Origin of the sequence: Brachyspira hampsonii (assembly GCF_001746205.1) — a bacterium.
Lineage (GTDB): Bacteria > Spirochaetota > Brachyspiria > Brachyspirales > Brachyspiraceae > Brachyspira > Brachyspira hampsonii_B.
In genome coordinates, this window is sequence record NZ_MDCO01000010.1 from 57,672 (window position 1) to 115,342 (window position 57,671).

Below are 57,671 nucleotides of genomic sequence, written 5' to 3' on the forward strand. Positions count from 1 at the left end.
TATATTTTCAGTATCCGGAAAAGATGCTTACAGAACATTAAAATTTGAAAGCGGAACTCATCGTGTACAGAGAATACCTGCTACAGAGTCCGGAGGAAGAATACATACTTCTGCTTCTACTGTTGCAGTTATGCCTGAAGCTATGGAAAGTGATGTTGTAATAAAAGATGAGGATATAAGAGTTGATATATTTCGTTCAAGCGGACCAGGAGGACAGTCTGTTAATACTACTGATAGTGCTGTTAGAATTACACATTTGCCTACGGGATTGGTTGTACAGTGTCAAGATGAAAAGAGCCAGCATAAGAATAAGGCAAAAGCATTAAAAGTTCTTCGTGCTAGAATATATGAGAAAGAAGAAACTGAGAGAAAGGCCAAAGAAGCTAAAGAAAGAAGAGAGCAGATTGGTTCGGGGGACAGAAGCGAAAGAATAAGAACTTATAATTTCCCTCAGAATAGAGTTACAGATCATAGAATAAATGTTACTTTGTATAAATTAGATAGATTTATGGACGGAGAAATTACAGAGATAACAGATGCTTTATTTAAAAAGGAACAAGAGGATATGCTTGCTTCATATTCTGATTAATATTTTATGAAAGATATAGAAAATATATTAGGCGAAGAAAAGATTATTCATAAATTATATGATGATGATCCTGTTATTAGATATATAAAAAGTTTTGATAATGTTTTGTATGCTGATTATTCTTATAGCGGAAATGATTCTTATGAAACTTATGATTCTTTGATTGGATTATTTGCTTATCATAAAGATGATAAATATTTATTCGGCGAATTTGGATATTTTAAAGAAAACAGAGAAGAATTAAAACTTATTGTAAGCGATTATCCTGAATATATAACTTTAGACAATTATAAACTTACTGATGAAATATTCAATGATTTGATTAATTTGCATAATATTTCTATGAATCAGTTTAATGCTTTAATGATAGGAAAAAATGAAATATATTATATAAAATCTAATTCTTTGAAAAAAATTACTTTAGATGAATATATAGCAATTTTTCCTCATAGATATATAAATAACAGAATAAAATTTTCATCAAAATATAATCGCTATGAAAGAATATATATAGATGATATAGCAGAGGATTTAATTTACAGATGTTCCTATTGCGGATGTTCTAATTTTGCTGAAATAATAAATAATGATATTAATAATTTGAGGGATATTGATATTGCTGATTATGATGATAATTCAGAAAAAAGTTTGTATATATGCCAGGTATGCGGTTTGATATCAAGAAGTCCTGATAATATTATGGATTATATTTAATTAATTTTAATAAGAGGTAAAAAATGAGTTTTTTAATATTAGCTGACAGAACTTTTTCTAATGAGTTTTCTATAATATTTGATAATATTTTTAATGATAAGATAAATACTTTAAAAGAGAAATTAAATTGCGATGTTAAATATATAGAAAATAATGATCTTGAAAAAATAGAAAATTATTTAAATAATATATATATAGAAAGCGAGAATTATGATAATATAATTTATATACCAGGCAATATGCCTTTATTTAATGCTGATGAAACTATTAAATTAACTAAGATACATGAAGAAAATATATCGTATTTTAGTTATGGCGAAAATTATCCTTCTGGTATAGTTCCTTTTATAATAAGAAGAACTGCTTTTGAGAAATTATTTAATATTATCAAAACAAAAGATATTAAAGTATCTGAAAATGCTATAAGCAATATTGTATTTGTTGATCCGAATTTTTTTGAAATAGAAATACTTATATCAGAACATGATATGAGATATTACAGACTTTCTCTTTTTGCTGATAGTAAAAGAAATGCTATTTTAATAAAAAAACTTATAGTCTATAAAGATTATAATGAAATGGTTAAGGCAATAGAAGAAAATCCAAGTATTAGAAGAACATTGCCGTCATTTATAGAGATAGATATTAGTAATAGACAAAATGCGTTAAATAAATATTTATTAAAAAATCAAACTATAAAAAATGAACTTTCAAAAGAAGAAAAAAATATTACTTTAGATGAGTTTAAAGCTATTTATGATAAACTTTATAATTTTTGCGGCGATTTTCATATTTCTATAGGAAGTTATTATGAGCCTCTTTTGAATAAAGATATTTTTGATATATTAGAATATTCTACAAGAAATAAAAATGTTCAGGTATATTTAGAAACTAATGCATTGCTTCTTGACAGTGTTAATGCTAAAAGATTATTATCTATGCAGTCAGAGAGAAGTAATCTTAATGTTATTATACATTTAGATGCTGTAGAAGAAGATGTTTATAATAGAATATATGATAATGGTGATATAAAAACTATTATGTCTAATATAGACTATTATTTGCTTAGAGAGCCTAAAAATACTTATTTGCAGATAACAAAACAAAAAGATAACTTTGATTATTTAGCTTCTTATTATAAATATTTTGATAAATATAAAATAGATATTATAATGCAGAAATATTATAATTACAGAGGCATTATAGATGATAATAGAGTGGGGAATATGGCACCTCTTATTAATGTAGGATGCTGGCATTTGGCTAGAGATTTATTTATAGATAGTTATGGGGATATTTATATTTGCAGATTTGATATAAACAAAGAAAAGAAAATAGCTTCTATATATGATGAAAATTTAGAGGATATATGGAAAAAGCTTGAAAATTATTTTTTAGATAATGTTTCTAAGAAATTAGATTTTTGTAATAATTGTGATGAATGGTATTTATATAATTTTTGATTATGGAAAATATAATAGTAAGATATTTAGAGTTTGTTTTGGCTTGTTATGTAGTTAGATTTTTGGCTACTAGATTGATATTAGAATTCCAATCGGTTAAAAAATTTTATTATAGAAGAGAAATACTGCCCGGAGTTCGTAATTGGAATAATAGAATTAAAATGATATATTACTCTGAGTTTTTTTCTTTTATTCAAAGTTTATTAATCGCATTATTTTTTATGGTATTTTTTTATTTTATTCCTTTGAAAGAACATATAAAACTATTTGTAGGATTTTTAACATATTCATCTTTAATAATAGCAGACAAGGTAAGATTTTCAATGCTGCTTACTAATTATCCGTATTCTCTTTTGATTATGGATACGGGAATATTTTTATTTGTGAGTTTTTTGCAATTTATTGTAATGGGCTTTATGAATGCTACATTGTAAAAAATAAGGAAGCTATCTATTTATAATGATAACTTCCTTTTTAATATTTCAGATTAAAAGTTAATTTTGTTCTATAGTTATAGAAGCCCCTATATCCATTGAAGTAGTTTTTCCTCTGTATGTAACTTTTTCGGATATTATAGAATTATCCATAAAGGCATTTGATATACTAACATCTTCAAATATGATACAATTTTTTAATATAGAGTTTTCTATTTTAGAGTTCTTTCCAATATGTACATAAGGACCTATTACTGAATTTTCTATTTTTACATCCTTATCGATAAATACAGGAGGTATTATAGCAGTGTCTTTTATACCTTTACTTAATATATCATGTTTAATAATAGATCTATTCGTTTCTATCATAGTGGATTTTTCACCGCAGTCATACCAGCCATCTAATTTGAATGTTTTGAATATTATTGAGTTTTTTATCATATATTCCAAAGCATCTGTAAGCTGATATTCATTTTTAGTTTTTATATCATTTTTGATAATATAATCTATAGCTTCAAATAATTCTTTAGTATTTACTATATTATACATTCCTGTAAGAGCTAAATTGCCTATAGGTTCTTGAGGTTTTTCAACTAATTTTTTTATAATACCTTGTTCATTCAATATTGCTATTCCGAATCTGCTTGGATTGTCAACTTCGCATACACCAAGAGAGTTTTCATTTTTGCTTACTATATTTGAAAGATTTAATTTAAATATTGTATCGCCCAAAATAATAAATATTTTATCATCATCTTTTATATATTCCTTTGTAAGCGATATGGCATGAGCTAAACCTTTATACTCTTTTTGTTCTACAAATCTAAGTGTTATATTTTTATATTTATCAGTCAAATATTCAATCATTTTATCTTTTAAATATCCAACTATAAATATTATTTCTTCTAAATCCTGTATTGAAGATATTTCATTCATTATGAAATCTATAATTGTAGAACCTGCTATAGGAAGTATTGGTTTTGGTTTTGTAATTGTATGGGGTCTTAATCTAGTGCCTTCTCCGGCTGCCGGTATAATAATTTTCAATTTTATAATCCTTAAAAAATCTTTTATATATATTGCTATACTATATATAAAAGATTAATAAAATCAATATCTTTTTATTATTTTATTAGATTAACTAATAAAGCATTAGCTAATTCTTCATTAGAGCCATTTAAGTATTTAACTAATTCCAAAGCAAAAAATACAGTAGTAGCAGGACCTTTAGAAGTAATAACATTATCATTGCAAACAACAATATCTTTTTCTACATATTCGCCGCCTTTAACAGCACTTTCACAGCTAGGATAACAAGTGTATTTTCCTTTAATAACCCCAGCCTCTCCAAGAACTATAGGAGAAGCACATATTGCTGATACTAATTTTTTAGCTTCATACATGCTTTTAAGTTTTTCTAATACTCTTTTATCATCTTTTAGATTATTCATTCCGCCGTAACCGCCTGCAAGTGATATACCATCAAAATCAGAGTTAACTATTTTTTCAAAAGAAGTGTCCGCTTTTATTATAATATTATGAGATCCTTTTACTTCTAAATTATCAGTTAAAGAAGCAGTTACTACTTCTATATTTGCTCTTCTTAAAACATCAATAATAGTAATAACTTCAATTTCTTCTACGCCTTCTGCTAATGGAACAAGAACTTTTTTTGACATATATTGTAATCTCCTTTTATCATAATTCTTATTATTTATATAATAGTTTATATTTATAATATTGCAAGCTATTTTATAATTGAAGCATAATTATCTTAAAATATAAGTTATATTAAATTATTATTTTTTATTACTTCTGATAAAAATTGTTTGATAGCAATGTATAGCCGCCTTTGGAGGATTTGATATACGCTTACAATTTTTATATTTAGCTTTTTAGTATTCAAAAATTATTATTTAATTGCATTATTATTTAATTTTTCTATAGCTTTTTCATATCCTAAATCAGCAGATTTCTGTAAGAATTTTTTAGATTTCACTAAATATTTTTCTTTTATCTCTTCATCTTTTTCATGTTTAGAGAGTATATTATAAAGTTTATATAAATCATAATAGGCTATATAGTCTTCGTTATTAAATTCCAATGTTTTTTTTAAATATTTTATTGCTTTTTTATATTTCTTTTTTCTTCTATAAGCTACAGACATTAAGTAGTATGCATCAGAATACGCTTCATTTTTTAATATGCTTTTTTCTAAATCTTCTATAGCCTTATCATAATCTTTTTTGTTTAAATAAACTTCTGCTCTGTAATAGTAGGCATCGCTGTCATGCGGATATATTTCTATAGATTTATTATATGTATCTATTGCCTTGTCATAATTTTCCATATCATGATAAACTCTTGCTAAATTATGATAGGCATCTAAATTATGAGGATCTATTTCTATAATTTTAATCAGATCATTAATAGCTTCATCGTATTTTTTATTTTGTATATTATTTAATGCACTATAAAAATATTTGTTTTCTTCACTAATCATATTATTATCCTATTTTTATATTAAAAATTACAATATATAAATTATACAAAAAATAATAAGTGAATGCAAATTTATATTCACTTATTATATATAAAAAAATTATGATATAACAATAAAAAAGCCTTATTAATTTGATAAATCTTTTATTAAATTATGAGCTTCTTCAAATCTTCTTTTTATTTCTTTCCAATTTTTCTCTTCCATCAAGTTTCTAGGACAAAGCCAAGAGCCTCCGCATGCAAATACATTTTTGTTTTGCAAATATTCTTTTACATTGTCAATACTCACTCCCCCTAAAGGCATAAACTTAACACCTGTATGCTGATAAACAGGAGCTATATTTTTTATCCAATTAATGCCTCCAAATAAACCAGCATGGAAAAATTTTATATATTTATGCCCGTAAGCTAAACATTGCTCAACTTCAGAAGGTGTTGCAGCACCTGGTATATAATTATATTTTTTAGTTTTAGCATATTCCAACATTACAGGCTGAAAACCAGGGCTTATTATTAAATTAGTTCCCAAATCAAGTATTATGTCTACTTGTTCTGTACTTAAAACAGTAGCAGCTGCCCTTGGAAGAGTAGGGTAGTCTTTTACTAATATTTCTAATGCTTTATATCCGTATTCTGTTCTAAGTGTTAATTCTATAGAAGGCAGAAACTCCAAACAAAGTTCAGCTATATTTCTTATCTCTTCTTCATTTTCTACAACCACTACAGGTATAATTTTATTTTGTATATATTTTTCAAACATAAAAACTCCGTAAAAAATAATAGGTAATTTTAATTTATCATACTTAACTATTAAAGTAAATATTAGAATTATTAAAACATATATTTTCTATTATATTTCCTAAAAATTTAATATCATTAGGCACTTCGCCGTCTTCTGCCCATTTTCCTATTAAATTGCATAGTATTCTTCTAAAATATTCATGTCTTGAGTATGAAAGAAAACTTCTTGAGTCAGTGAGCATTCCTACAAATAAGGCTAAAGAACCGCTGTTTGCAAGTACTTTTAATTGTTCTTCCATTCCATCTTTATTGTCTAAGAACCACCAAGCAGAACCAAGCTGCATTTTACCTTTTATGCCTTCATCTTGAAAACAGCCCATAAGTGTAGAAAGCGGATAATAATCTTTATTGTTAAGACTGTAAAAAATAATTTTTGGGAGTCCTCCGTTATTATTGGCCGTTTTTAATAATGATGATAATTTTTCTATAATATTAGAATCTCCTACAGAATCATATCCTGTATCAGCACCTAGTTTTTTAAACATTACTTCATTATTGTTTCTCATAGCAGAAATATGTATCTGCATAACTAGTTTTGCTTCTTTATATTTTTGAGTTAATTTGATAAGTATATATGTTTTGTATTTTTCTATTTCTTCTAAAGACAATTTTTCTTTATTCATAGCTTTTTTGAAAATAGTATCTATATTATTTTCATCATATAAATTAAAAGGCACTAATGACAAGGAACAATCGCTTGATACGCAGCCTAAAGTTTTAAAATAATCTATTCTTTTATATAAAGCTTCAACTAATGATTTTATATCTTTTATATTAACAGAACTTGCTTTTTCTAACTTTTTTATATATTCGCTGAAGTCCGGCATTTCTATATTAATAGCCTTATCTGGTCTGAAAGAAGGAACTATATTTGTATCAATTTTACCTATTTGAGCTTTTCCTTCATTTATTAATTTATGATATTCTAAATCATCTATCGGATCATCAGTAGTGCCTATTGTATGAACTTTAAATTTTTTAAGAATATCTTTAACAGTCATATTCTGTAATTTTTCATTAGCTTTTTTCCAAATTATATCAGCATTATCTTCGTTTATAATTTCATAAATATCAAAATATCTTTGAAGCTCCAAATGACTCCAATGATATAATGGATTTCCTATTAAATTAGGCACAGTTTTTACCCAAGCTCTGAACTTATCATAATCTTCAGCATCTCCTGTTATAAATTTCTCATCTATTCCATTTGCCCTCATCATTCTCCATTTATAATGATCTCCGTAAAGCCAAATTTCAGTGATATTATTAAATTTTTTATTTTCGGCTATTTCTTTAGGACTCAAATGACAATGATAGTCAAATATAGGACATTTATAAGCATAATCATGAAAAAGTATTTTAGCTGTGTCATTATATAATAAAAAATCTTTATCCATAAAATTTCTCATAATATTTATTCCTCTTAAATTAAAACAAATGCAATACAATTATAACTTTTATAACCGTATTGCATTAATGATATATGTATAATTATTTACTCATTTTTTCTATAGCTTCCCATAAACCTTGTAAATAAACAGCACCTAATGCTCTGTCATAAAGTCCGTATCCGGGCATAGATACTTCGTCCCAGATAGCTCTTCCATGATCTGGTCTGAAAGGTCCTTCAAAACCTATATCATAAAATGCTTTCATAATGGCAAACATATCCATAGATCCATCGCTTGATAAATGTGCTGCTTCTTGGAATTTTCCAGGTGCAGTATGCTCTAAGTTTCTAACATGTGCAAAGAAAATTTTGCCTTTCAAACTTCTTACTATATCAGGTATATCGTTTTTAGGATTAGAACCTAAAGAACCAGCACATAGAGTTACTCCGTTGCAAGGACTATTAACACTATTAACCATTCTTAAAATATTTTCTTTATTAACTATAATTCTAGGAAGTCCGAATACCGGCCAAGCAGGATCATCAGGGTGTATAGCCATTTTGATATTGTATTTTTCACAAGTAGGCATTACAGCATTTAAAAAATATTTTAAATTTTCAAATAATTTATCATCATCAACACCTTTATACATTTCAAAAAGTTCTTTTAATCTGCTGAGTCTTTCAGGCTCCCATCCAGGTAAAACAAATCCATTAGAACTAGAATCAATTTGTTCAAACATCTTTTGAGGATCTATTTTATCTATTATATCTTGGTCATAAGATAAAACAGTAGCTCCGTCTGGTCTTACTTTTGCTAAATCGCTTCTAGTCCAGTCAAATACAGGCATAAAGTTATAACATACTAAGTTAATTCCATTTTTTCCCAAAACTTCTAATGTTTTTATATAGTTTTCTATATATTTATCTCTGCTAGGCAAACCAATTTTTATATCATCATGTATATTGACACTTTCTATGCCGTATATTTTTAATCCAGATTCTTCAACTTCTTTTTTTAATTTTTGTACATCTTCTTCTTTCCAAACTTCTCCAACCTTACTGTCATATAAAGTTGTTATAACTCCTTTTACTCCGGGTATTTGTCTAATCTGTTTTAGAGTAACAGAATCAAAATTCTTTCCAAACCATCTTAAAGTCATTATCATAATAGAATTTCTCCTTAATTTATTTAATATATTTATTTAAACATTCTCTAACTGCATTTACACCTATTATCATTTCTTTGAAATATTCTTCTATTTTGCTGCCTAAATTTATTTTTTCATCATATAAATCACAAGCAAATATAATTTTGTTTGATAGTATGGGCTTTAAATTATCTCCTATACTATTTATATCTTTAAACTTGATATTTTTTATATGCTTTTGTAATTCTTCAAGCATAGGATCAGGACTTATTTCCATAGTATTTCCTTTGTCATCGATTCCCATTAAATATCTAAGCCAAGCTGCTATAGTTATAGGTATTCCAATTAAAGAAGAAGCATCAAGTCCGTTTTTTACATAAGATTTTAAGGTTTCTCCATATCTGATATGTATTTTTTGGGAGGTGTCTGTTGCTATTCTTTTAGGAGAATCTGGTATATAGTGATTAACTAGTCTTTCTTCTATAACTTCTTTTATGAACTCCATTGGATTTAAGATTTTAGGATTAATAACTACTTTCATACCTTCATCATAACCTATTTTTTCAACTAGCTTTTTTAATATAGGGTCTTTCATTTCATTATATATAAAATCATAATCTAAAAGACAGCCGAATATTGCTAAAGATGTATGAAGAGGATTTAAACAAGTAGTAACTTTCATTTTTTCAGAGTTTTGTACAGTTTCTCTGTCGGTAATATATACTCCTGCTTTAGCCAAATCAGGTCTGCCGTTTGGAAATGAATCTTCAATAACTAAATATTCAGGCACTTCCGCATTTACAAAAGCAGCCATTGGATTATGTCCTACTTTGAATATATGCATATCTTCAAGCCCTATACTCTCAAGTTTTTTTGAGATAATTTCAGAAGGTCTAGGAGTAATTTTGTCAATCATACTAAAAGGAAAAGCAGCTTTTTTATTATCTTCAAGATATTTTATAAATCCATTGTCGGCAAACCCTTTTTTTACCCATTCCTTAGCTATATCAATAACAGCACTTTTTAATTTGTCCCCATTATTAGAGCAGTTATCAATACTAAGCATTGCTATAGGATAAGCTCCGTTTTTATATCTTTCTAAAAGCATAGCACAGGCAATACTCATAATATTTTTTGCTTTTTTAGGTTCATTTATAATGTCATCAGCAACTATTTTATTATAATTACCATTTGAATCTTTTATAGAGTAACCTTTTTCTGTTATAGTAAAACTTGCTATTTGTAGAGAGTCTGATATAAATATTTTTTTTAATTCTTCATAATAATTAATAAAATCAGCATGAAGTATATCAGTAATGCTTCCTATAACTTTTTTATCTATATTCCCATCACTTTTAATAGATGCTAAAAGAGTGAGATTATCAAAAGGCTTATAAACTTTATCAAGCATTTCATAATCATCATCTCTTCCAGCAGCATGCGTATCAACAGCTATTATACCAGTATTTATAATATTATCATTTAAAAGAGTATCAGCTATTCTCGCAACAAAACCTCTGAATATATTACCAGCTCCGAAATGAATCCAAGTTGGTTTTTCATTTGTATTTTTTCTAATTTGTTTTATATCATATTTTGGTATTTCTATATTGTTTTTTTCAAAAAAGGTTTTATTGTTTATTAAGTTTTCAATATTAATTTTCATTTTATAGCCTCTAAATTGTATACTAGTATATTAATTTTACAAAAATAATATAAACTGTCAAGCAAAAATTATATTATTGATTTTTAGCTTTTATTTCAGCTATAGCTCCTTGTATCTCCTCCATTTTCTCTCTAGTAAGAGGATAGAATCTCATAGCTATAATATTTAATACCCATCCAATCATAGGAGCAAGGAATACACAGAACATAGTTACCCAGAAAATTCCTGTTGAATAAGGAGTATCAGGAGTAGGCTGAGTAGTTTTAAAGCCTATCATAGCAATTAAAAGTCCTACTATAGTAGTAGCGAAAGATGATATTATTTTATCAACACAGCTGAATAATGTACCCATCAAACCCGGAACATATTTTCCAGATCTATAAGTTTCATAGTCGGCACAGTCAGCAGTCATAGGTATAACTATATTAGTAGATATTCCAGCAAAACCCTGCATTAATATCCATAATACTATGAATGCTATAGTAAAGAAATTAGGATTTTTAAAGCTCATAGTAGTAGGCTCTCCGAATATAAATAGTAATAATAGAAGAGCAGCAAATATTATACAGCCTATAGTACCAAATAATAATGCTTTTCTCTGACCCATACGGCTAGCCACAAATTTCATACCTAATATTATGATGATGATGCTTGGTATACTATATATAGCAGAAACCTCACCGCTTAAAGCATAATTTCCGCATATTATACCATAAAGCATAACTAATACTATAGAGTTAGATTGTATAGTAACAAAAAGTTTACTTGTAGAAGCAGCAATTACAAGCATTTGTATTGCTCTGTTTTTTGTTATAACAGTCCAATAATCTTTAAAAGTAATTAATTGAGGCTTTCCAAGTCCGAAATATTCTGTTCTGTCTTTAGTCCATAATCCTATTATTGCAAGTGCAGATAATACAGCAGATACGATTATAGTAAATGTTAAGAAAGTATTAAAAAACTCAGCATTAAAACCGCCGTATTTTGGTATCCATACTTTAGAAACTACAATCTGCATACCGGCAAATAATACAACATTATAACTTCCATCAAATATTGTAAAATAAGGTCTTTGTTTAGGATCATTAGTAAGACAAGTTTGAGCAGATTTTGTAACAACGCATTGCAAAGTATATCCTATAATATATACAGCATAAACCAATATAAAGAATAATAATCTCATATTTTCCGGAGCTTTATATACAAATTTGTACATTATAAAACAAGATATAATCATCACAATATTTCCGGCAACTATAAAAGGTCTGTTTTTACCAAATTTTCCATTAGTTTTATCCAGCATATAACCAACAAAAGGATCTGTTACAGCGTCCCAAATACGCATAGCAGTAAGAAGTGTAGATACCAAAACTACTCCCAATCCTAACATTCCTGTAGCGTAATAGGATATAAAAAACATGAAAAACATGTATAAATTAGTAGCCGTGTTATTAAAAGCAAAAAATGCTATCTGCCATATTTTGGCTCTATGATAATTAATTGTATTATCCATTATCTGCGTACCTCCTATTTTTTATAAAGGGCAGGAAAATTATTTTTTATTTCCTACCCGTAATTTTTTAATTAATTATTTTTTATAATCTAGCGGTAATTTAGTCCATCTGCTTCTTATATAATGAGCAACTGCTTTAGGCTGACGGGTTCTAGTGAATATTCCTTTTTTGTTTCCGTCTATTCTGAATATTCCTTCAGTAGTTTGGAAATCAGCAAAGTTCCATAACTGTTCGCCTATTATAAAGTCGTAACTATCAAAAACTTTGAAGTTCATTTCATAGTATTCGCATTGATATTCTTCGCTCCACATAACAGAAGGAAGTTTATGAACACCTGCATAAGTATCAGCTCCGTATTCTGTAAACATAACAGGTTTGTTCATTTCTTTATAGAGGTTCATCTCTTCTCTGAATTTTTCTTCTGACATATCTATTTCATAACCTCCCAAGAAATACCAGCCGTAGTATCTGTTTAATGTAATTACATCGCATAGATGCATACATTTGCATTTACCAGGTGCTGATGCCTGAATAGCAGCAAAAGTTTTTGGTAAGTTTTGTTTGTCTATACTTTTTGCAAAGTTGAATATATCTTCAAAGTATGGCAAAGCTTCATCTTTAGAAGTATCAGGTTCATTAAATAAGCTCCACATAACAACAGAAGGGTGATTCTTATCTCTTGTAATAAGCTCTTCTACAGCTTTTTTATGAATTTCTTTAGTTTTTGTATGTACTTCTTCTAAAGAGAAATAATCCGTTTTTGAAGCACCCGGATTTAATACGGATCCCACATCAAACATACCAACGGCAGCTATTTCATCTATAATAACTATACCTTCTCTGTCAGCAGCCTGCATTATCTCTTCACTGTATGGATAATGAGATGTTCTAAATGAATTAGCACCTATCCATTTAATAAGTTCAAAGTCTCTTTTTATTACAGGCGGATTATAACCTCTTCCAGCTGTTTCACTATCTTCATGTTTTCCGAATCCTGTAAAGTAGAAAGGTTTTCCGTTTATTAAGAATTTTGTACCTTCAACTTTGATTGTTCTTATTCCAAAGTCAAGATAGTATTCATCTATTAACTCTTCTCCGTTTTTGATGCATGCTTCAAATTTGTATAAGTAAGCAGCTTTCGGATTCCACAATTTAGCATTTTTAATAACTATTTTTCCATTTTTTCCTTCAGCACTTGCTGCTTCTTTTCCTTCTTCATCGTATATTTTTATGAATACTTTATTTTCACCTGTAGTATGTACTTCATAATTTACAATTCCGTCACTGCCGTTTACTTCAGATAATATATCTATATCATAAATATATTCTTTGTTTGTAACAGTAATTTTTACAGGTCTGTTCAAACCAGCATAATTGAAAAAGTCAAAAGAAGGTTTAATATATTTTTTGCCTGAGGGTTTAGTTTCTGTATGTCCGCAAGGTAGTGTAGTATTGCTAAGTTCATTATTAACAACTACAACTAATTTATTTTTTTCTCCGAATACTCCGGCTTCATTAACAGGAGCATTGAAAGGCATAAATCCGCCTACATGCGTACATACTTCTTTTCCATTAATGTATACAGCAGCTTCATGTGTAGCACAGCCGAATCTTACATTAACATTTTTATCTTTCCATTCTAAAGGAAGATAGAATGATGTTTCATACCATATATCTCCGGCATGTTCTCTTATATTTTTATCTGTAAAAAGATCATTAAAGCTAGATGGTACAGGTATAAATGTAGTGTCTTTTAATCCGTTGGCATAACCGTTTTTTCTTCCTTCATTGTTTGAATCTATCTTAAATTCCCACATTCCAGATATATCAACAACTCTTCTTGTTCTGCTTTCTCTAGGGTATAACATAGAATTAATCATAAAAACAATTTCCTCCGTAAATCTATAATTTTATATATTAATTAATCAAAGAATAATTTTGTCAAGTCAATACCAACTTTAAGTTCAAATCCTAAACCTTGTTTATTAGCTTCAGATGTTCCCATTTTAAATATTCCGCCGTAGAATAATCTAGGTTCAAAGAAGAAAGTCCATTCTTCTAGGAAGAACTGTAAACGAGGATTGAATCTTATCCAATACCAATCTTTAAATGAAGTTTGAGCACCTGATAATATTTTGAATTGTATTTCTGGTCTTAATGCGAACCAATCATTGAAACGCATTTGATATGCTATTCTAAACTCGGTACCGTCATACCAGCCTTGAGTTAATCTTCCAGAAGCAGGATCATACTGATTTCCTCTTATATATATATTCTGCTGAGCCATTACTGTTATAGAATGAGATTTGAAAGCTGCAACATCAGGAAGTCTTTTATTCAAATACATCATAAATACAAAATCTCCTGATGAAGTAAGTCCCAAACTAAAAGTATTTAAGAAATGTACATTTGCTGTTAATTCTAAATAATTAAAAGGATTGGCAAGGTTTTTTCCTGGTCTGTTTCCCTCAATTTTATTCCAACCTTCAAGATTATCATATTGTGCTTGGAATATAAATCCAAATCCCAACCAAGGTACGCTTTTTAATGTTTGCAAATATGTAAGTTTTGTATCAAAATTTTCCATAGTCCTCGCACCTTTAGGATTGCTTCCCAAACCTGTTAGATCTCCGGAAGCGTATTCAATGTAAAAACTTAGCATTTTCATTGAACCCGGATATACATTAAAGAATTGAAGAACAGGATTTGTTTGAGTATTTGCTGCCTGCTGAGCAAATAATGCACTGTTTGCTAATAAAGCAAAAACTAAAATATTAATAAAAACTTTTTTCATAATAAAACTCCTTTACTAACATACTAGTATTTTAGTAAAAATAAAATCCATTGTCAATAAAAATGATGATTTTTTTATAAAAAAGTAATATTTTAGATTTTTTTATTTATTTTTTATTGCTTGAAGTTTTTCATAAATGATGTATCTTTAATACAATCTTTATTAAATAAAGAATATTTTGAGTTTTAAATCGGTTTATGGTATGAATAATAAAATATGTTTGTATATTTAAATAAATTTATCCGCTTATTATAGCTTGCCGATTAGCTGATTTATGTTTGTACAAACAATTTTTATTAATAAAATAAAAAATAATTTTAAGGATATATTTTCAGATTATGCCGAAAGTTAAGAATAATAATGCAGATAATTTAATAATATTAGAGAGAGAAATTAATGAGCCTATAGGTGATTATGCCGTTAGATGTTTAGAATATAATATTATTAATATGGCATTGCTTCCAGGTACTTTTATTAGTGAAAAGATAGTAAGCGAAGTGTTATCTATAAGCAGAACTCCTATAAGAGAGGCTTTCTCAAGACTAGAAAAGATGCATTTAATGGAAATATACCCTCAAAAAGGGACTATGGTATCATTAATAGACACTTCTATTGTTGAAGAAACCAGCTTTATGAGAATGGTGCTTGAAAAAGAAATAATCAAAATAGTTTGTAAGAATCAGACAGAAAAAGATTTAAAATTAATAAATAAAAATATAGAACAGTATGAAAAGAACATAAATACTAATAAAGTTTATGAACTTCTCAAATTGGATAATGAATTTCATGAGTTATTATTCTCAATAGCAGATAAAAAATTGACATTCAGTTTGATAAGAGATTCTATAAAACATTTTAATAGAGCTAGAATATTCAATATAATGGAAATGGACAGAACTAGGACATTAATAGAACATAAAAATATCCTTACTTACATAAAAGAAAAAAACATAAGAAAACTTATTCCTCTCATGGAAGTACATTTAACGCATGTAAAAGATGACTTGGTGTTTTTAAAAAATAAATTCCCTGAATATTTTAAATAGCGAATTTACCTTTTGACATCTAATCCGTCTTTAGATTTCATTAAATTTATTACCTCATCTTTTGTTGTTAAATTCCAATCACCCGGTATGCTATGCTTTATACAGAAAGACGCAGCAGCAAATTCTAATATATCCTGATAATTATCAAATAATTGTATTCCGGAAAGTATTCCTGCCGCAAATGAGTCTCCTGTACCTATTCTGTCAATAATATTTTTTATATAGTATTTTTTGGATTTATATAATTTTTTATCGACATATAACATACTGTATATATTATTATGATTTGAACTTATAGCCTCTCTTTTAGTTGTGATTACCATATCTAATGAATATTTATCTATTAACTCATTCATAATAGATTTGTAGTCATCATCGCTTATATCAGAGTCTACATCTACATTACTTTTTACCCCTAAAATTTTAACAGCATCATATTCATTGGCAAATACTATATCAGAATATTTTACTATTTCAGGCATTACTTCTTCTATTTTTTTTCCATATTTCCATAATTTTTTTCTATGATTGATATCGCATGAAACTTTGACATTTCTTTTTTTTGCTTCTTTTACAGCATATAGTGTAAGATCGGCAGCAGTTTGGCTAATTGCTGGTGTTACTCCGCTTACATGAAAATATGACGCATCTTTGAAAACTTTATCCCAATCAAAATCTTCTATTAAGGCTTGTGATATAGAAGAATATTCTCTGTCATAAATAACATTTGAACTTCTATAATTATTACCCGGATCTACAAAATATATTCCAAGTCTTTTACCTTCCCAAGATATTGCAGATGTATCAACTCTATGACTTAAAAGCAATTCTTCTACCTTTTTACCAATAGCATTGTTAGGAAGGGCGGTTACATATCTGCTTTTTAATCCTAATATAGAAGCTAAAACACAAATATTAGCTTCAACGCCTCCGAATGTTGCATTAAGTTTTGAGGATTGAAATAATCTTTCATTATCTATTGATGAGAGCCTTAGCATTATCTCTCCAAATCCTATTATATATGACATTTTTCTGCCTCTGCTTATTAATATACTAGTATGTTACAAATATTATAATAGTACACTAAAGATTAATTGTCAAATAAATATTAAAAAAAATTCAATGTTTATTTAAAAAATAAAAAGGTTAAATACTTTTTGATTATTTAACCTTTTATAATTTTAAGAATAGAAAAAATATTATAAATTTTCTTTTAGTATTTTAATGATATCTTCTTTGCTTAATACCTTACCATAAGAAAGAACTTTATCATCTAATAATAGAGCAGGAGTTGACATTACTCCATACGAAGCTATTTCAGCCATATCTTCTACATATTTAATTGCCAAATCAAGTTTAGCTTCTTCTACAGCAGCTATTACATTTTCTTCTAATTTTTGACAATTAGAGCAGCCTGTGCCCAATATTTTTATTCTGGCTTCTATAGGCGGTTCTTTTTTTGTTTCCTCTTCAACGAAGGGATTAATAGAAGGACCTCAGCCGCATCCTCCTCTTCCAAATAGAATATCTCTTAATGACATATTTATCTCCTTTCTTTTCTTTATATTAAATATTGTATTAATTACTAATTTTACTAATTTAATATAATTTATAATTTTTCTTTTAGAATACTAACTATTCTATTTTTATCTAATACTTCTCCGTAAGATATTAGCTCATCATTTACTATAAGTGCAGGTAAAGTCATAACTCCGTAATAAGACATACTTCCTTTACTGTTTGTATATTTTATTGATAAATCTAAATCTAGCTCCAATATAGCTTTTCTTAAATTATCAAGCATATCGAGAGAGTTTTTATCATTATTTCCTAAAAGAAGTATCTTTTCTATTTCTCTTTCTATACCCTCCTCCTCTAGAGGGTCTGGCAAACAGCCTCAGCCGAATTGCATTCTATTTATAACCATAATATGCCTCCAAAGTTGGTATATACATATTATAGGTATATATTAAATAATTGCAAATTAAAAAATTAAAAAATAATACATTTATTACAATTTATCTCTTAATAATTCAATTATTTCATCTTTATTCAGCACTTTTCCATAGGACAATACTTTATCATCTAATACAAGACTAGGTGTGGATATAACTCCATAAGCGGCAATTTTATCTATATCAGTAATATGACCTACTGTTAAATCAAGTCCCATATCTTTCAAAGCCTTTAAAGTATTTTCTTCTAATTTTTTACAGTTATTACATCCTGTGCCTAATATTTTTATTCTAGCATTTTCATCAGATGAAGTTGCACATGAACCTCCGCAGCAGCATTCTGATTTTTTCTTAAAGAACATAATCTTCTCCTTTTTTATTATTTTTTATTATATAAGTATAAAATAAAAATTATTAAATAAATATCCAATAATTATTATACCAATAGTTACAACTGACACAAAAAATATAAGCAGCGGCATCTTTACAACTTTTTTTATCATGATAATTGAAGGAAGAGACAAAGCGGTAACAGCCATCATAAATGATAAAACAGTACCGATTCCTGCACCTTTATAAAATAAACTCTCTGCTATAGGTAAAGTTCCGAATATATCAGCATACATTGGAATACCTACTAAAGTTGCTAAGGGTACGGAATACCAATTATTTTTTCCTAATATATTATTTATCCAGATTTCTGGTATTACATTATGAATAAAAGCTCCTATTGCCACTCCTATGAAAATATATAAATAAACTTTTTTTATAGTTTCTACAACTTGTTCTTTTGAATATATTAATCTTTCTTTTTTTGTCATAGTTTGTATTTCTAATTCTGTATTATTGGTTTTTATATTTTTAACAAAATCCTCTAAATATTTTTCCATTTTGAATTTTCCTATTAAAGTTCCGCCTGCAACAGCAAGTACAAGTCCTACAATAACATAAGCTATAGCAATCTTCATACCGAATATACTTGATAAGAGTATTATAGATGCTAAATCTACAAGAGGAGAAGATATTAAAAAAGAAAATGACATAGAAATAGGTATTCCTGCAGAAGTAAATCCTATAAAAAGCGGTATAGATGAGCATGAGCAAAATGGAGTAACAGTTCCAAGTAATGCTGCTAATATATTTGCATATATTCCATTAAACTTGCTCAATATTTTTTTTGTTCTCTCCGGAGGAAAAAAAGACTGAATATATGATATACAAAATATTAATACAGAAAGAAGAACAAATATTTTTATAACATCATAAAAAAAGAATTGTAATGATCCTTTCAATGTTTCTGATAAAGTAAAATTATTTAGTATATTGCCTATCAATGTATTTAGCCATTTCATTGATATTATTTGATCCTGTATAAATATAAATATTGTTTTTATGATTTCCATTTTTATAACTCCAAATTTTATTTTTTTTAATTAACTTCTAATTTTTTTGATATTTTAATTATTAAAAATATTTAGAGTAATAACATTTACCTTTTATAGATAAAGTGCTGCATATTGATATTATGTTTTGCATTATTACCGCCTGTTATTAATTTGTGAATTTACTTTTTGTTGCATTTGCTATTTTTACAAGAGTAAGCATTACAGGTACTTCTACTAATACTCCTACAATAGTTGAAAGTGCAGCTCCAGAATTAACTCCGAATAATGATACAGCTACAGCAACGGCAAGCTCAAAGAAGTTGGAAGCTCCTATCATTCCTGCAGGTGCAGCTACATTATATGGAAGTTTCAATAAATATGCTGCAATATAAGCTATGAAAAATATTAAAAAAGTCTGTAATATTAAAGGTATTGCTATCAAAATTATATGTATAGGATTTGATAGTATGACATTTCCTTGAAAGCTGAATAATAATATTAATGTTAATAGTAATCCTATTATTGTAATATTATCAAATTTATGTATAAAAATATTATTAAAATATTCTATTCCTTTTTTACTGCATACATAAACTCTTGTGATAATTCCAGCAGTTAATGGTATAAGTACAAATAATACTACAGATAAAAATAATGTATCCCAAGGTACAGCAACATTTGATATGCCTAATAAAAATTTTACTATAGGAACAAATGCTATGAGTATTATTAAATCATTAGTTGCAACCTGAACTACGGTATATGAAGGATTTCCATTTGTTAAAGCACTCCAAACAAATACCATTGCAGTACAAGGAGCAGCACCTAAAAGTACGGCACCAACTAAATATTCTTTTGCTAAATCTTTAGGTATTATATTATTTAATATAGTATAGAAAAATAAAGATGATATAAAAAACATAGTAAAAGGTTTTATAAGCCAATTTACAACCCAAGTGAGAAAAAGTCCCTGAGGATTTTTTGTAATGTTCTTTATGCTTTGAAAATCTACACTCATCATCATAGGGTATATCATTAGCCATATTAATACTGCTATTGGTATAGAAACATTTGCATATTCAAATTTATTTAATGTGTTTGGTATTACTTGTAAAAATTTTGATATTAATATTCCTATAATCATACATATAAATACCCATAAGCTTAAATATTTCTGAAAAAAACTTATATTTTCTTTTTTATTATTCATTGTACTATCCTTTAAAACTCATATTTAGCATTTACATTTTTCTTTTTTTATTTCATCTTTTTTATATGATGATATATTTGTGTAATATCCTATCAATTTTTCTGCTTTTTTTATTCCTTCTTCATTAAAACTATAATAAGTCCATTTGCCTTCTTTTCTTCCTACAATGATTTTTGAGTCGCAAAGTATTTTCATGTGATGAGATAATGTTGACTGTACTATATTTAATTTTTCTAAAAGTTCGCAGGCACATATTTCTCCTTCTTTAATCATTTCTAATATTTTAAGTCTGTTTTCATCGCAGAATGCTTTGAATATAATTGCTTCTTCTTTATAATCCCTCATTTTTATAAACTATCCTTTTAATAATTATATATCGATTATTATCGATGCGTATTATAATAACATACATATCGATAATTGTCAATATGTTTATTATTATTTATTGAAATAAAAACATATAATGATATAATTTAGTATTGATTATTAATATTAAATAATTTGGAGTTTTATAGTATGCAGGTTAAAAATTTTGGAAGCGGTTATCTTTTATATGAGTTAAAAAACAAAAATGACATGGTATTAAAACTTACAGATATAGGTGCTTCAATAGCAGGTGTATTTTTTAAAGATAAAAATGGAAATGAAGTGCAGGTATCATTCGGAAGTGATGATTATTCATTTTATTTGAATCCGCATGATTATATAGGAGCTTCTGTAGGAAGGGTAGCTAATAGAACTATAAATGCAGAATTTACACTTGACGGACAAACATATAAATTAGCAAAAAATGATAATAATAAACATCACTTACATGGCGGTATAGAAGGCATTTCATTTAAGAAATTTGATTCTAAAGTATTGGGAAGTAATTCTGTATCATTTACATATTTTTCAAAAAACGGAGAAGAGGGATATCCTGCCAATGTTAGTATTGAAATAATATACACTTTGACAGATAATAATGAAATATTAATAAATTATTTGGCAAATGCTGATGCTCCTACGCCTTTAAACTTTACTAATCATGCTTATTGGAATCTTAATGGAGAAGGCACTATATATGAACATGATTTATTTATAGATTCTTTGTTTTATCTTCCAGTAACTGAAGAATGTGTATCAAGCGGGGAAATATTAAAAACAGAAAACACTCCTTTTGATTTTACTAAAACAAAAAAAATAGGTGCTGATATAGAAAAAGCAAATGGTTATGATAATTGTTTTATTTTTAATGAAAAAAATATTTTATCATATACAAATGACAGCAATAATTTTAATAAATTAAGGGCTTCATGTTATAGTGAAAAAACAGGAATATGTTTAGAGCTTTATACTACAAAACCTGCTATGCATTTTTATTCCGGCAATATGCTATCTAACAGAGAAGTGAGAAATACAGTTTTGAATAAGCATAATGCATTTTGTTTTGAAACTGAGTATTTACCAGGGGCTGTAAATTTTCCTCATTTTCCTAGCATAATATTTGACTCTAATAAAAATTACACTCATAAAACAATATATAAATTATCATTGAAATAACTATAAAAATTATATAAAATATTTTTGGAAGGGTACATGAATAATAACAATAAAAAATCAGTAATAATAGAGCATTACATTGAAAGGGTAAAAGATTTTAATATACCTGAATATCAGGTTTTAGATTGGGAATCACAAGATGCTCAGGAGGCTAGATTTAAGGCTTTGCTTAATCATTTTGATATAAGAAAAGCTATTTTGCTTGATGTGGGATGCGGACTTGGACATTTAGCTGAGTATATAGATAAACAGAATATTGATACTTATTATATTGGTATTGATATAATGCCTGAAATGATTGGAAGAGCTAAGCATAAAAAATTTAAAAATATTAATCCTCAATTTATGACTATAGATTTTTTTAAAAGTTCTGACATAGAAGATGATTTTGATTATATATATTCTTCTGGTATATTTAATCTTAATCTTGGTAATAATGAAGAGTTTTTAAAGAATGCTGTAAGAGATTTTTTAATAGCTGCTAGAAAAGGTGTATGTTTTAATTTGCTTGATATTTCATGTAAAGAAAGATACGGAGATAAGTATTATTATTATAAAAAAGATGAAGTATTTAACATTGTATGTGATATGGTAAAAGATTTGGATTTAAAATGCAAGATAAAAATATCTGATGAGTATTTATCAAATGATTTTTCAGTATTTGTGGACATATTATAATCAATATATTTAATTACGGAGTATTTATGTTAAAAAAATTATTAATTATTTATGTTTTTTTGATTTGCAGTTTTTTTCTATATTCTCAAACTTCAAAAGAGGCTAATAATACTTTAGAAGTTGTATCTATAGCTTATGACATGGAAATTAATTCTTCTTTTGCCTATGCTAAATTTTCTGCAGCTTCAAAAAATAAAGCTATAGTTAATTTATTTCAGGCTGTTTCTGATTCAAAATCCTGTCATGCTAATATTTTATATGATGCTGCTATTGAAGATAATATAACAGATACTATTTTAAAAGCTCAGGTAGGAGATCCTAAAGTAGGAGAAGATATTGAGAATTTGCAATCGGCTGCTTCAATGACTTCTTATGAATATACTAAAATGTATCCTGAATTATTGAAAGTAATAAATAAAGATAATAAAAAAGAAATGGCAAAAAAAATGAACAATATAATAAAAGTAGAGAAAGTACATAATGTTTTATTTACACAAGCTATAAATAATATTCAAAATAATAAGCCTTTAGCAGATAAGTATTATTTATGTGAAACTTGCGGTTATATTGAAGCTAACTTAGAACCAAATAAATGTCCTATATGCGGTAAAGATAAAAATACTTTTAAAGAATATAAATAATTGATCATTAAAAAATAAAGACTGAAATTTTTTATTTTCAGCCTTTATTTTTATTAAAATTTTTATTTATTTATAGTACGCATATCTATTACATATCTGAATTTTACTTCCCCATCTATAACTTTTCTGTATGCTTCTTTTATAGTTTGAGCATCAGCTTTTATTATTTCTACAGTAGGGTAAATATTATTTTCTATAGAATAATTAAGCATTTCATGAGTTTCTTTTATTCCCCCTATTAAAGAGCCGAATAATTTTTTACTGCCATGTTGCCCTATCATAGCAGTAAGTGTAGGCATTTTTGAAGTTCTAGGAAGTCCTAATAAACACATAGTGCCTCCTCTTTTAAGCATACGCATATACATACTAACATCATAGTATGCTGGTATGGTGCTTATAATATAGTTAAGAGTATTATTAACATTTTTTAAGTCTTCAGCATTATTTACATTAACATATTTTACTGCTCCCATATTTAAAGCATCATCTCTTTTATCTTCTGTTATATCAAAAACTGTTACTTCAGCACCTAGTTTTACAGCATATTTTACAGCCATATAGCCAAGTCCTCCGAATCCTGCAATACCTATTTTATCTCCTTTTTTTACATTCATAGCTTTTATAGGCGAATAAGTAGTTATACCGGCACAAAGAAGCGGAGCAACCTTATCGAGTTCTGCATTATCTGGTATAAGTATTGCGAAGTTTTCAGACACTACTATATTATCAGAGTATCCTCCTTGAGTTATCTCATTTCCATGAAATCTATCTATTGAACCATAAGTATAAACTGCTCTATTTAAACAATACTGCTCTAAATTATCCAAACAGCTTTCGCATTGTCCGCATGAGTTTACCATACATCCGACACCAGCAAAGTCGCCAACCTTAAACTTAGTAACTTTACTTCCTACTTGTACCACTCTTCCAGCTATTTCATGTCCTACTACTAAAGGAGTATTGCTGGATTTTCCTTCAACAACATGTATATCACTATGGCATATTCCAGCATAAAGTATTTCTATTAGCACATCATTTTCTCCTACTGCATGTCTTGTAAACTCATGATATTTAAAATCCATATTGGCAGAAACAGCAGCAAATCCTCTTGATTTTACTCTTCCGTTTGCATTGGTTTGTATATTGATCGGTGCTTTTTTAAGTTCCTGATTATACATTGCATTTGAAGAATTATTCTGATTTTGTAAAGTATTATTATTTTTTGTATTTATACTTGTTTGAGCATTCGATGAATTATTACATGACATTATAAATAATATTGAGAGTATAGTTACTAATATAGCTTTTTTCATTTTATAATCTCCTTCATAATAAATTTCTATAATTATATTATATCATTGAAGTAAACTCCAGAGTCAAGCTATTTTTTTATTTATTCATATATTAAATTTTATTCTAATTCCCGCCAATTTTGTTTTATGGCTTTCTTTGTTATTATTGTTCTATTATTCTTTTTAGTTTTTACTGTTACTATAACACCCACCCTAGATTTGTTCAGATTTTGAATTTCTACACCGCACGCAGAATGGAATTATAAATATAAATTGATTTTGAATGTTAATTTTTATTATATATAAAATTTCATTAACCGTGCGTAGAGTGTGTTTTTAAATTTAATAATCTCTTGGGTGGGTGCTTTAATTTCTAATTAAACTATAAATATAATTAAAATTAGAATTTCAAAATATAGTTGTAAAAAATAAAGGGTGGGGTGTGAAATAAAATTTAAAATAATATTATTACTTGAAAAATATATGAATTTGCAATATAATTTTCGACATTAAAAATATGTAAACTAAATTTTAATATTTTAATAAAAATTAATAGTATCTATCAAACAAACTACGGAGTGTATATTATGGAATATAATTTTACTACCATTGAAAAGAAATGGCAGAAATTCTGGAAAGATAATAATTCTTTTAAAACAACATCTAAACCTACAGACAAAAAATATTATGTACTGGAAATGTTTCCTTATCCGTCTGGTAAAATGCATATGGGTCATGTTTCTAACTATACTATAGCCGACTCTATATCTAGATACTATAGGCTTTTAGGATATGATATATTGCATCCAATGGGCTGGGACGCTTTCGGTATGCCTGCAGAAAATGCTGCTATAGAACATAAAACTCACCCAGCAGAATGGACTTTAAAAAATATAGCTAATATGAAAGAGCAGTTAAATTTGCTTGGATACTCTTATGATTGGGACAGAGAAGTTACAACTTGTTTGCCTGATTACTATAAATGGGGACAATGGTTTATATTAAAAATGTATGAAAAAGGACTTCTATATAGAAAAGGCGGTGATGTTAACTGGTGCGATCATTGTAATACAGTGCTTGCAAATGAACAGGTTACTCCTGAAGGCACTTGCTGGAGATGCGATGGAGAGGTTACTAAAAAGAAACTAGAACAATGGTATATAAAAGTTACTGATTATGCAGAACAATTAGATGCAGATTTAAAATTGCTTGAAGGATATTGGCCTGACAATGTTATAGCTATGCAGAAAAACTGGATAGGAAGAAGTGTTGGTGCTTATGTTAATTTTACTTTAGATGACGGTAAAGATTTTCCTATATTTACAACCCGTCCAGATACTATTTACGGTGTTACTTACATGGCGATAGCTTGGAATTATGATGGGCTTTTGGATATGTGTACAGATGAACAAAAAAGTTCCGTAGAAGAGTTCATAAAGAAATCTGCTAAAATAGATCAAAAAACTGATTATGAAAAAGAAGGTGTATTTACTGGAAGATATGTTGTAAATCCTTTTAATGGTGAAAAAGCTCCTTTATACGCTGCTAATTTCGTTTTGGCTGAATACGGAAGCGGTGCTGTAATGGCTGTTCCTGCTCATGACCAGAGGGACTTTGAATTTGCTAAAAAATATAATATACCTGTAAAAGTAGTTATACAGAATGCTGATAATTCTTTGAAAGCTGAAAACATGACCGAAGCATATACTGAAGATGGAGTGGTTGTTAATTCTGATATTTTAAACGGACTTTCTACAAGAGATGCTATTAAAAAGGCTATAAGCTATGCATCAGAAAAAGGGTTCGGCAGTGAGAAAGTACAATACAAACTTAGAGATTGGCTTATATCAAGACAAAGATATTGGGGCAATCCTCTTCCTTTTGTACATTGTGAGAAATGCGGAATTGTACCTGTGCCTGAAAGCGAGCTTCCTATAACTCTTCCTATGGATATTGAGTTTACAGTTGGAGATAACCCTCTTAAAAAATCAGAGTCATTTGTTAATACGACTTGTCCTAAATGCGGAGGAAAAGCTAAAAGAGAAACCGACACTATGGATACATTTACCTGCAGTTCTTGGTATTATGCAAGATACACTGATGCTCATAATGATAAAATGCCTTTTGACCCTGCTATTGCTAATGCTTGGCTTGGGGTTGACCAATATATAGGTGGTATTGAGCATGCTTGTATGCACCTTTTATATTCAAGATTCTGGTACAAGTTTATGAGAGATATTGGACTTATCAAAGGAGATGAGCCTTTCAATAGACTTCTTACTCAAGGTATGGTTTTAGCAAACAGCTATGAATCAAGAGAGTTAAAAAAATTCTATACTCAGGAAGAGATGAATAATAAAGCTTATGAAAAAGACGGTATAAAAAAAGAAGATATAATAGTAAAAATGGAAAAGATGTCTAAGTCAAAAGCTAATGGAGTTGATCCTGCTGAGATTATAGAGCTTTTCGGTGCTGATGCAGTTAGAATATTTGTTATGTTTGTTGCTCCGCCTGAAAAAGATAAAGAGTGGTCTGATGAAGGGGTTAAAGGTTCTGCAAGATTTTTAAATAGAATTTGGAACTTATTTCTAAAATACAAAGATGAAGAAGCATTCAAAAATGGTAAGACATTTGATTATAATAACTTTTCAAAAGAAGGACAAAAATTATTCAGAAAATATAATAAAACTATAAAAAAAGTTACAATAGATATTAAAGACAGATTCCATTTTAATACTGCGATTGCTGCTTTAATGGAGCTTTTGAATGATATGTCTGTAATGAAATTGGATAATAATGATGATTATGCTATGTTTAAAGAAGTCATAAGAGGATATTTAATACTTCTTAATCCAATAGCTCCTCATATTACAGAAGAGCTTTATCAGATACTAAACTTTGGTAAGATGATACTTGAAGAAAGCTGGGTTGAACATGATGAACAGTATTGTAAAGACGATACATTCGAGCTTGTATTCCAAGTAAATGGAAAGATAAGAGATAGAGTAGAAGCTGATGTCAATATAAGCGAAGATGATGCTAAAACTCAGGCATTATCAAGCGAAAAAGTTAAAGCATTCACAGAAGGTAAAAATATTATTAAAGTAGTTTATGTTAAAGGCAAACTTGTAAACATAGTAGTAAAATAAAAATATAATTATTAAAAAGATATTAAAGAGTATGGACTTAAAAAATCTATACTCTTTTTTATTTGGCTTTAATTACATTCCCACCCTTTATATTTTATTGTTTTATTTTCACATTTTAATTTTTATTATTTTTATAGTCTAATTACAAATTAAGGCACCCACCCAAGTGTTTATTAAATTTAAAACTTTATTTTACGCACGGTAAGTAGAATTTTATATATACTGACAATTTTTAAGTTTGTCAAAAATTAGTTTTTATATTTTAATATTTTCGTGGACTAGCCCCCGAACCCCCACTTCTTTTGCCGTCTAGGCACATACTCGGTGGTGACCCAGGCACAGCCCGCCTGCGGCGAGAAGCAAAATGACTGCATTTTTTAATAAAATACAGATACTATCATACATTTAAAACTTATTTTATTAATAATTAATAATACTTTATATTATTTATAATTTATAATTACATTTATTAACAACTCAAAATTGACAAATTATATTTGTTTAGATATATAATCACAATTATAATTCATAACTATCTTATATTTAGAATTTCGTTTAACGTGCATTGTGAATACTTCAAATTTAAATAAAGATTGGGCGGGCTTCATTAATAACAGTAAAAGTTTATAAATAATAAAATAACAATAATAACAAATAAAACCATAAAATTAAATGGGCGGGAGTTAGAATAAAATTTTAAAATTAATTAAATTTTATCTAAAACTATATTTATCTTCAATATTTTTTATGTTTTTATGACGATATTATTAGTAGTATCTAACTCCAAAGCTTTTTTATAATCTTTTAATGCCTCTTTATACATTTTTAAACTATATTCAGCATTTGCTCTATTACAGTAGGCTTCAAAATAATTATTATCAAGTTCTATTGCTCTATCATAATCTTTAATAGCATCTTCAAAAAGCCCCATATCATATTTAATCATTCTCTATTATTATATGATTTAATATGATTTGGATCTATTTTTAAATCTTTATTATTTTTTAAGGTTTCTTCATAAAAGTTTATAGCTTTATCATAGTCTTTTAAGCGAGATTTTTCTAATTTATATTTGTCTATAGGCTTTTTAAAGAAATAGCTAAATATTGAGATTGGTCGCTCCTATATAACAAATATTAATATAATCATTATAACATAAATAATTTTTTATATTTTAAAATTTTATTTACATCCCCGCCCTTTATATTTTATTGTTTTATTTTCAAATTTTAATTTTTGTTATATTTATAGCTAAATCAGAAATTTTAGCCCCCGCCCAAGTGCTTATTAAATTTAAAAATCTACTCTACGCACGGTTAGATAAATTTTATATATGATAAATGTTAGAATTCATAATTATTTTATTATTTATGATTTTATTCTGCGTGCGTATATAATATTAGAAACTTAAATAAATTTCTTGTTGAAATTATAATAATTCATTTACATTATCAATATTATAATTGTAAGATTTAAAACCTTCTTCAGTATTAGTTATGTTAATAATGTTTATTGAATCTTTTATATCATTAAATTCTTCGCTGTCATTTACTGCTTTATATAAAAGTCTTAATGTTTCATAATTATTAATTGTGAAAAACATTTGCATATCATTATTTCTGCTTAGATTTAAAATGCTTTTAAATAAATATTTAGCAGTGTCACTATCTAATGGGTTTGTTATATCATCTGCCAAAATTACATTATTCTTGTTTGCTGCTATAGGAAGTATTATAGATAAATATTTTTTTAATCCTTCTCCCATTAAATTCAATATTAGTAATTCATTCATTCCTTCAATATTAAGATAAATATCATTATTAAGTACATTTATTGATTTTATGTTATTATTGAAAAATGAAAGCATTTCTATTATAGGTTCTTCATTTTTGCCTTTTAAAATTTCTATTAGATATGCTGTTAATGTATGATATTCTATTGTACTTGGTATATAAGTTTCTTCTCTGTTCACTATATTTTCAGCTTTTTTACCCATCATAAATATAGTATTATTAATATTAGGTATGGTTATTTTTTTCTCTTCTATATAATTATCATTAGAATCATCATTATTAATAATAGTGTTATAATTTAATTCAATATTATTATCATTAGGTATTTTATTATCTTTTAATATAGGACTAATATTAATATTATAGCTTTTATTATCTTTATTATAATTAAAATTTATATTATTATAATAGTTGAAATTATAAAATAATGTTTTTATTTCGGTTTTATTTTCTTTTGCTCTGCTTATAGTTTTGATATTTTCTATTATGTTTATACGAGATTCTGATAAAATAAGCATTAAAGTTTCAAGTATAGTGGTTTTTCCTAAGTTATTTTTTCCTACTAAGAAATTTATTTTTTTAAAATCATTTATTTCAATTTTATTAAAACATTTAAAATTTTCTATATATAAGTTTTTAATCATAATAAAAATCCAACAAATTGTAATTATTACAGAATTAAATATCGGAGTTTTGAGAAAAAAATAGAGTTTATTAATTTTTACATTTATTAATTATATGCTATAATAGGCACTATTATAGATAACGATATTTTTAGGGGATTAATATGTATATACTACCTGCAATAGATTTGAAAAATGGAGAGGTTGTAAGGCTTGTAGAAGGCGATTATGATAATAAAACTACTTATTTTAAGGATCCTTTAGAGGTCTTGGATTTTTTTATTAAAAGCGGAAGCAGTTATTTGCATGTAGTTGATTTGGACGGAGCAAGCGACGGAGAAACTATTAATTTTAAAACAATAGAAAAGATAATAAAGAACTGTAATTTATTTGTAGAAGTAGGCGGCGGCATAAGAAATGAAGAAACTATAAAAAAATATTTGGATATAGGAGTAAAAAGAACAATATTGGGAACAGCTGCTGTTGAAAATATAGATTTTACTGAGAATATGATTAATAAGTATAAAGAACATATAGCAGTTTCTATAGATTCAAGAAATAGAATGATAGCAGTTAAAGGTTGGAAAGAAATAAAAAAATTGGACTCTGTAGAGTTTTGTATGAAATTAGATAGTATGGGTATAGATACTATTATCTATACAGATATTTCAAAAGACGGAAAACTTTCCGGAACTAATTTGGATATATATAAAGAGTTGAGAGAAAAACTTTCATGCAATATTATAGCTTCAGGAGGTGTTACTTTTGAAGATGAAATTATAAAATTAAGAGATATGAAAATTAATGGTGCGATAGTTGGAAAAGCTATATATGAGGGTAAAATAGATTTAAAAAGAATAATAGAAATAGCAGATATTTAATTATTAATCTTTTGCGGTGTCATAAAAATTGTGAGCGTTTATTAAATTCTCCAAAAGCGGACGGAGTCATTTACTAGACATTGTTAGCGAGCAGTTTTTATTAGCAATAATTTTTGGGGGTATTATAAAAATTGTGATCGTCTAGCTAGACATTGTTAGCGAACAATTTTTATATTAGCAATAATTATGAAAGAAATAAATAATATATTAGAAAAATGCAGAAAAATAGTAAATAAAAATTTTATAAAAGAAGAAATAGAGAAAATAGAAAATAATGATAATTTTATCAGAGCAATGAAAGAAGAAAATAATAATAGTTTTGATATTTTTTATAATATGCTTTATGAATCTTATTCTAAAGATTTATTTGAAAAAATAGTAAGATATAGATATTTATTATCATTTTACAGAGATGCTTATACTAATTCAAAAGAGAAAATAAAATTAAGTATGAAATACGGCTCTATTAATATATTTTCTTGGGGATTAAAAAGATTTCTGTTTTCTTTAGAAAAATATAAATATCCTAGCGAAATAGAAAATTTTTTACTTTTTTATATATTCGGACTTGAGCAATATAATATAAAAAACATATTTGAAGTAGGCGGCGATAGTGTTATATTCGATATAGGTGCTTGGAAAGGAGATACGGCTTATTTCTTTTCAAAAAAATGTAATGATAATGCAAAGATTTATGCTTTTGAGCCGGATATAAATGCTTTTGAAACATTAAAATTGATTAAAGAAAAATATAAATTAAATAATGTTGTTTTAGAAAATATTCTTTTTTCTAATAAGAATGAAAGTGTAGATTTTGTATCTATGACGCCTAATACTCCTACAGTTAAGATGAATGCTGTTACTGTAGATGATTTTGTTGAGAGTAATAATATACGCAAGATAGATTATCTTAAAATGGATGTTGAAGGAGCGGAGATGCATATACTAGAAGGTGCTTTAAATACAATAAAAAAATTTCGTCCTTCTCTTGCTATAGCTATATATCATGGAGGCGAGCTTTTTATGGAGGATTTTTATAAAATTCCTGTGTTTATAAAAGAAATAACAGAAAATTACGAATATTATATAAGAACATTTTCTCCTTGGGGAGGAGAGACAATACTTTTTTGTATACCTAAAAAATAAAATTATGTTATAATTGTTATATGCTAATATATAATATTGACTTTTTATAACGATACTTATAAAATGCAACTTTAGGAGATTAAAATTTATGGCAAGAAAAGATATAGTAAACAGCGTTATAGGAGATGGTTCATCTTTTAAAGGTACTTTTATCGTAAAAGGTTCTTTTCAAATAGATGGAAAATTTGAAGGTGAATTGAAGATAGACGGACATTTAATTATAGGTCCTAATGGCAAGGTAAAGACAAGCACTATTATAACAGAAAGCATTACAATAGCTGGTACTTTAATCGGTAATATAGATGCTCAAAAAGAAGTTATATTGATAGAAACAGGAAGAGTTTTAGGAAATATCGAAGCCCCTAAAATAGATGTAGGAGAAGGTGCAGTTATACAAGGTGAAATGACTATAACAGGCGGCCAGAAAAAAGATATCACAAAAGTAGTACATGAATCTTTTACAGGCATAAAAATTGAAGATGAGGTATCAGAAAATAATAATACTTCTGATAATAATTCGTCATTAGATAATAATAATACTTATAACTCTTATAACACAGATAATAATAATTCAAATAATAGTATTTTTTAATTAAGGTGTATTCATAAATGGCTATAAAAATAAAAACACAAGCTGAAATTAATTTAATGCGTGAAAGCGGACATATATTGGCTAATGTATTTAAAGAAGTTGAAAAAATAATTCAGCCGGGTATCTCTACTAAAGAAATAGATAAATTTGTTTATGATTATATAAGAAAGCATAATGCCAAACCTTCATTTAAAGGTTACGGCAGACCTCCTTTTCCTGGTTCTATATGTTCTTCTATAAATAATGAAGTAATACATGGAATACCAAGTAAAAAGAAAATTTTAAAAGATGGGGATATTATAGGACTTGATATAGGTGTATATTATAAAGGATATCATTCTGACAGAGCATTTACTTTTAAAGTAGGAAATGTATCAGAAGATGCTTCAAGATTGATTGAAGTTACTATGGAGTCATTTTATAATGGTGTAAAAAAGATAAAAGACGGAGTTCATTTGGGAGATGTTTCTCATGCTATTCAAAAAACTGCTGAAGATGCAGGTTATTCTCTGGTAAGAGAGTTTCAAGGTCATGGAGTTGGTGCAAATTTGCATGAAGAGCCTGCTGTACCAAATAGAGGAAAAGAGGGAGCAGGTCCAATACTTAAAACAAATATGGTTATAGCAATAGAGCCTATGGTTAATATGGGGCATCATGCTATTTTAATAGAAGATGATGATTGGACTATTATTACTAGGGACGGATCATTGTCAGCACATTATGAACATACTGTAGCCGTTAAAGAAGATGGTGTTGAGATATTAACAGCTTTAGAAGATGATGAGATAGTAAAAAAATATCTTGGTTAAATAAGAGGCAAAACTTCATTATCTTAAGTTATGGAGAAAATATAAAAATACTATAAAAGCGATGCTATTCTAACTATATAGAAATCAGGTAGCATAAGTTTATATGATGAATGTAAGATTAGTATTTTCTTAAGATAGAGTTCATTTTTATTTAAATGTAGAATATAGGTGTAAAATATCAAGATGAGCTTATAGAATATATTGAAATGAATTTTAATGACTAAGATAATGTATCGGAATTATTGTTTGGAAATGTAGTATTTGTAAATTACGATTATAAACTTTAGTAATGCATCAGATTAAATATATTCATATAGCTAAAAATATGTTTGCTGATAGTATTTATCTTAGAGATAATCCTATCTGTAACGAAATAAAAAAATAGTATAATGTAAAAATTTATTATACCGATACTTTAGACAATAAAACTTTATTTTTGATTTATATTATGAAACATATATTTTTTATATTTATTATATTAATATTGACTTGTTTATCAGTATATTCTCAGGGGCAATCGCTTAATACTCCTAACAGAACAGCAGATACTGCAAGAACTATTGAAATTGAGACTAATACATACGAAGCATTATTCAAAGGTAAATTAGAGCCTGCTTGGGTATATATAGGAGAGGCAAAAAGAGCAATACATAATAATGATATTCCTTATGCTCTATTTATAATGAATAAAACTTTGATGTATTATCCTAATAATGCTGATGCCCATTATTTTCTAGGTTTAATATATGAAAAAGAAGCTGGAAACCCAGCAGAACAAGGCGGTGCTGCTTCTTATCGCTTGGCTATAGAAGAATATAAAAAAGCTATAAATTTAGCTACTAATCTTACAATACCTGCATATAAGTTAGATGCATATTTCAGTCTTTTATATATTTATGAAAAATTAATAGATGAAAATAATTATGCCAATATAGAAAAAGAGATTATTGCTATGGCTGAAAATACATATAAGAATTATGAAAAAGGAAGAATATACTTCAAATTGGCCGAGCATTATGGTAATAGAAACAGAGGTACTTCCGCTGTAGATTATTACAGACAGGCCTATATTAATGGATATAGACAAAAATTATCTCTTTTTAGAATGTCTTTAATATATAGAAGAATGCGTAATTATGTACGAGAAAAAGAAACTTTAATGCTTGCTATTAAATATGATTTTGATTATGTTGAACCTAGCAATTTTAATGTTCAGAAGGCTATAGTCCAAAGATTAGAGGCATTGAAGAATGTAAGAATACCTAAGAAATTAAATTAATTTTATAATATGTATTAAAAATAAAGAGCAATGGTGTATTTTTCATCATTGCTTTTATGTTTTTTATATATTTCTATTGAGAAAAAGTGATTATTATATTAGAATATTGTACTTAATAGTAAATAAATATTAAGAGATGTAAAATGAAAACAAAAATAATTCTAGTATTATTAATATTATTAAGTGCATTAAATTTGTATTCTCAGGAAGATCAATTTAATAATGATTTAAATTTTTTAGAAGATGATTATAGTTTCAGAAATCCTTTTCGTATATATGAAGTTGATAAATATTATATGGGGTGGCAGGATCCTAGGGCATTTATAGGACGCATATTATTTGCTAAGAACTTTAATGTAGAGAAGAATTTATCACTTATTGCTCCTGATGTTAATTGGGATTTTCAAGCTTTATCAGTTTATGTTGAAGGCCGTTTAGCTAGTGAGATAATGTTTTATAGAAATAAATATTTTTCTGTAGGTATGGGCGGAGCTATGGAGATATCAATACTTGGAAGAAGCAGCGGATTATTCGATGTTTATGATTTTTCCGGACAGTTTATGGTATTTGCTGATTTATGGCTTCAGAATCTTGTCGGAATTAACATGAAAATTAGATTCATACCTATGTATCATCAATCTACACATTTGGTAGACGGATTTAAAGGCGATACTCAAATAAAAAGCGGAAGCAGTTATGAATTCGGCTCTATAGCGGTTTATTATTATATTAAAAATTTTAGTATTTATTTAGGTTCTGAAATTTCATATAATGCTATAGGAAATAGTCCGCAGTTATTTAGAATACATACAGGATTAGATTATAGGTTTCCTCTATATAAAGATCAAATTAGCTTAATAACAGGGATAAATATTGCAGCCATTTTAGATAAAAAAGATAGGCTTGGACTTATAAAAGATCCTTGGCATGCTGCTGTTAATTTCGGTATAGGGGTTGAGTTTTATAGATATGCTGTGTCTTTAAAGGTTGGTTATGGAAAGCCTAGAGGAGCATCTAGTTATTTCGGATATGAAACTAAAGTGGGGCTTGAAATAAGTTTATTATTCTAAAATATTCTTATTAATAGTAATTATCTATAAATTAAATATATTTTTTAGAAATATTTGTTATTTTTTTTCTTCATTATGATAAAAAATGATAAAAGACTATATTAAAAAATTATTTATTATGTTAAATTATAATCATGAAATGGAGGTAATTATATATGGCTGAATTATTCGATATAATAGGTCCTATTATGATAGGACCTTCAAGTTCCCATACGGCTGGTGCTTGCCGTATTGGTAAACTTGCTAAGAAGATTTTGGGTGAAGATGTGAAGGAGGCAAAAATATATTTGCATGGTTCTTTTGCTTTAACTTGGAAAGGTCATGGAACTGACAAAGCTATTTTGGCAGGACTTTTAGGATTTGAAACTGATGATCCTAATCTTAGAGACAGTTATAGTCTTGCTGAAAAGGCTAATCTTAAATATGAGTTTATTCCTACCAAATTGAGAGAGGCTTTTCACCCTAATACAGTATATATTGAAGCTAAAGGGGAAACTAATGAAATTAATATATTAGCTTCTTCTATAGGCGGAGGTTTAATAGTTTTGGATAAAGTTAATGGCATAGAGGTACATTATAAAGGCGATTTTCCAACTATTGCTATAGTTAATAAAGATGTTCCGGGTATTATAGCTAAAGTTACTTCTATTATATTTGAAAATGGAATAAATATAGAGAATATGAATGTAACGCCTCAATTTGAAGGTATTAATAGAGGATATGCTATTATTGTTATTGGTATGACTGATGTTATATCAAAAGAGATAGAGGAAAAAATAAGACATATAGAGAATATAAGAGACTTTGTATTTTTAGATAAGTTGTATTAAATATTATATGGAGTATAAAAAATATTATGGACATAAAATCTATAGAATCATTGGTGGCTTTAGCTTCCGAAAAAAAAGTAAAAATAAGTGATATAGTAATAGATATAGAAGCAAAATCAGAAAAAACTGACAGACAATCGGTTATTGATAAGATGACTTCTTATTATGATATAATGAAAGAAGCTGTTGAAAATGGAAAAAAGGATAAATTTAATTTTGTAACAGGTTTGCAAAATGAATGTGTAGAAATAGTAGACAAATTTTATAAAAACAAAAAAAGCATATTGGGAGAAATAGTTGGTGAGGTAGTAACTGCGGCTATGTCTGTAAGCGGTTATAATGCATGTATGGGTAAAATAATAGCTGCCCCTACTGCTGGAAGCTGCGGAGTAATGCCTGCTGTACTTACTGTATGTGAGAGCAGAGGATATAAAAAAGAAGATATAGTAAAATCAATGTTTACCGCTGCAGGATTTGCTGATATCATAGCACAGATAGCAACATTTGCTGGTGCTGAAGGCGGATGTATGGCTGAATGCGGTTCGGCTGCTGGTATGGCTGCTAGTGCCTGTGCTGAGATTATGGGAGGTACGCCTCAGCAATGTGCTGATGCTTTTGCACTTACTATATCAGCAATGCTTGGGCTTATATGCGATCCTATTGCAGGATTTGTTGAGGTGCCTTGTATGGGTAAAAATGTTATGTCGGCTGTTCATGCTATTGTTTCGGCTGAAATGGCTTGTGCTGGTTTTAAAAGTGTTATACCAGCCGATGAAGTTGTATCTGCTATGAAAGAAGTAGGTGACGGAATGGACGAAAGATTTAAAGAAACTTCTTTAGGAGGACTTGCAAACACTCCTACAGGTCGTGCTATATCAGAAAAACTATTGGGAAAATTAAATAAATAATAATCGTATTAGATTATTTTTTATATGTATAAATAAAAGATCTCTGGTAAATTTGTTTATCAGAAATCTTTTATTTATGATAGAATATAATCTCATCATGTAGTTTAAGTATAGAAATCTTAAGTATTATATAAATTCACTTGCTTGATAATGTATTTGTTTAATTTTTATTATCAATAATAAAATATACAGTTATTTTTAGTATTTATCTAAAATAATGTTTCTGCATATATTTTGATAAATAAGCCAGCTATAGCATAATTGATATAATTAATAATATATGTTATTATATACATGATAATTCAATGTGTAAATAATTATTGGGGGCTTTTATGAGGTTTATTTCATGCACATTTTTATTATTGATACTACTATCATGCACTCAAAATTCTGATTCTAATACTAAAGAAAATATTCAAAATAGTGAAACTTCTATAGAAGATTTAAATATAGTTCAGGATTTATCTTTAGAAGATGCTATAGCAAAATATGAAGAATATCCTAGTATAGATATAATAAAAAATCTTATTGATTCAGGTAATATTAATAATACTTTAACACAATCTACAAATATAGTAAATGCCGAAGATACAGAATATGATCTTAGCGTAAATTTCGATGAGGGTACTACTGCTTTAATGATAGCTTCTTATTACGGATATGCTGATTTAGTAAATGCACTTATAGAAAATAATGCTGATGTTAATATGAAAAATAAAAGAAATTATACAGCACTTTTATATGCCACAGATATATGGGCTAGACAAGGTATAGGAATATATGACAGCAATTTTAATGTTGTTGAGCTTTTAGTGATGGCTAAAGCTGATGTTAATGCTGCTGATAATAATGGCTGGACTCCTTTATTCTTTGCTGCTGATAATTCTAATTCTGATGTAGCAGCATTTTTAGTTGATAATGGTGCCAATATAAATATTGTAGATAATGAAGGGATAACACCGCTTTTAGTAGCAAATGATGTTGAAACAGTTAAAATATTATCTAAAACAGTTAATATTAATAAACCTAATTTCGCTGGAATAACGCCTTTAATAGCATTTTCTATGAGAGATATCTCTACAGAGGCTATTAATATTTTATTAGAAAATGGTGCCAATGTAAATATTGTAGATAAAGATGGTGAAACCGCTCTATCTTATGCTATTGAAAATGGTAATTTTGAGGCAGCTTTAATATTACTTGAAAATAATGCTAATCCTAATCTTGCTAAGAAAAAGGCGAAGGAGTTAGCAAATATAGCTAGAGAATTGGGAGATGAGGAAGTAGCTTCTATATTAGATAAATATTAATAAAATGTCTTTGTTGACAAATTATTTTATTTTGGTATATTTATTATATTGTAAAAAAATATATATATTTTATTTGGAGTTTTATAATGTTTGATAACAATGTCCACTATATAAGAAAAGAGCTAGAATCTATTTATAAAATTATAGTAGAGAATTTAGGAAAAGAGTTATTAAATACTGAGATTAAGCGTCTTGAGTATGAACCTAAAATGGATAGAATTAATATTAATAACTTTATATTTATAAGGCTTACTTTTGAAAATGAATATGATCACAAAGAACTTTATTATGATATATACATTGAAGATGAAGATGGACATGATGTTGAAAGAGCTTTGATTAGTGTGGAAAAACCTTTTACTAAAGTCGTTGATAAAATAGATTATTTGGTTAAATTGAACTATCAAGCTAATAGTGATGATTAATAATTTTTTATTAATTTATCTATATTTGTTTTGTAATAGATTTATTTCATATAATAAAAAACAAGGAGTTTTTAATATCCTTGTTTTTTATATTGCTTTGAATTTATTTGTAAAGTTAATTTAAAGGTTTAGTAGAAAGTACAAATTTGTCTTCTGCATATCTTTGAATATTTCCTGATATTATATCATTTAATTTTTCTTTTACTTCTGCTTCATCATCTCCATCAACTATATATAAAGTATCTCTATCAACTAAATAATATCCTTCGTATTCCATATCTGTTTCATATTTTCCGAACTCTGTATTTCTTACTATACAAGCATTTCTATTTTTTTTATCGTCTTGAACATTAAGAGTAATATCTTCAATCCATGTTAATGTAGCATAATCATCTCTTCCATCTACTATACCATTTTCATATTCTCTTTTTACCATTTCTGATTTATCATTGAAAAATACAAACTCTTCTTCAGTTTCTAATCTTCCCTCATCTCTTTCTTCTTCAGACTGATACCAAGTAGTAGAATATAATCTTTCTAATAAATTATATTCTTGAACTGTAGTTCCTGCAGCAGCATTATTAACAGATGCATTTATATTCATAACCTGATAACTTCCATTCCAACTTGACAATGGAGTACCGTCTCTAACTGTTTTATCATCACTTGGTACATTAGTTGTTAATGGTTTGTTTCCTGATGAAGGAGCTGTTGTATCTTTATTACTGCAAGCAGCTGCTAATACTGATAAAATACTTAATATTAATATTATTTTTTTCATAATGTAAACACCTCAACTTTAATTATTTATTATAAATAATAACATAAATTTTTATTTTAAGGTAAAAAAAATTTATATATACTTATCTTTTTTAGATTTTTTTTACATTATTTTATATATATTAAAATATAATTACATATTTTAGTATAATTATATTTTTTATATTACAAATAAAACATAATACATATAAACTAATTTTATTAATAATATTTCCTCTAACAAAAATATAAAAATAATTGAGTTTTAATTTTTTATATAAAAATTGTATATAATATTTTTGACAATTTTTTATATTATTCTATAATAAAATCATTAAATAAGAACAGGGGATCAATATGCTTCAATATGCTGTTATAGGGGTTGGTACTTTAGGAAAGGCATTAATTAATAGACTTATGACAAAACCTTCCATAGAAGTATTTGCTATAGATAATGATATAAATGAAATAGAGGCTATAAAAAATAGTGTTACTCAGGCTATGCGTTTAGACTCTACTCAAAAAGAGGCATTAGAAGCTATTGAGATTAATAAATTTGATGCGGTAATACTCACAATAGGCGAAGATATGATGACAAGTATATTAACAGCATTGCTTTTAAAAGAGCTTAATGTAAAAAATATCATAGCAAGATACTCTAATGAAAAGCATAAGGCAATACTTAGTATGATAGGAATAACACATTTAGTAAGCCCTGAAGAATCTATGGGAATACATATTGCCGAACAGCTTGAGGTGGGGGATACAGTTTTGCTTTATGATTTGACTGAATATCACTCTATAGTGGAATTTCCTGTTCATGGAGGGCTTGCTGGTAAAAACTTCAAAGAACTTGATTTGAGAAAGAAATACAAAATAAATGTTGTTGCTGTAAAGAAAGAAACGGTTGGGATATTAGGGGAGAAAAAAGTTATTGTAGATTGTACGCCTGATCCTGACGAGCCTATGGTTGAAGGAGATATACTTATCATTGCGGGGCATGACAAAGATATAGAAAAAATGTATAAAAAAATGGCTGAATAATAAATGAATATTCAATTTGCAAAAATTTTTATAGTTATTGGTATTATTTTAATAATTATAGGGATATTATTTTTATTTAATATTAAATTGCCTTTTGGGAAACTTCCCGGAGATATAGTCATAAAAAAAGAGAATTTTACTTTTGCTTTTCCTCTTATGAGCAGCATTATAGCTAGCATTGTACTTTCTATTATTATGTGGTTTATTTCTCAATTCAGATAATAATTATACTTTAATATTGCTTTAAAATATTAGGTATCAAAATTATTTAATTAAAAAATTATGAATAAGATGTCTTATAATTAATTTTTTATAGTGATAAATATAAAGTTTTAATTTCGTATTATTAAATAGTTATATGAAATAAGTTATATAGAAAATACAGATTATAAAACATAAAATACTATAAATTAAAAATTGTAATCGCTTATAAATTTATTTTGTTAATAAGTATTTATCAAATAATATTTACTAATTATAAAAATTGGGATTTTGCCAATCATACAAAATCCCAATGATAAAATTAAAAATATTATAAATATATATTAATTTATTTTTTACAAATCTATTATTATTTTGAAAATTCTATACTATCAAGATTAGGTAAACCGAAGCTTGTTAGAGAGTATTGTAAATCCCCAGTAACTTGACCATTAAGAACACTAGGAGAATGAGCTATTTCAAAATGCTTATAGCTGAATTGTATTTTATTATTTGCATTTTTTACTATAATAGAATTTTTTAAATAAGGTGTCTGGGTATTATAGGAACCATCATTTTGGTTTATAAAATATATTGAAGGTATTTTATAAGTTTTGTTATCTGCTGTATAAGAAACAAAATCTTTATCAATAGTTACAGTTAACTGGCTACCATCGGTATAACTTCCTTTCCAAGTAGCTATTAATTCACTATCAGTTCCTAAAGTTCTTTGAGCATTTTGGGTTCTTTCAAATATTCCATTTATATATATACTATATGTTGATAAAGATTTTCTTAATCTTATATATCCTATAGAAGTGCTGTCATTTGGAAAAGATATACTTCCTTTAAATTCATCACCATATATAAGATAGTATTTATAATTAGGTATTGAAGCGTCTGTATCTCCTGATCTATTTGAGCTATAAATAGTAGATGAATCGAAATTAATTATACTTGCTGTATCATTTGAGATTTTTAAACCGCTTATTCCAGTATCTGATATAGTAATGTCTGCAGTTTGTCCGTCTATACTATAAAACTTATATGTTCCTTGAAAATCTTTTGCCACCCCATTTGCAGTATATGTAGTTTGGTTATTACCTTCTGTAGTAGGATTAGTAGGTGAGTTATTATTATTTTTGGAACAGCTATACAATATAGGTAAACATAATATTAAAAATATAGCTGATAATTTTGAAATTCTTTTCATATTGAAATCCTTTTTTTAAATATTTTTTATATATAATAAACTGATTTTATATTTTTTAAACCATATATAGTTAGTTTAGTAATTATTTTAATTTTTTTTTATAAATAAATGATATTTTAATCATATAATTATTTGCATATATTTTCAAGCATTATAATAAAACATTTTCTGCTTTATGCAGTAAAGGTTTTTAATCACTTTAATTTTTTAAGCTTTTCAAAAATATCAACACTTTCTATACTAATAGAAATTATTCTAGGTATAATATCAAGAAGATATGAGCGTATAGAAAGCCAATCATAATTTGTAAGATTATTGTCTATAAGGGTTTTATGATGAAGTTCCTTATCAGGTCTTAACTTTTTAGGCTTGTAATAGTCGCAAATCCAATCCAAAGCCGACCTGCTTCCTATCTTATACTCAAAAGCCTTACTCGGTATATTTTTTATAATGTTTTTTGCGTCTAGTATTATTGTACATTTTTCTTTATTTAATTTTAGGAAGTCGAAGAAATTATTTTTATTAGGGTTGTCTATCTTTTCAGGCATGTAGTTTAAATCGCTTTCTATTTGCAAATCGGAGTATGGCTGTATGTTTTCAAAATCAGTCTGAAGTTCGATAAGCCTTTTTCCTAGAGTAACGAACTCATCAAAATTTTTGTAAAGCGGTATTCTAGGATAATCGGTTTTAAGATTGTCCTCGTATTTTTGTTGGTAGATTGGAGAGGAGAGCACAGCATGACAATATGCAAAAATGTTTTCAGGAGTGGCTAAGTCTTTGTATTTTTGAGCAAATATTTTTAAAGCATAGTCAGTGATGTTTAGCGTAGGCTCATCGGTATTGTATACATATAGAGGCACTGATATGTTGCCTTCTATAGTGAAAGCAAAATCTACTAATATTTTGCTAACATAACAATCTTGTATCCTTCTTGGTTTTACCATATGAAAATTTAGAGTTATATTTTTAGAATTTTCATTCGGAAATATTTTTTTATTCTGATAAGGTTCATGACATATAGGTCTGTCAAAATAAATATAGTTTTTCACAAAAGGTCTGTATAAATATTCCCTTATATTGTTGGCATTAAATACTATATCTCTATTTGAAGATATATATTTAAAAAATTCTCTAGTCCATTTTATGGAATAGTCTATATTTTTTCTCATATTTGCGTCTTGATAATTGCTTCCTGAATATTTTTTCTTTTCTCTATTAAATATTTTTAAAGAATATTTTAATTTTTTTTCTAATTGGTTTTTATCAAAATCACAAGCCCAATCGTCCCTTGCAGTTAATGCCCCTAAACTAAAAAATTTAAATATAGCTTTTTGTTTTCTGTCATCTTTAGCTAAATGAGATTTATCTGATTTGTTTTTTACTTCTTTATCTATCAAAGCTATATGCTCATAAAAATCATTATCTGTTTGATTTAGCCATTGTCCTTTATCCGTAGGTACTATGTCTTCAAAATCTATTTGAGAGAGTTTTTTTATTTCAGACAAATTAAAAAGTTTTTCATATCTGCTTAGGTTATCTCCCATATTATAATATTTTATATCTGCCTTTTTATCTTCAGCTTTTATTTTGGCGTCTTTTATCAAAAACATTATTGCGACACCTGTCTGTATATTAAAAATGTTTTCGCCTTCTCTTTTATCTTTTTTTCTGAGATTGCCTTTTAAATCTACTATATAAATATAATCAAAATCTTTCTGTACACTTATTCTAAAGCCGTCATCTTGTTTTGAATCTAAATATGCATTATTAGTAATAAATGCTATTATGCCGTTATCATCGCTTTTTATTCTGTCGCTTGCCCATCTTATAAATCTTTTATACATGTCATACTGTTTTGTTTTTTGGGCTTTGCTGTTTGCTATGTATGTTAATTGTATTCTTTTATCTAATTCCTGATAGATTTTATTTTTATTATTATCATTCTCGCTTTTTTGATTGGCATTATAAGGCGGATTGCCTATTATTAAATTGATTTTTTTCTTGTATTGCTTTATTGCTCTTTCCACATTTTCACTGCTGAACTGCTCCATTTCAAATAATCCGCCAGATTTTTTAGTTTTTATTTGAAACTCCAAAGTGTCCAAAAAGCACATGTTCTCAAATATTTCATAGCTGTTCATCTTTTCAAAATAGGCATTCTCTATATTAAGGTTTGAAATATAATAAGGCATTATATCTATTTCATTAGAAAATAATTCATTTTTATATTTATATTCTAAATCTTTACTATTGATACTATTGATTATATCAGCCATAAATATTCCTGTGCCTGAACAAGGATCTAATATATTAACATCTTTGCTATGAAGTTTTTTATTAAAATGTTTGTATAATAATTCATCAGAAACTCTCACCATAAATTTTACTACTTCTATAGGTGTATATTCTATTCCCTGTATATCTGCTTTTTTAGAATTTAATGCTTTATAAAAGTCAGAGTAAAAAGTTTTTAATATATCCTGTTTGTCGTCCTTACTCATTAATGATATATATTTTACAAGTAATTCCATATAAGAGCTTATTTTTATGCTTATCTCTGCACTTTTTTTATTTATATGATTTAAAATATTTTCTATAGAGTTGGATATAATATTATTTCTATGAAAGTTTTGATTATGAAAAAGCATTACAAATATATCTCTTGTAAGCATATGCTGAATTATCATTTCTATTGCAGTATCTTCTGTTATTGCGGCATTAATACTTCTAACGCACATATCTGTGAAATCTATCAAATCATCTCTAAAGCCTTTATTATTTTTTCTTTCATTTTTGAAAAACTCTCTCAAATCATCAGCTAAATCTGGAAGTATTTTTTTCAAATTGCTGAATGCATCATAAAATTCCCTATAAGCATTCGGTATAAAACTCACAAATTTTAAAAGAGCTTCATTAAGAGCATTACTGTCTTTCATGTCAATAGTTTCTATTCTTTTGCCTTCCTGATATAATGCAAGTATTTTGGAGTTTTCAAATATAGTATTGTCTAAAGGATACCCCTTTTTTATTTTGCTGTCTATTTCTTTTTCAAAGTCATCTTTTTCATCTTTATTTTCTATCCAGCCTATAACCATACTGTCTTTTTTTATTCTTCCGTCTGGGTATACTTTTTTATTATTTTGTACATACTCTTTTATTTCTCTCTCTATTTTCAAGCCTTTTTCACCTGCATATATTTTTAAAAGATCATAAAAAAATTCTCTTATATTCTGTTCATTGCTGCTGCCCGATAGTTTGGCTTCTTCTATTTTTTTATAATAGTTTTCTATTGAGATTATAGACATATATAAAGCTCCAATATATATACTTGCTTAATATATATTACAACATCTTTTTTATATAAATCAATTCTTATTTATCTTTACTGCAAATTTAGGCAAAGTAAGCATGTATATAAAAGAAATGCCTATACTAATAAGGTTAAAAAATGAGTAAGGCATGTACTGTAAAGTATGCACCCCAAGTATAGAAGTCATATAAACTCCCGTAACAGTCCAAGGAAGCAGAACTTCTGTGAGTGTTCCTCCTTCTTCCATAGTTCTTGAGAGTACGCCTCTGTTTACATTATATTTATCATATACAGTTTTTAATACAGAACCCAATGTTAAAAATGTAAACTGCAAACTGCTTAATGCTGAATTTATAGTAAAAGTTGTAAGCCAAGTTGTAAATATTAAACTTCTTGCCCCTTTTGTGATTTTTATCAATAGCTCTATTAGAGTATTGAAAGTGCCTATAAGTTCAAGCATAGCTCCGTAAGTAAGAGCAAGTATTAAAAATAATACGCTGGGCATAGTGCTTATCATACCGCCTCTATTAAGTAAAAAATGCAAAGTATCTGGTATGTTATCAGGATTAACTGTAGGCGACATTGATATATTAAACCCTGTTACAAAAGATTTCATAGAGTTTATTAAGCCGAAATCTTGAGTTACAGCTCCAATTATTATAGCAATTAAACTTCCTATAAACATAGTAATTACAGGATTAACTCCTTTAACACTTGCAATAAGTACGAATACAGGAGGCACTAATAAAAGTATATTAAAATTAAATATTTGTTCTAGAGAAGTTAATATCTCCTGAGCTTCTTTCAAATTTGATATATTAACATTTGAATCTGCGGCATTCAATCCCAATACTGTAAAAACTAAAGCGGCTAATATTGCAGCAGGTATAGTATTTGCGAGCATAGTTTTTATATGATTAGAAAGAGTAGTCCCTGCCCCCATAGCAGCTAAAACTGTAGTATCTGATATAGGCGAGTTTTTATCTCCAAGGTAAGCACCGCTTATAACGGCACCAGCAACTAAAGGCAAAGGTGTATTTGTAGCCTGAGCAATACCTATAAATGCAACGCCTGCAGTAGAAGCAGATCCCCAAGAAGTTCCTGTAAATACAGAGAGAAATGAAGTTACAATAAAAGCCATTACAGGTATAAATGACGGATGTATTAGTTTTATTCCATAGTATATAAGCATAGGTACGGTTCCTGAATATACCCAAGATCCAACTACTATACCTATCAGTATAAATATTAATACCCCAATCCAAGTGTCAACTACTTTCTTTATAAAGGCATTTTCCATATCCTCCCATTTATATCCTGCAAAGTATGCTATTATACATGCAGATAAAGTTCCTAGTGTAAGCAAAAATTCTATAGGAACGCCGTATTGTACAGTGAATATTAAAACGGTTACAAGTATGAAGAGCAGCGGAAATAGTTTCCAAAAAGTATTAATTTTTTTTGTTTTCATAAAGATACCTCTATGCATTGTATACTATATTAGGGTATTATATATTCATACTCATAATAAATCAATCCTATTTAATTTCAATTATTAATTAGTATGTTTGTTTTAAAGTAAATTAATTAAGTATTTGTAGTATTTTTTGTAATTAGCGTTTTACTAAGCACGCGTTAAATTCGCTGTAAAAAATAGATATAGTTAATAACTGCATATTTACTATATATTTAAATCCATTTACCGCGTGTTATGAAAGTAACAAATTTAAAAATCACTTGGGCGGGCATGCTTTTTCTTAAATTATGCAATAAGTATTAATAATATTTTTATTACAGTGTTAAGTTATAAATTTTATAGGGCGGGGATTAAAATAAATTTTGTAATCTTAATTTGTTTTAATGCTAAAATAAGTAAAATACATACTATTTTATAAATGTTTTTTGAATAGTTATGATATTTATTATAGTTTTTTATAGCTATATTAAATTAATATTAAACTATTTATATTATTGACTTTTAGCTAAAAATATAATAGAATAGTTTCTATATAATTTATATACAATATGGTTATAGATATAAAATATAAGAAATCATTTCCGATAATATATTAACCTTTAAAATTATGGAGGCATAATAAATGGCAGAGCAGACAGAGCAACAACCTATTGAAAGTAGTGAAAATAGAGTTGACCTCGAAGATAGTACCAACCTTGTTACTTTTAGATTAGGCAGCGGTGAGTATGCTATAGATATCATGCAGGCTAAAGAGATAATTAAAATGGAAAAGATTACACTTATTCCTAATGCCCCAGATTTTGTAGAAGGTGTAATAAATTTAAGAGGTAATATTATACCTATAATTGACTTAAAAAAGAGATTCAATTTAGAAGAAACCGAAGGCGATAAAAATACAGGTATTATCATAGTAAAAATAGAAGATGTTGATATGGGCATAATTATCGACTCTATTTCTAAGGTAGTATCCATTTCAAATTCTGATATTCAGCCTCCTCCTCCAATGCTTTCAGGTATAGGTCAGAAATATATTAAGGGCGTAGGTAAATTAGAAGATAAATTATTAGTTGTTTTAGACTTAGAGAAATTGTTTGCAACTGATGATGATGATGATGAAGCACCTATTGCTGATAATTAATTAAATTAAAAGGTTGCGGTTATTACTTTACTTTCACTGATAATAATATCTAATATTTCATCATTATCATCTTTTGGTATTGATGGAAGTATCTGATAATCATAAGCTAAGCCTATCCTTAAGGCGCTTTTATTAATTCTTAATATATTGTCGTAATATCCTCTTCCAAATCCCAATCTATTACATTTTTCATCAAAAACCAAAGCAGGAATAATAAACATAGATATTTCATCTATATTGCAATCTTTACAATATTCAAAAGGTTCTCCGCATCCGAATTTAGTATTTCTGTTGATATCTTTATCATAATCATTTATATATTTTAATTTCATATTATGATTATCTATGAGAAATGGTACAGATACTTTAATATTATTTTTTAGAGCATATTTGATTATTTCATCAGTTGGTACTTCATTATTAAAGTCCACATATACACATATAGAATTGAATTTATTAATATTTACTATATTTCTAAATTTTTTAGAGATTATAGAACTTTTATCCTTAATAAAATTAGAATCTAAGTTATTTCTGATGAGTTTAAAGGATTCTCTTATTAATTTTTTTTCTTCTTTAATATTGTCTTCATTAGGAGAAATTTTCATCATTTAATTCTACTAATAATTCCTGTAATAATTTATCTCTAATAATTTGATCAATAATTTTTTGAGATGCCATACCTATATCAATAAACTGCACAGCAAAACCTTTAGGTAAGTCAGGTTTTTGATTATCATTATTAATCCAAACTACTTTAGCTTCAGTGAATAATTTGAAATCTTTAAAAGATATAGTAAGTCCAAGCATATCACCCTTATCAGGAATATTAGTATCAGATGATATATAAGCACCATTACCGCTTATAGAAAGTATATTTCTATCTATAGTTCCTCTAATCTTATCTTTATATGCTATTACAACATTTAAAGGCCAATTAACTCTTGAATACTGTCTTCTTTTTGTATTTCCATCTTCTAATATCTTTGAAACTTCATTTTGTATGGATTGTACTATTACACTTACATCTGTATTTCTATGGAATATTAAAGCATAAGGATATGCGGTTTCATCAAAACCATCTGAAACATCAGTCATAACCAATTTTATTTGAGGATTAATTTTTTTTACCTTATCTACAAATAAACTTATAGCATCTTTTTCACTTTCATTGTATCTTACAATATAAAAATATATACTTAAATTATTTTCTATAATATATCCTAAAGAGGAATTAATATCATTGAAAGTGCTTATATCAAATATATTATTAAAAGCATTTTTATATTTAGTTAAAATAGAAGGATTATTTTCTATGATTACACCTTTTACTTGTTCTTTATCCATTATTGCTTCTCCTGATAATACTTGCTTAATAAGTATAACATAATTTATTATTTATGCAATATTTTGAGTGAAAAAATAGAAGTATAAAGTTATTGATATTTTCTATTAGACTTGTTTCAAAACCACTTGACAAGATTATATATTAAAATTTCGTAATTTATTAATTATAAAATAGTGTTTTATATGTTGTATAAACTATCGTTTTGATATATAAATATGCAGTCTTTCATGAAAGCGTATCCGGGATTCGAGGATATAGTTTCGCACGATTGTATGCCTTGTAGGGATAATACACTCAAAATTATAAAAAATTAGTTTTGAAACAAGTCTATTTATATGTTATAATAAAATATGAATTAACAAAAGTATTAAGAGAGTGTTTATGGGAATAAGAGAAAAATCAAAAGAATTATGGGATAAAATTTCTTTAGAAACTACATTTGAAAAGTTGACATCTATTATTGATAAAACAAAAGATATACTGAATCTTTCATCATCAAGACATCTTTCTAAGTTTTTAGATAAAATACAATTAATGGTTGATATGATAGGGGATTATGTTAATGGTAACTATAAAGATGTTCCTTGGAAAAGTTTATCTGCTATAGCTGGAGCATTAATATATTTAATACTTCCTTTAGATGTTCTTCCTGATTTATTTCCAATTATAGGATTATTAGATGATGCATTTATAATAGGATTATGTATAAAATGTTTTTCTACTGATTTGCAAAAATATAAAGTTTGGAAATACAGCGAATCAGATGCTGAAGAAGCTGAATATGAAGTAGTGAATGAAGAAACAGAAGAAACTGAAAATGATGAATAAGGTATATAGATTTGTTAAATAACGATTATAGTAAAGATATATTTACTAAGAGTATAAAATATTCAAAAGGTGTAGGTCCAAAATACGCAGAAATACTAGCTAAAAAGGGTATAATAACACTATACGATTTAATAGCTTTTTTCCCTAGAACTTATGATGACAGAAGAAAAACATTAAAACTTCATGAAGCATTAGAAAATAAAGAAAAAACAAGTGTTGTATATGTAGAAGTTATAGATATTTCTAGTTTTACTTTTCAATATAGGAATAAACCTTTAGTTATAGTTACTGATGGAACTGCAATATGCGAAGTACCTATTTATGGCGGAAGACTTCCTGCTGGAGTTACAAAAGGAGCTAAACTATATTTAACAGGAAAGTTTGTAAGGGGAAACAGAGGAAAACTTCAATGCAGAATGACAGAGTTTGAAAAGCCTTCTTCAAATGCATTATCATACGGAAAGATAGTTCCAATATATCCTCTTACTGAGGGGCTTTCTCAGAAAAAATTGAGAACTTTAATTGTAGATGAGCTTGAAGTATTTGAAAAGAATATGAAATATGATATACCTAGTGTTATTAAAAAAAAATATAGGCTTAAAAGTTTTGTTCCCTCTATTATGGAGATGCATTTTCCTACTTCGTTTGAAGCACTTGATGAAGCTAGAGAGAGCTTAATTTTTGAGGAGTTTTTAACTTTTCAGTATATACATTTAAGTGAGAGAAGACCTAATATTTTAATAAAAGATGAAAGATACAATTCTTCAAATCTGCTTGAAAAAGTAAAATCTTCTCTTTCTTTTGAACTTACCGAAGATCAATTAAATACTGTAAACGAAATAAAAAACGATTTATTTTCAAAAAAGCAAATGTTCAGACTTCTTCAGGGAGATGTTGGAGCTGGTAAAACAATAGTAGCTTTTTTAACTTCATTAATACCTGCAGAATCTGGATTTCAAACAGCATTTTTAGCACCTACAGAAATACTAGCTTTGCAGCATTATAATACATTCAAAAAAATCATTAAATCAGCTGGGCTAGAAGATATTATAAAAATAGACATACTCACATCTTCTGTAAGTCAAAGTGAAAGAGGATATTTACTAAAAAGGCTTAGAGAAGGTAAAAGCAGTATATTAGTAGGTACGCATTCTATTATATATGATGAAGTAATATTTAAAAATCTTTCTTATGCAATAGTAGATGAACAGCAGAGATTCGGCGTTGCTCAAAGAAACAAATTATTATCAAAAGGAAAAAATGTTGATTATCTTCTTATGACGGCAACTCCAATTCCTCAGTCATTAGCATTAACATTATTTGGAGAATTGGATTTATCAATTATAAAAACTCTTCCTAGCTCAAGAAAAGGAGTTCTTACAAAATATAAAGAGCTTTATGAAAGAGATCATTGCTATAAATTCTTAAAAAACAGAATATCAAAAGGAGAACAGGGATATGTTGTTTTTCCACTGATAGAAAATAATGATTCTAGTTTTATTACTCTTTCAAGTGAGTTTCAAAGAGCTAAAGAAACATACTTCTCAGACACTCAAATAGAAATAATACATGGTAAAATGAAAGATGAAGAGAAAGAATATATAATGAATAGATTTGCAAGCGGAGATATAAAAGTACTATTTTCAACTACTGTAATAGAAGTAGGAATTGATAATCCTAATGCAACTACTATATTAATTGAAGGAGCAGAGCGTTTTGGTTTATCACAGCTTCATCAGCTTAGGGGTAGGGTAGGCAGAGGAGACAAATTAGGTTACTGCTATCTTATACTTCACAGCGAACTTAATGACATTATAAAAGAAAGAATTAACATAATATGTGAAACTACCGACGGATTTAAAATATCAGAAAAAGATTTGGAATTAAGAGGAGCTGGAGAGTTTTTAGGAGATAAGCAAAGCGGACTTCCAGACTTCAAACTTGGAAACATAATAAAAGATAAAGAGATAATGCGTAAGGCTAAAGATGAAATGCGTTCTTTACTTAAAGATGAAAGCTCAAAAGAAATTTTTTATAAAGAGAATGAGGCGTTTATATTAAAGGCTAATTACCTAAAATCAAGAATAGTAAAAGATGAATAATTTTTATATTTTAAAAATTTTATTTACATTCCCGCCCTTTATATTTTATTGTTTTATTTTCAAATTTTAATTTTTATTATTTTTATAGTTTACTTAGAAATTAATGCACCCACCCAAGCGTATATTAAATTTAAAAATCTTTCTCTACGCACGGTTAGCTGAATTTTATATATAATTAAAATTAGAATTTATAATTTATTTATATTTATAATTTCACTCTGCGTGCGTTGTGAAGATTATAAACTAAAATAAAGCTAGGGAGGGTGTCATAATAACAGTAAAAGTAAATAAATAAAAATGATACAATAATACAAAGAAAAAATTTTAAATTAAAATGGGCGGGAGTTAGAATAAAGTTAAAAATATAAAAGCCCAATCAAATAATTATTATACTTCTTATTATAATTTCTATCTGTGTTCATCAAAAAAATTAATAACTAATTTTATAATAAAGAATAAAATAGGGTAGTAAATAAAAGGCAGTATAATAGCAAGAAAAAATCCGCTGCTGGTTCTTATTGGGTATACAAACATAGATGCAAGCAGTATAAACGGTAAAAATAAAATTCCTAATATTACTATAAATATCCATTTTATTATGGTTAATAATATAGAAGTTTTTGTCATTTTAGCTTGCACATTGATATCATATAATATTTCTTTATTTTCTATATTTTCATTTGTGAATGTAGTTTTTAATTTAAAATATAAATTAAAAGCATTAGTCTGCATATTTGTTATTTTATAAAAAGAGTTTGATCTTAAGTTTATTTTAACTCCTTTTTCATAAAAAGTTTCATTCTTCTCTAATGTAAAATCTGCAATATTAAAATTTAAATTTTGATTATTTGATACGCTTACTAATTGAGTTTTATCAATTTCTAATTTTTGATTTAAGTAAATAATGATTTTCGGCATTTTACTTTTTGCAAAATTATTTGTGTATATAGTCATTTCTGAAGCAGTAATTTTTCCCAAAGATATATCTGTACCTGTTTCTTCATTACTTACACTTACATAATTACCCGAACAGCTTATTATGAAAGTTAGTAAAAAAATTAATAATATAATAATTTTTTTCATATAATCTCCTTAATATGATTATCTAATTATATATATATTATACTTTCTCACTATGACAAAAAATGTCGCATAAAAAAGAAGCCCCATTAAAAAATAGGACTTCTTTTATTTATTATTATTATTAATTATGAAGTTTATAGCTAGCAATAATAAAAAATTATTCTTTAATAAACTTTTTAAAATTAGCTACTTTTTCTTTAGCAACTTTAAGTCTCTTATCTTTGCTTTCTTTTACGCAAACCTCAAAATAGAATTTTATCTTAGGCTCAGTACCAGAAGGTCTTATAGTAATTTTAGTTTTATCAGCAAGTATATATTGAAGTACATTAGATTTTGGAAGAGTGATATCTTTTATTTTTTTACTTGTATTATCATAAACTTCTTTTTTCTCATAGTCGCTTATAGTTTCTACTTGAACACCTGAAATTTCTTTAGGTAAATTATTTCTGTAATAAGTCATCAAATCAGCTATAGCTTTAGCTCCGTCAGCACCTTTTTTTGTAATAGATATAGTCTCTTCATAGAAATATCCGTATTTTTCATAAATACTTTCTAAATAGTCAGCTAAAGTAATGTTATTATCTTTACAGTAAGCAAGAACTTCAGCAAGCATCAAACAAGAACTAACTCCGTCTTTATCTCGTACATTTGAATTAATACAGTATCCGAAACTCTCTTCAAATCCGAATAAATATGTACCTTCTTTATCTCTTTCTATAACATCAGCAATCCATTTAAAACCTGTAAGCACATCATAAAGCTTAACATTATTAGCATCAGCAATAGCCCTTGCAAGTTCAGTAGTTACTATTGTTTTTACTATGTACGGATTTTTAATATTTTTTTTGTTTGTAATGAGGTAATATGCCATTATAGATCCTATTTGATTACCTGTAAGATAAATATAGCTTCCATCTTTAGTAAGCAAAGCACAGCCCATTCTGTCGCAGTCTGGGTCAGTACCCATAACAAGTTCGGCACCTATCTCTTTAGCTTTATTAACCGCTATCTGCAATGCTTCAGGATTTTCTGGGTTAGGAGATTCTACTGTAGGGAAATTTCCATCAGGAGGCTGAGCACCTTCTAATGTTGTTAAATTTGTAAAACCAGCCTTTCTTAAAGCCATAGGAACCATTTTATATCCAGAACCATGAATAGGAGTATAAACTATTTTTATATCATGATGTTTTTTAATAATGTCTGGATTTACTAAATAAGACATTAAATCATTCATGTATTTATCTTCAATATCTTTGCCTATTATTGTGATTTTTGAAGCATCTCCCATTTTTACTTCTTCAGGTTTAACTTTTAATACTTCATCTATTATGTTTTTGTCATGAGGAGGTATAACCTGAGCACCGTCAGTCCAATAAACTTTATATCCGTTATATTCTTTAGGGTTATGACTTGCAGTAACAACTATTCCAGCAATACAGCCCAAACTTCTAACAGCATAAGAAAGAAGTGAAATAGGGTGAATATCATCATATAAATAAACTTTTATTCCGTTTGAAGAAAGTATCTCAGCAGCAGCTTTTGAAAATACATCAGAATTATTTCTTGAATCATACCCTATAGCAACTTTATAATCACTTCCTCCTTGTTTTAATATATAATTGGCTAAGCCTTGAGTGGCAACTCCAACAGTATATTTATTCATTCTGTTAGTGCCTACTCCCATTATGCCTCTAAGTCCGCCTGTACCAAACTCTAAATCTCGGTAAAATGCATCTGTTAATTCTTTTTCATTACCTGCATCTAATAATGCTTTAATTTCTTTTTTTGTTTCATCATCATAAGGACCGTTAAGCCATGAATCTATTCTTGCTTTTACTTCTTGTTCCATTATACACACCTCTAATTTTTAAAAATTCTATATATAAATTATAGTATACAAAAAGTATATAATCAAGTAAAATATTTAATTATTGCGGCATAGAAGCAGCATAATGTATTGTAGTCCAAGCTGCACCTAAAAAATTATTCCATCTTCCGTCTTGAGGATCTGTTTTAACATTTGGAAGATATAAGTCTGTAGGTTTAATAGAAGCAAAAGCTGAAGTTGTCAGAGCATTTGGAGAAGTTCCTAAATATTCAACATTTTTAAGAGAAGTACAATTTTCAAAGCTAGTATCATTTATTTTTATTATACTGCTTGGTATTTGAATATTAACCAAAGCGGTGCAGTCTTTAAAAAAGTTCGCAGTTATTTGCTGAATAGGCGGAAGCAGTACAGTCGTTAATGCTGAAGCTCCTTCCAATGTGAAAGTGTAAGAAGTTTCTAAAGATGCTCCTGATAAATCTAATATTACATCAGTTTCATCTTTAATAGCTCCTTTTATATTATCAAAAATTGATGAATTATTACCTATATGTCCTGTAATTACTATTATATTTTTTCCTGTTTCATTTTTATTATTTTCAAGAGCAGATTTTATTTCTTCTTCAGTAGAATTAGCTCCAACACTAGATAAACTTACATTTACTTTATTATTTAAATTACACATGCAGTATGGAGAAATTAATTTATAATTGCATGAAGACACTGCTAAAGATATAAGTATTATTATTAGCTTCTTCACTTACTTTCTCCAAATCATAATTTCATTTAGTTATACTTTGACCATAATTTATTGTTTTTGTACTCCAGTCATAGTTTAAGAAATTATTCCAACTTCCATCATTAGGATCAGTTGTTACATTAGGAAGATATAAATTATCGGGAGTTGCAGCTTTAGCCATACCATAGTATTCAGAAAATGCTGTTGCATCAGCTTTAACACTTGAAGGAGTGCTTCCTAAATATTCTATTTCTTTTAAAGCAATACATCCTGAGAAAGCATATTGTCCTATTGAACTCATAGATTTAGGAAAACTAATTTTTTCTAATGATGAGCAGTTATAAAATACCATAGCAAGAATTTTGGTTATTTTTTCATTTAGAATTACTTTTTTTAAAGCCCGGCATTCTGCGAAAGCATAAGTAGCAATACCTTGCAAATTAGAAGGAAAATTAATTTCTTCTAGTGAAGAGCATGAACTAAATGCATTGGGCTGTATAGCTAATATTGATTCTGGTAAAGTAACATTTTTCAAGCTAGAACAGTTATAAAAAGAATTAGCTTTTATTTCAAGTATTTTTGTTTGGCTTAAATTTACAGTTTCTAATTTTATACAAAATTGAAATGCTGATTTTTCTATTGATGTTATAGAAACTGGGAAATTAATCATTTTTAAACTTGAACAGTCATTAAATGCATTTTCTTCGATTGATGTTATAGTTTCCGGCAACTTGATGCCATATAAATTTTTATTTCCTTTAAAAGAATTAGCTGTTATTTCAGTTATTGAAGTTTTACTTAAATCAAGATAAACTCCATCTTTAGTATATGTATCTTTTGATATTATAGTATTTATTTTTGATATTGTATTGTTTTTCTCAATGTTTTCTTTTGTATCTTCTAAAAATATAGAGTAATAATCATATTCATTAAAATATTCCTGCATTTTGGATTCTATATTGCTTTCAGATTCATCAGCTTTAATGAAATAATTTTTTATAATATGTTCAGGTATATTTTCA

At 27.3% G+C, this 57,671-nt stretch carries 54 protein-coding genes (2 of these 54 cut by a window edge); 24 read left to right on the forward strand and 30 right to left on the reverse strand.

The window, feature by feature from the left end; translation table 11 throughout:
- The 4 genes in view from prfA to BFL38_RS07890 are tightly spaced (at most 23 nt apart) and all read left to right on the forward strand, a layout consistent with a single transcriptional unit that may run on beyond the window.
- Positions 1-589, forward strand: partial view of a peptide chain release factor 1 gene (gene prfA / locus BFL38_RS07875; RefSeq protein ID WP_069726540.1) — the 3' portion only. The gene continues 488 nt to the left of window position 1, outside the view; the window shows 589 of its 1,077 coding nt (coding positions 489-1,077); its start codon lies off the left edge, out of view; its stop codon occupies positions 587-589.
- A gap of 6 nt (positions 590-595) precedes the next feature.
- Entirely contained in the window at positions 596-1,303 is a 708-nt protein-coding gene (locus BFL38_RS07880; protein ID WP_069726541.1) for a hypothetical protein, read from the forward strand.
- A gap of 23 nt (positions 1,304-1,326) precedes the next feature.
- On the forward strand, positions 1,327-2,766 hold the full coding sequence (locus BFL38_RS07885; protein WP_069726542.1) for a spiro-SPASM protein: 1,440 nt from the start codon (positions 1,327-1,329) through the stop codon (positions 2,764-2,766).
- Between the two features lie 2 nt (positions 2,767-2,768).
- Positions 2,769-3,200: a hypothetical protein gene (locus tag BFL38_RS07890; RefSeq protein ID WP_069726543.1), complete on the forward strand. Its 432-nt coding sequence runs from the start codon at positions 2,769-2,771 to the stop codon at positions 3,198-3,200.
- Between the two features lie 60 nt (positions 3,201-3,260).
- Here the strand turns inward: BFL38_RS07890 and BFL38_RS07895 are convergent, their stop codons facing one another.
- From BFL38_RS07895 to BFL38_RS07940, 10 genes are all read right to left on the reverse strand, one after another.
- Positions 3,261-4,247 carry a sugar phosphate nucleotidyltransferase gene (locus tag BFL38_RS07895; RefSeq protein WP_069726544.1) on the reverse strand — a complete coding sequence of 329 codons (987 nt, stop codon included), beginning with the start codon at positions 4,245-4,247 and terminating at the stop codon, positions 3,261-3,263.
- 77 nt (positions 4,248-4,324) lie between these two features.
- Positions 4,325-4,879, reverse strand: a complete 555-nt coding sequence (locus BFL38_RS07900) for a DJ-1 family glyoxalase III (RefSeq protein ID WP_069726545.1) — start codon at positions 4,877-4,879, stop codon at positions 4,325-4,327.
- A gap of 233 nt (positions 4,880-5,112) precedes the next feature.
- On the reverse strand, positions 5,113-5,703 hold the full coding sequence (locus BFL38_RS07905) for a tetratricopeptide repeat protein (RefSeq protein WP_069726546.1): 591 nt from the start codon (positions 5,701-5,703) through the stop codon (positions 5,113-5,115).
- Between the two features lie 126 nt (positions 5,704-5,829).
- Complete coding sequence (locus tag BFL38_RS07910; protein ID WP_069726547.1) at positions 5,830-6,462, reverse strand: bifunctional 4-hydroxy-2-oxoglutarate aldolase/2-dehydro-3-deoxy-phosphogluconate aldolase; 633 nt, start codon at positions 6,460-6,462, stop codon at positions 5,830-5,832.
- 43 nt (positions 6,463-6,505) lie between these two features.
- Entirely contained in the window at positions 6,506-7,912 is a 1,407-nt protein-coding gene (gene uxaC / locus BFL38_RS07915; protein WP_069726548.1) for a glucuronate isomerase, read from the reverse strand.
- Positions 7,913-7,994: 82 nt separating this feature from the next.
- Complete coding sequence (gene uxuA, locus BFL38_RS07920) at positions 7,995-9,062, reverse strand: mannonate dehydratase (RefSeq protein WP_069726549.1); 1,068 nt, start codon at positions 9,060-9,062, stop codon at positions 7,995-7,997.
- A gap of 19 nt (positions 9,063-9,081) precedes the next feature.
- Positions 9,082-10,710 (reverse strand): mannitol dehydrogenase family protein, encoded by a 1,629-nt coding sequence (locus BFL38_RS07925; RefSeq protein ID WP_069726550.1) that lies wholly within the window; start codon positions 10,708-10,710, stop codon positions 9,082-9,084.
- A 73-nt stretch (positions 10,711-10,783) separates the two neighbouring features.
- Complete coding sequence (locus BFL38_RS07930; protein ID WP_069726551.1) at positions 10,784-12,223, reverse strand: MFS transporter; 1,440 nt, start codon at positions 12,221-12,223, stop codon at positions 10,784-10,786.
- Between the two features lie 75 nt (positions 12,224-12,298).
- On the reverse strand, positions 12,299-14,104 hold the full coding sequence (uidA, locus tag BFL38_RS07935; protein WP_069726552.1) for a beta-glucuronidase: 1,806 nt from the start codon (positions 14,102-14,104) through the stop codon (positions 12,299-12,301).
- 41 nt (positions 14,105-14,145) lie between these two features.
- The gene (locus BFL38_RS07940; RefSeq protein ID WP_069726553.1) at positions 14,146-15,018 is read right to left on the reverse strand and encodes a hypothetical protein; all 873 of its coding nucleotides are present in this window, start codon (positions 15,016-15,018) and stop codon (positions 14,146-14,148) included.
- Between the two features lie 338 nt (positions 15,019-15,356).
- Here BFL38_RS07940 and BFL38_RS07945 point away from each other — a divergent pair, with 338 nt between their 5' ends.
- On the forward strand, positions 15,357-16,064 hold the full coding sequence (locus tag BFL38_RS07945; RefSeq protein WP_069726554.1) for a GntR family transcriptional regulator: 708 nt from the start codon (positions 15,357-15,359) through the stop codon (positions 16,062-16,064).
- 5 nt (positions 16,065-16,069) lie between these two features.
- On the opposite strand, the gene BFL38_RS07950 is transcribed toward BFL38_RS07945, so the two are convergent.
- The 7 genes from BFL38_RS07950 to BFL38_RS07980 form a co-directional block, all read right to left on the reverse strand.
- Positions 16,070-17,092, reverse strand: a complete 1,023-nt coding sequence (locus BFL38_RS07950) for a sugar kinase (RefSeq protein WP_069726555.1) — start codon at positions 17,090-17,092, stop codon at positions 16,070-16,072.
- Positions 17,093-17,263: 171 nt separating this feature from the next.
- Entirely contained in the window at positions 17,264-17,605 is a 342-nt protein-coding gene (gene sec2, locus BFL38_RS07955) for a thioredoxin-like selenoprotein Sec.2 (protein ID WP_218070527.1), read from the reverse strand.
- Positions 17,606-17,673: 68 nt separating this feature from the next.
- Positions 17,674-17,991, reverse strand: a complete 318-nt coding sequence (gene sec1 / locus BFL38_RS07960; RefSeq protein ID WP_218070529.1) for a thioredoxin-like selenoprotein Sec.1 — start codon at positions 17,989-17,991, stop codon at positions 17,674-17,676.
- Between the two features lie 84 nt (positions 17,992-18,075).
- A complete protein-coding gene (locus BFL38_RS07965) occupies positions 18,076-18,381 on the reverse strand; it encodes a thioredoxin family protein (RefSeq protein ID WP_069726558.1) in 306 nt (101 codons plus the stop codon).
- A 27-nt stretch (positions 18,382-18,408) separates the two neighbouring features.
- Positions 18,409-19,422 (reverse strand): permease, encoded by a 1,014-nt coding sequence (locus BFL38_RS07970; RefSeq protein WP_069726559.1) that lies wholly within the window; start codon positions 19,420-19,422, stop codon positions 18,409-18,411.
- A gap of 148 nt (positions 19,423-19,570) precedes the next feature.
- Positions 19,571-20,614 (reverse strand): ACR3 family arsenite efflux transporter, encoded by a 1,044-nt coding sequence (arsB, locus tag BFL38_RS07975; protein ID WP_069726560.1) that lies wholly within the window; start codon positions 20,612-20,614, stop codon positions 19,571-19,573.
- A gap of 24 nt (positions 20,615-20,638) precedes the next feature.
- Positions 20,639-20,959 carry an ArsR/SmtB family transcription factor gene (locus tag BFL38_RS07980; protein ID WP_069726561.1) on the reverse strand — a complete coding sequence of 107 codons (321 nt, stop codon included), beginning with the start codon at positions 20,957-20,959 and terminating at the stop codon, positions 20,639-20,641.
- A 171-nt stretch (positions 20,960-21,130) separates the two neighbouring features.
- Between BFL38_RS07980 and BFL38_RS07985 the strand changes: the two genes are divergently transcribed.
- The 3 genes from BFL38_RS07985 to BFL38_RS07995 are packed head-to-tail and all read left to right on the forward strand — an operon-like array spanning position 21,131 to position 23,475.
- Positions 21,131-22,156, forward strand: a complete 1,026-nt coding sequence (locus BFL38_RS07985; protein ID WP_069726562.1) for an aldose epimerase family protein — start codon at positions 21,131-21,133, stop codon at positions 22,154-22,156.
- A gap of 36 nt (positions 22,157-22,192) precedes the next feature.
- The gene (locus BFL38_RS07990; protein ID WP_069726563.1) at positions 22,193-22,834 is read left to right on the forward strand and encodes a class I SAM-dependent methyltransferase; all 642 of its coding nucleotides are present in this window, start codon (positions 22,193-22,195) and stop codon (positions 22,832-22,834) included.
- 26 nt (positions 22,835-22,860) lie between these two features.
- The gene (locus BFL38_RS07995; RefSeq protein ID WP_069726564.1) at positions 22,861-23,475 is read left to right on the forward strand and encodes a rubrerythrin family protein; all 615 of its coding nucleotides are present in this window, start codon (positions 22,861-22,863) and stop codon (positions 23,473-23,475) included.
- A 62-nt stretch (positions 23,476-23,537) separates the two neighbouring features.
- Here the strand turns inward: BFL38_RS07995 and BFL38_RS08000 are convergent, their stop codons facing one another.
- Entirely contained in the window at positions 23,538-24,788 is a 1,251-nt protein-coding gene (locus tag BFL38_RS08000) for an NAD(P)-dependent alcohol dehydrogenase (protein WP_069726565.1), read from the reverse strand.
- A 566-nt stretch (positions 24,789-25,354) separates the two neighbouring features.
- Between BFL38_RS08000 and leuS the strand changes: the two genes are divergently transcribed.
- On the forward strand, positions 25,355-27,916 hold the full coding sequence (gene leuS / locus BFL38_RS08005) for a leucine--tRNA ligase (RefSeq protein ID WP_069726566.1): 2,562 nt from the start codon (positions 25,355-25,357) through the stop codon (positions 27,914-27,916).
- 745 nt (positions 27,917-28,661) lie between these two features.
- Here leuS and BFL38_RS08010 read toward each other — a convergent pair.
- A complete protein-coding gene (locus BFL38_RS08010) occupies positions 28,662-28,862 on the reverse strand; it encodes a tetratricopeptide repeat protein (protein WP_069726567.1) in 201 nt (66 codons plus the stop codon).
- 483 nt (positions 28,863-29,345) lie between these two features.
- Positions 29,346-30,353 (reverse strand): AAA family ATPase, encoded by a 1,008-nt coding sequence (locus BFL38_RS08015; RefSeq protein WP_069726568.1) that lies wholly within the window; start codon positions 30,351-30,353, stop codon positions 29,346-29,348.
- Between the two features lie 143 nt (positions 30,354-30,496).
- Here BFL38_RS08015 and hisA point away from each other — a divergent pair, with 143 nt between their 5' ends.
- The 10 genes from hisA (at position 30,497) to BFL38_RS08065 (ending at position 39,582) form a co-directional block, all read left to right on the forward strand.
- Positions 30,497-31,213, forward strand: coding sequence for a 1-(5-phosphoribosyl)-5-[(5-phosphoribosylamino)methylideneamino]imidazole-4-carboxamide isomerase (gene hisA / locus BFL38_RS08020; protein ID WP_069726569.1), 717 nt, complete (start codon positions 30,497-30,499; stop codon positions 31,211-31,213).
- Positions 31,214-31,399: 186 nt separating this feature from the next.
- Positions 31,400-32,359, forward strand: a complete 960-nt coding sequence (locus BFL38_RS08025) for an FkbM family methyltransferase (RefSeq protein ID WP_069726570.1) — start codon at positions 31,400-31,402, stop codon at positions 32,357-32,359.
- An 88-nt stretch (positions 32,360-32,447) separates the two neighbouring features.
- A complete protein-coding gene (locus BFL38_RS08030) occupies positions 32,448-32,951 on the forward strand; it encodes a bactofilin family protein (RefSeq protein ID WP_069726571.1) in 504 nt (167 codons plus the stop codon).
- A 17-nt stretch (positions 32,952-32,968) separates the two neighbouring features.
- A complete protein-coding gene (gene map, locus BFL38_RS08035; protein WP_069726572.1) occupies positions 32,969-33,760 on the forward strand; it encodes a type I methionyl aminopeptidase in 792 nt (263 codons plus the stop codon).
- A gap of 448 nt (positions 33,761-34,208) precedes the next feature.
- Complete coding sequence (locus BFL38_RS08040; protein WP_069726573.1) at positions 34,209-35,039, forward strand: tetratricopeptide repeat protein; 831 nt, start codon at positions 34,209-34,211, stop codon at positions 35,037-35,039.
- Between the two features lie 143 nt (positions 35,040-35,182).
- Positions 35,183-36,109, forward strand: a complete 927-nt coding sequence (locus BFL38_RS08045; RefSeq protein ID WP_069726574.1) for a hypothetical protein — start codon at positions 35,183-35,185, stop codon at positions 36,107-36,109.
- 155 nt (positions 36,110-36,264) lie between these two features.
- Complete coding sequence (gene sdaAB / locus BFL38_RS08050) at positions 36,265-36,939, forward strand: L-serine ammonia-lyase, iron-sulfur-dependent subunit beta (protein WP_069726575.1); 675 nt, start codon at positions 36,265-36,267, stop codon at positions 36,937-36,939.
- A 26-nt stretch (positions 36,940-36,965) separates the two neighbouring features.
- Positions 36,966-37,847 (forward strand): L-serine ammonia-lyase, iron-sulfur-dependent, subunit alpha, encoded by an 882-nt coding sequence (gene sdaAA / locus BFL38_RS08055; RefSeq protein WP_069726576.1) that lies wholly within the window; start codon positions 36,966-36,968, stop codon positions 37,845-37,847.
- A gap of 332 nt (positions 37,848-38,179) precedes the next feature.
- On the forward strand, positions 38,180-39,157 hold the full coding sequence (locus BFL38_RS08060) for an ankyrin repeat domain-containing protein (RefSeq protein WP_069726577.1): 978 nt from the start codon (positions 38,180-38,182) through the stop codon (positions 39,155-39,157).
- 86 nt (positions 39,158-39,243) lie between these two features.
- A complete protein-coding gene (locus tag BFL38_RS08065; protein ID WP_069726578.1) occupies positions 39,244-39,582 on the forward strand; it encodes a hypothetical protein in 339 nt (112 codons plus the stop codon).
- A 115-nt stretch (positions 39,583-39,697) separates the two neighbouring features.
- On the opposite strand, the gene BFL38_RS08070 is transcribed toward BFL38_RS08065, so the two are convergent.
- Entirely contained in the window at positions 39,698-40,363 is a 666-nt protein-coding gene (locus tag BFL38_RS08070) for a hypothetical protein (protein ID WP_069726579.1), read from the reverse strand.
- A 335-nt stretch (positions 40,364-40,698) separates the two neighbouring features.
- Between BFL38_RS08070 and BFL38_RS08075 the strand changes: the two genes are divergently transcribed.
- Positions 40,699-41,385 carry a potassium channel family protein gene (locus BFL38_RS08075; protein ID WP_008723685.1) on the forward strand — a complete coding sequence of 229 codons (687 nt, stop codon included), beginning with the start codon at positions 40,699-40,701 and terminating at the stop codon, positions 41,383-41,385.
- Between the two features lie 3 nt (positions 41,386-41,388).
- Positions 41,389-41,607, forward strand: a complete 219-nt coding sequence (locus BFL38_RS14655) for a DUF2905 domain-containing protein (protein ID WP_083249408.1) — start codon at positions 41,389-41,391, stop codon at positions 41,605-41,607.
- 349 nt (positions 41,608-41,956) lie between these two features.
- Here BFL38_RS14655 and BFL38_RS08080 read toward each other — a convergent pair whose 3' ends face one another.
- The 3 genes from BFL38_RS08080 to nhaC all read right to left on the reverse strand — a co-directional run bounded on the left by BFL38_RS08080 (position 41,957) and on the right by nhaC (position 47,580).
- On the reverse strand, positions 41,957-42,799 hold the full coding sequence (locus BFL38_RS08080) for a hypothetical protein (protein WP_069726580.1): 843 nt from the start codon (positions 42,797-42,799) through the stop codon (positions 41,957-41,959).
- Positions 42,800-42,993: 194 nt separating this feature from the next.
- Positions 42,994-46,104, reverse strand: coding sequence for a type ISP restriction/modification enzyme (locus BFL38_RS08085; RefSeq protein WP_069726581.1), 3,111 nt, complete (start codon positions 46,102-46,104; stop codon positions 42,994-42,996).
- A 60-nt stretch (positions 46,105-46,164) separates the two neighbouring features.
- Entirely contained in the window at positions 46,165-47,580 is a 1,416-nt protein-coding gene (gene nhaC / locus BFL38_RS08090; RefSeq protein WP_069726582.1) for a Na+/H+ antiporter NhaC, read from the reverse strand.
- Positions 47,581-48,208: 628 nt separating this feature from the next.
- On the opposite strand from nhaC, the gene BFL38_RS08095 reads away from it, so the two are divergent.
- Positions 48,209-48,724, forward strand: a complete 516-nt coding sequence (locus tag BFL38_RS08095) for a chemotaxis protein CheW (protein WP_069726583.1) — start codon at positions 48,209-48,211, stop codon at positions 48,722-48,724.
- Positions 48,725-48,729: 5 nt separating this feature from the next.
- On the opposite strand, the gene BFL38_RS08100 is transcribed toward BFL38_RS08095, so the two are convergent.
- Together BFL38_RS08100 and BFL38_RS08105 are read right to left on the reverse strand one after the other, a co-directional pair.
- Positions 48,730-49,332, reverse strand: coding sequence for a 5-formyltetrahydrofolate cyclo-ligase (locus tag BFL38_RS08100; protein WP_083249411.1), 603 nt, complete (start codon positions 49,330-49,332; stop codon positions 48,730-48,732).
- The gene (locus tag BFL38_RS08105) at positions 49,316-50,071 is read right to left on the reverse strand and encodes a PilZ domain-containing protein (RefSeq protein ID WP_008723697.1); all 756 of its coding nucleotides are present in this window, start codon (positions 50,069-50,071) and stop codon (positions 49,316-49,318) included. Before BFL38_RS08105 ends, BFL38_RS08100 begins: the two co-directional genes overlap by 17 nt.
- A 382-nt stretch (positions 50,072-50,453) precedes the next feature.
- On the opposite strand from BFL38_RS08105, the gene BFL38_RS08110 reads away from it, so the two are divergent.
- Together BFL38_RS08110 and recG are read left to right on the forward strand one after the other, a co-directional pair.
- On the forward strand, positions 50,454-50,900 hold the full coding sequence (locus BFL38_RS08110) for a YkvA family protein (RefSeq protein WP_069726585.1): 447 nt from the start codon (positions 50,454-50,456) through the stop codon (positions 50,898-50,900).
- Between the two features lie 11 nt (positions 50,901-50,911).
- Positions 50,912-53,002 (forward strand): ATP-dependent DNA helicase RecG, encoded by a 2,091-nt coding sequence (recG, locus tag BFL38_RS08115; protein WP_069726586.1) that lies wholly within the window; start codon positions 50,912-50,914, stop codon positions 53,000-53,002.
- A 408-nt stretch (positions 53,003-53,410) separates the two neighbouring features.
- Here the strand turns inward: recG and BFL38_RS08120 are convergent, their stop codons facing one another.
- The 4 genes from BFL38_RS08120 to BFL38_RS08135 all read right to left on the reverse strand — a co-directional run.
- A complete protein-coding gene (locus BFL38_RS08120) occupies positions 53,411-54,085 on the reverse strand; it encodes a hypothetical protein (RefSeq protein WP_069726587.1) in 675 nt (224 codons plus the stop codon).
- Between the two features lie 157 nt (positions 54,086-54,242).
- Positions 54,243-55,934 carry a phospho-sugar mutase gene (locus BFL38_RS08125; protein WP_069726588.1) on the reverse strand — a complete coding sequence of 564 codons (1,692 nt, stop codon included), beginning with the start codon at positions 55,932-55,934 and terminating at the stop codon, positions 54,243-54,245.
- Positions 55,935-56,013: 79 nt separating this feature from the next.
- Entirely contained in the window at positions 56,014-56,670 is a 657-nt protein-coding gene (locus BFL38_RS08130) for a leucine-rich repeat protein (protein WP_069726589.1), read from the reverse strand.
- 22 nt (positions 56,671-56,692) lie between these two features.
- A protein-coding gene (locus tag BFL38_RS08135) for a leucine-rich repeat domain-containing protein (protein ID WP_069726590.1) crosses the window boundary here: on the reverse strand, positions 56,693-57,671 show its 3' portion. The gene runs 104 nt beyond the window's last position; only the last 979 of its 1,083 coding nucleotides appear in the window; its start codon lies off the right edge, out of view — the gene reads right to left on this strand; the stop codon is at positions 56,693-56,695.

Excerpts from the sequence above, each read along its gene's own strand:
- BFL38_RS07880 (WP_069726541.1), top strand. The coding sequence starts at position 596 with ATGAAAGATATAGAAAATATATTAGGCGAAGAAAAGATTATTCATAAA.
- BFL38_RS07885 (WP_069726542.1), top strand. The coding sequence starts at position 1,327 with ATGAGTTTTTTAATATTAGCTGACAGAACTTTTTCTAATGAGTTTTCT.
- BFL38_RS07890 (WP_069726543.1), top strand. The coding sequence starts at position 2,769 with ATGGAAAATATAATAGTAAGATATTTAGAGTTTGTTTTGGCTTGTTAT.
- BFL38_RS07900 (WP_069726545.1), bottom strand. The coding sequence starts at position 4,879 with ATGTCAAAAAAAGTTCTTGTTCCATTAGCAGAAGGCGTAGAAGAAATT.
- BFL38_RS07905 (WP_069726546.1), bottom strand. The coding sequence starts at position 5,703 with ATGATTAGTGAAGAAAACAAATATTTTTATAGTGCATTAAATAATATA.
- BFL38_RS07910 (WP_069726547.1), bottom strand. The coding sequence starts at position 6,462 with ATGTTTGAAAAATATATACAAAATAAAATTATACCTGTAGTGGTTGTA.
- uxaC (WP_069726548.1), bottom strand. The coding sequence starts at position 7,912 with ATGAGAAATTTTATGGATAAAGATTTTTTATTATATAATGACACAGCT.
- uxuA (WP_069726549.1), bottom strand. The coding sequence starts at position 9,062 with ATGATAATGACTTTAAGATGGTTTGGAAAGAATTTTGATTCTGTTACT.
- BFL38_RS07925 (WP_069726550.1), bottom strand. The coding sequence starts at position 10,710 with ATGAAAATTAATATTGAAAACTTAATAAACAATAAAACCTTTTTTGAA.
- BFL38_RS07930 (WP_069726551.1), bottom strand. The coding sequence starts at position 12,223 with ATGGATAATACAATTAATTATCATAGAGCCAAAATATGGCAGATAGCA.
- uidA (WP_069726552.1), bottom strand. The coding sequence starts at position 14,104 with ATGATTAATTCTATGTTATACCCTAGAGAAAGCAGAACAAGAAGAGTT.
- BFL38_RS07940 (WP_069726553.1), bottom strand. The coding sequence starts at position 15,018 with ATGAAAAAAGTTTTTATTAATATTTTAGTTTTTGCTTTATTAGCAAAC.
- BFL38_RS07945 (WP_069726554.1), top strand. The coding sequence starts at position 15,357 with ATGCCGAAAGTTAAGAATAATAATGCAGATAATTTAATAATATTAGAG.
- BFL38_RS07950 (WP_069726555.1), bottom strand. The coding sequence starts at position 17,092 with ATGTCATATATAATAGGATTTGGAGAGATAATGCTAAGGCTCTCATCA.
- BFL38_RS07965 (WP_069726558.1), bottom strand. The coding sequence starts at position 18,381 with ATGTTCTTTAAGAAAAAATCAGAATGCTGCTGCGGAGGTTCATGTGCA.
- BFL38_RS07970 (WP_069726559.1), bottom strand. The coding sequence starts at position 19,422 with ATGGAAATCATAAAAACAATATTTATATTTATACAGGATCAAATAATA.
- arsB (WP_069726560.1), bottom strand. The coding sequence starts at position 20,614 with ATGAATAATAAAAAAGAAAATATAAGTTTTTTTCAGAAATATTTAAGC.
- BFL38_RS07980 (WP_069726561.1), bottom strand. The coding sequence starts at position 20,959 with ATGAGGGATTATAAAGAAGAAGCAATTATATTCAAAGCATTCTGCGAT.
- BFL38_RS07985 (WP_069726562.1), top strand. The coding sequence starts at position 21,131 with ATGCAGGTTAAAAATTTTGGAAGCGGTTATCTTTTATATGAGTTAAAA.
- BFL38_RS07990 (WP_069726563.1), top strand. The coding sequence starts at position 22,193 with ATGAATAATAACAATAAAAAATCAGTAATAATAGAGCATTACATTGAA.
- BFL38_RS07995 (WP_069726564.1), top strand. The coding sequence starts at position 22,861 with ATGTTAAAAAAATTATTAATTATTTATGTTTTTTTGATTTGCAGTTTT.
- BFL38_RS08000 (WP_069726565.1), bottom strand. The coding sequence starts at position 24,788 with ATGAAAAAAGCTATATTAGTAACTATACTCTCAATATTATTTATAATG.
- leuS (WP_069726566.1), top strand. The coding sequence starts at position 25,355 with ATGGAATATAATTTTACTACCATTGAAAAGAAATGGCAGAAATTCTGG.
- BFL38_RS08010 (WP_069726567.1), bottom strand. The coding sequence starts at position 28,862 with ATGATTAAATATGATATGGGGCTTTTTGAAGATGCTATTAAAGATTAT.
- BFL38_RS08015 (WP_069726568.1), bottom strand. The coding sequence starts at position 30,353 with ATGATTAAAAACTTATATATAGAAAATTTTAAATGTTTTAATAAAATT.
- hisA (WP_069726569.1), top strand. The coding sequence starts at position 30,497 with ATGTATATACTACCTGCAATAGATTTGAAAAATGGAGAGGTTGTAAGG.
- BFL38_RS08025 (WP_069726570.1), top strand. The coding sequence starts at position 31,400 with ATGAAAGAAATAAATAATATATTAGAAAAATGCAGAAAAATAGTAAAT.
- BFL38_RS08030 (WP_069726571.1), top strand. The coding sequence starts at position 32,448 with ATGGCAAGAAAAGATATAGTAAACAGCGTTATAGGAGATGGTTCATCT.
- map (WP_069726572.1), top strand. The coding sequence starts at position 32,969 with ATGGCTATAAAAATAAAAACACAAGCTGAAATTAATTTAATGCGTGAA.
- BFL38_RS08040 (WP_069726573.1), top strand. The coding sequence starts at position 34,209 with ATGAAACATATATTTTTTATATTTATTATATTAATATTGACTTGTTTA.
- BFL38_RS08045 (WP_069726574.1), top strand. The coding sequence starts at position 35,183 with ATGAAAACAAAAATAATTCTAGTATTATTAATATTATTAAGTGCATTA.
- sdaAB (WP_069726575.1), top strand. The coding sequence starts at position 36,265 with ATGGCTGAATTATTCGATATAATAGGTCCTATTATGATAGGACCTTCA.
- sdaAA (WP_069726576.1), top strand. The coding sequence starts at position 36,966 with ATGGACATAAAATCTATAGAATCATTGGTGGCTTTAGCTTCCGAAAAA.
- BFL38_RS08060 (WP_069726577.1), top strand. The coding sequence starts at position 38,180 with ATGAGGTTTATTTCATGCACATTTTTATTATTGATACTACTATCATGC.
- BFL38_RS08065 (WP_069726578.1), top strand. The coding sequence starts at position 39,244 with ATGTTTGATAACAATGTCCACTATATAAGAAAAGAGCTAGAATCTATT.
- BFL38_RS08070 (WP_069726579.1), bottom strand. The coding sequence starts at position 40,363 with ATGAAAAAAATAATATTAATATTAAGTATTTTATCAGTATTAGCAGCT.
- BFL38_RS08075 (WP_008723685.1), top strand. The coding sequence starts at position 40,699 with ATGCTTCAATATGCTGTTATAGGGGTTGGTACTTTAGGAAAGGCATTA.
- BFL38_RS14655 (WP_083249408.1), top strand. The coding sequence starts at position 41,389 with ATGAATATTCAATTTGCAAAAATTTTTATAGTTATTGGTATTATTTTA.
- BFL38_RS08080 (WP_069726580.1), bottom strand. The coding sequence starts at position 42,799 with ATGAAAAGAATTTCAAAATTATCAGCTATATTTTTAATATTATGTTTA.
- BFL38_RS08085 (WP_069726581.1), bottom strand. The coding sequence starts at position 46,104 with ATGTCTATAATCTCAATAGAAAACTATTATAAAAAAATAGAAGAAGCC.
- nhaC (WP_069726582.1), bottom strand. The coding sequence starts at position 47,580 with ATGAAAACAAAAAAAATTAATACTTTTTGGAAACTATTTCCGCTGCTC.
- BFL38_RS08095 (WP_069726583.1), top strand. The coding sequence starts at position 48,209 with ATGGCAGAGCAGACAGAGCAACAACCTATTGAAAGTAGTGAAAATAGA.
- BFL38_RS08100 (WP_083249411.1), bottom strand. The coding sequence starts at position 49,332 with ATGAAAATTTCTCCTAATGAAGACAATATTAAAGAAGAAAAAAAATTA.
- BFL38_RS08105 (WP_008723697.1), bottom strand. The coding sequence starts at position 50,071 with ATGGATAAAGAACAAGTAAAAGGTGTAATCATAGAAAATAATCCTTCT.
- BFL38_RS08110 (WP_069726585.1), top strand. The coding sequence starts at position 50,454 with ATGGGAATAAGAGAAAAATCAAAAGAATTATGGGATAAAATTTCTTTA.
- BFL38_RS08120 (WP_069726587.1), bottom strand. The coding sequence starts at position 54,085 with ATGAAAAAAATTATTATATTATTAATTTTTTTACTAACTTTCATAATA.
- BFL38_RS08125 (WP_069726588.1), bottom strand. The coding sequence starts at position 55,934 with ATGGAACAAGAAGTAAAAGCAAGAATAGATTCATGGCTTAACGGTCCT.